General features: G+C 74.0%; 42 protein-coding genes and 1 pseudogene. 19 read left to right on the top strand and 24 right to left on the bottom strand.

Features of this window, described 5'->3' with window-relative positions; translation table 11 throughout:
- Nucleotides 1-829 (top strand): penicillin-insensitive murein endopeptidase (gene mepA, locus ABD067_RS11160; RefSeq protein WP_343895366.1); only part of this gene is annotated, 829 nt, incomplete at its 5' end.
- A gap of 27 nt (nucleotides 830-856) precedes the next feature.
- Here mepA and ABD067_RS11155 read toward each other — a convergent pair.
- From ABD067_RS11155 to ABD067_RS11145, 3 genes are all read right to left on the bottom strand, one after another.
- On the bottom strand, nucleotides 857-1,459 hold the full coding sequence (locus ABD067_RS11155) for a DUF882 domain-containing protein (protein ID WP_343895365.1): 603 nt from the start codon (nucleotides 1,457-1,459) through the stop codon (nucleotides 857-859).
- Nucleotides 1,460-3,016: a L,D-transpeptidase family protein gene (locus ABD067_RS11150; protein ID WP_343895364.1), complete on the bottom strand. Its 1,557-nt coding sequence runs from the start codon at nucleotides 3,014-3,016 to the stop codon at nucleotides 1,460-1,462.
- Nucleotides 3,017-3,103: 87 nt separating this feature from the next.
- Nucleotides 3,104-3,859 (bottom strand): SDR family oxidoreductase, encoded by a 756-nt coding sequence (locus ABD067_RS11145; RefSeq protein WP_343895363.1) that lies wholly within the window; start codon nucleotides 3,857-3,859, stop codon nucleotides 3,104-3,106.
- A gap of 116 nt (nucleotides 3,860-3,975) precedes the next feature.
- Between ABD067_RS11145 and ABD067_RS11140 the strand changes: the two genes are divergently transcribed.
- Together ABD067_RS11140 and ABD067_RS11135 are read left to right on the top strand one after the other, a co-directional pair.
- Nucleotides 3,976-4,866: an SDR family oxidoreductase gene (locus ABD067_RS11140; protein WP_343895362.1), complete on the top strand. Its 891-nt coding sequence runs from the start codon at nucleotides 3,976-3,978 to the stop codon at nucleotides 4,864-4,866.
- A gap of 82 nt (nucleotides 4,867-4,948) precedes the next feature.
- A complete protein-coding gene (locus tag ABD067_RS11135; protein ID WP_343895361.1) occupies nucleotides 4,949-6,055 on the top strand; it encodes an LLM class flavin-dependent oxidoreductase in 1,107 nt (368 codons plus the stop codon).
- A gap of 70 nt (nucleotides 6,056-6,125) precedes the next feature.
- Here ABD067_RS11135 and ABD067_RS11130 read toward each other — a convergent pair whose 3' ends face one another.
- The 4 genes from ABD067_RS11130 to ABD067_RS11115 all read right to left on the bottom strand — a co-directional run bounded on the left by ABD067_RS11130 (nucleotide 6,126) and on the right by ABD067_RS11115 (nucleotide 9,383).
- Nucleotides 6,126-6,494 (bottom strand): response regulator, encoded by a 369-nt coding sequence (locus tag ABD067_RS11130; RefSeq protein ID WP_343895360.1) that lies wholly within the window; start codon nucleotides 6,492-6,494, stop codon nucleotides 6,126-6,128.
- 4 nt (nucleotides 6,495-6,498) lie between these two features.
- The gene (locus tag ABD067_RS11125) at nucleotides 6,499-8,049 is read right to left on the bottom strand and encodes an ATPase domain-containing protein (RefSeq protein WP_343895359.1); all 1,551 of its coding nucleotides are present in this window, start codon (nucleotides 8,047-8,049) and stop codon (nucleotides 6,499-6,501) included.
- Entirely contained in the window at nucleotides 8,046-8,855 is an 810-nt protein-coding gene (locus ABD067_RS11120) for a sensor histidine kinase (RefSeq protein ID WP_343895358.1), read from the bottom strand. The genes ABD067_RS11125 and ABD067_RS11120 overlap by 4 nt, the downstream gene beginning before the upstream one ends.
- Before the next feature lie 117 nt (nucleotides 8,856-8,972).
- Entirely contained in the window at nucleotides 8,973-9,383 is a 411-nt protein-coding gene (locus tag ABD067_RS11115; protein ID WP_343895357.1) for a nuclear transport factor 2 family protein, read from the bottom strand.
- Between the two features lie 266 nt (nucleotides 9,384-9,649).
- On the opposite strand from ABD067_RS11115, the gene ABD067_RS11110 reads away from it, so the two are divergent.
- From ABD067_RS11110 to ABD067_RS11100, 3 genes are all read left to right on the top strand, one after another.
- On the top strand, nucleotides 9,650-9,820 hold the full coding sequence (locus ABD067_RS11110; RefSeq protein ID WP_343895356.1) for a hypothetical protein: 171 nt from the start codon (nucleotides 9,650-9,652) through the stop codon (nucleotides 9,818-9,820).
- Between the two features lie 146 nt (nucleotides 9,821-9,966).
- Entirely contained in the window at nucleotides 9,967-10,845 is an 879-nt protein-coding gene (locus ABD067_RS11105) for an isocitrate lyase/PEP mutase family protein (protein ID WP_343895355.1), read from the top strand.
- Nucleotides 10,845-11,561 (top strand): haloacid dehalogenase type II, encoded by a 717-nt coding sequence (locus tag ABD067_RS11100; protein WP_343895354.1) that lies wholly within the window; start codon nucleotides 10,845-10,847, stop codon nucleotides 11,559-11,561. Before ABD067_RS11105 ends, ABD067_RS11100 begins: the two co-directional genes overlap by 1 nt.
- A 16-nt stretch (nucleotides 11,562-11,577) precedes the next feature.
- Here the strand turns inward: ABD067_RS11100 and ABD067_RS11095 are convergent, their stop codons facing one another.
- Nucleotides 11,578-12,213: a glutathione S-transferase C-terminal domain-containing protein gene (locus ABD067_RS11095; RefSeq protein WP_343895353.1), complete on the bottom strand. Its 636-nt coding sequence runs from the start codon at nucleotides 12,211-12,213 to the stop codon at nucleotides 11,578-11,580.
- Between the two features lie 66 nt (nucleotides 12,214-12,279).
- Between ABD067_RS11095 and ABD067_RS11090 the strand changes: the two genes are divergently transcribed.
- The gene (locus ABD067_RS11090) at nucleotides 12,280-12,966 is read left to right on the top strand and encodes a TetR/AcrR family transcriptional regulator (RefSeq protein ID WP_343895352.1); all 687 of its coding nucleotides are present in this window, start codon (nucleotides 12,280-12,282) and stop codon (nucleotides 12,964-12,966) included.
- Here the strand turns inward: ABD067_RS11090 and ABD067_RS11085 are convergent.
- The gene (locus tag ABD067_RS11085) at nucleotides 12,921-13,700 is read right to left on the bottom strand and encodes an NUDIX hydrolase (protein WP_343895351.1); all 780 of its coding nucleotides are present in this window, start codon (nucleotides 13,698-13,700) and stop codon (nucleotides 12,921-12,923) included. The two genes, ABD067_RS11090 and ABD067_RS11085, sit on opposite strands and share 46 nt — an antisense overlap.
- Before the next feature lie 6 nt (nucleotides 13,701-13,706).
- The gene (locus tag ABD067_RS11080) at nucleotides 13,707-14,726 is read right to left on the bottom strand and encodes a Bug family tripartite tricarboxylate transporter substrate binding protein (RefSeq protein ID WP_343895350.1); all 1,020 of its coding nucleotides are present in this window, start codon (nucleotides 14,724-14,726) and stop codon (nucleotides 13,707-13,709) included.
- 78 nt (nucleotides 14,727-14,804) lie between these two features.
- Here ABD067_RS11080 and ABD067_RS11075 point away from each other — a divergent pair, with 78 nt between their 5' ends.
- Both ABD067_RS11075 and ABD067_RS11070 read left to right on the top strand, forming a co-directional pair.
- A complete protein-coding gene (locus tag ABD067_RS11075) occupies nucleotides 14,805-15,530 on the top strand; it encodes a DUF1028 domain-containing protein (protein WP_343895349.1) in 726 nt (241 codons plus the stop codon).
- 470 nt (nucleotides 15,531-16,000) lie between these two features.
- Nucleotides 16,001-16,990, top strand: coding sequence for a calcium-binding protein (locus ABD067_RS11070; RefSeq protein WP_343895348.1), 990 nt, complete (start codon nucleotides 16,001-16,003; stop codon nucleotides 16,988-16,990).
- A 697-nt stretch (nucleotides 16,991-17,687) separates the two neighbouring features.
- On the opposite strand, the gene ABD067_RS11065 is transcribed toward ABD067_RS11070, so the two are convergent.
- Entirely contained in the window at nucleotides 17,688-18,941 is a 1,254-nt protein-coding gene (locus ABD067_RS11065; protein ID WP_343895347.1) for an MFS transporter, read from the bottom strand.
- Between the two features lie 237 nt (nucleotides 18,942-19,178).
- Here ABD067_RS11065 and ABD067_RS11060 point away from each other — a divergent pair, with 237 nt between their 5' ends.
- On the top strand, nucleotides 19,179-20,183 hold the full coding sequence (locus tag ABD067_RS11060; RefSeq protein ID WP_343895346.1) for an LLM class flavin-dependent oxidoreductase: 1,005 nt from the start codon (nucleotides 19,179-19,181) through the stop codon (nucleotides 20,181-20,183).
- On the opposite strand, the gene ABD067_RS11055 is transcribed toward ABD067_RS11060, so the two are convergent.
- Nucleotides 20,180-20,506, bottom strand: a complete 327-nt coding sequence (locus tag ABD067_RS11055; protein WP_343895345.1) for a DUF167 domain-containing protein — start codon at nucleotides 20,504-20,506, stop codon at nucleotides 20,180-20,182. The genes ABD067_RS11060 and ABD067_RS11055 overlap by 4 nt on opposite strands.
- A 139-nt stretch (nucleotides 20,507-20,645) precedes the next feature.
- Here ABD067_RS11055 and ABD067_RS11050 point away from each other — a divergent pair, with 139 nt between their 5' ends.
- Nucleotides 20,646-20,858: a hypothetical protein gene (locus ABD067_RS11050; protein ID WP_343895344.1), complete on the top strand. Its 213-nt coding sequence runs from the start codon at nucleotides 20,646-20,648 to the stop codon at nucleotides 20,856-20,858.
- Between the two features lie 12 nt (nucleotides 20,859-20,870).
- Here the strand turns inward: ABD067_RS11050 and ABD067_RS11045 are convergent, their stop codons facing one another.
- Entirely contained in the window at nucleotides 20,871-21,752 is an 882-nt protein-coding gene (locus ABD067_RS11045; protein WP_343895343.1) for an alpha/beta fold hydrolase, read from the bottom strand.
- Between the two features lie 146 nt (nucleotides 21,753-21,898).
- Between ABD067_RS11045 and ABD067_RS11040 the strand changes: the two are divergent.
- A pseudogene (locus ABD067_RS11040) lies at nucleotides 21,899-22,417 on the top strand (DUF2066 domain-containing protein); the annotation flags it as partial.
- Nucleotides 22,418-22,446: 29 nt separating this feature from the next.
- Here the strand turns inward: ABD067_RS11040 and ABD067_RS11035 are convergent.
- From ABD067_RS11035 to ABD067_RS11020, 4 genes are all read right to left on the bottom strand, one after another.
- Nucleotides 22,447-23,814 (bottom strand): A/G-specific adenine glycosylase, encoded by a 1,368-nt coding sequence (locus ABD067_RS11035; protein WP_408871538.1) that lies wholly within the window; start codon nucleotides 23,812-23,814, stop codon nucleotides 22,447-22,449.
- A 91-nt stretch (nucleotides 23,815-23,905) separates the two neighbouring features.
- A complete protein-coding gene (locus ABD067_RS11030; protein WP_343895341.1) occupies nucleotides 23,906-24,883 on the bottom strand; it encodes a Bug family tripartite tricarboxylate transporter substrate binding protein in 978 nt (325 codons plus the stop codon).
- Entirely contained in the window at nucleotides 24,880-25,902 is a 1,023-nt protein-coding gene (locus ABD067_RS11025; RefSeq protein WP_343895340.1) for a thiamine pyrophosphate-dependent enzyme, read from the bottom strand. Before ABD067_RS11025 ends, ABD067_RS11030 begins: the two co-directional genes overlap by 4 nt.
- Nucleotides 25,830-26,471: a thiamine pyrophosphate-binding protein gene (locus ABD067_RS11020; protein WP_456305244.1), complete on the bottom strand. Its 642-nt coding sequence runs from the start codon at nucleotides 26,469-26,471 to the stop codon at nucleotides 25,830-25,832. Before ABD067_RS11020 ends, ABD067_RS11025 begins: the two co-directional genes overlap by 73 nt.
- A 167-nt stretch (nucleotides 26,472-26,638) precedes the next feature.
- Between ABD067_RS11020 and ABD067_RS11015 the strand changes: the two genes are divergently transcribed.
- The 3 genes from ABD067_RS11015 to ABD067_RS11005 are packed head-to-tail and all read left to right on the top strand — an operon-like array spanning nucleotide 26,639 to nucleotide 28,780.
- Complete coding sequence (locus ABD067_RS11015) at nucleotides 26,639-27,532, top strand: polyphosphate kinase 2 family protein (RefSeq protein ID WP_343895338.1); 894 nt, start codon at nucleotides 26,639-26,641, stop codon at nucleotides 27,530-27,532.
- Nucleotides 27,533-27,587: 55 nt separating this feature from the next.
- Nucleotides 27,588-27,869 carry a hypothetical protein gene (locus ABD067_RS11010; protein ID WP_343895373.1) on the top strand — a complete coding sequence of 94 codons (282 nt, stop codon included), beginning with the start codon at nucleotides 27,588-27,590 and terminating at the stop codon, nucleotides 27,867-27,869.
- Nucleotides 27,821-28,780, top strand: a complete 960-nt coding sequence (locus tag ABD067_RS11005; protein WP_343895337.1) for an alpha/beta hydrolase — start codon at nucleotides 27,821-27,823, stop codon at nucleotides 28,778-28,780. The genes ABD067_RS11010 and ABD067_RS11005 overlap by 49 nt, the downstream gene beginning before the upstream one ends.
- Nucleotides 28,781-28,799: 19 nt before the next feature.
- Here the strand turns inward: ABD067_RS11005 and ABD067_RS11000 are convergent, their stop codons facing one another.
- From ABD067_RS11000 to ABD067_RS10985, 4 genes are all read right to left on the bottom strand, one after another.
- A complete protein-coding gene (locus ABD067_RS11000) occupies nucleotides 28,800-29,144 on the bottom strand; it encodes a carboxymuconolactone decarboxylase family protein (protein ID WP_408871539.1) in 345 nt (114 codons plus the stop codon).
- Nucleotides 29,145-29,245: 101 nt separating this feature from the next.
- Nucleotides 29,246-31,585, bottom strand: a complete 2,340-nt coding sequence (gene clpA, locus ABD067_RS10995) for an ATP-dependent Clp protease ATP-binding subunit ClpA (protein ID WP_343895335.1) — start codon at nucleotides 31,583-31,585, stop codon at nucleotides 29,246-29,248.
- Between the two features lie 162 nt (nucleotides 31,586-31,747).
- Nucleotides 31,748-32,098 carry an ATP-dependent Clp protease adapter ClpS gene (gene clpS, locus ABD067_RS10990; protein ID WP_343895334.1) on the bottom strand — a complete coding sequence of 117 codons (351 nt, stop codon included), beginning with the start codon at nucleotides 32,096-32,098 and terminating at the stop codon, nucleotides 31,748-31,750.
- Between the two features lie 301 nt (nucleotides 32,099-32,399).
- Complete coding sequence (locus ABD067_RS10985; protein ID WP_343895333.1) at nucleotides 32,400-32,939, bottom strand: phasin family protein; 540 nt, start codon at nucleotides 32,937-32,939, stop codon at nucleotides 32,400-32,402.
- Nucleotides 32,940-33,279: 340 nt separating this feature from the next.
- Here ABD067_RS10985 and ABD067_RS10980 point away from each other — a divergent pair, with 340 nt between their 5' ends.
- On the top strand, nucleotides 33,280-34,443 hold the full coding sequence (locus tag ABD067_RS10980; protein ID WP_343895332.1) for a D-alanyl-D-alanine carboxypeptidase family protein: 1,164 nt from the start codon (nucleotides 33,280-33,282) through the stop codon (nucleotides 34,441-34,443).
- Between the two features lie 22 nt (nucleotides 34,444-34,465).
- On the opposite strand, the gene ABD067_RS10975 is transcribed toward ABD067_RS10980, so the two are convergent.
- The 3 genes from ABD067_RS10975 to ABD067_RS10965 all read right to left on the bottom strand — a co-directional run bounded on the left by ABD067_RS10975 (nucleotide 34,466) and on the right by ABD067_RS10965 (nucleotide 38,162).
- A complete protein-coding gene (locus ABD067_RS10975) occupies nucleotides 34,466-35,569 on the bottom strand; it encodes a DSD1 family PLP-dependent enzyme (protein ID WP_343895331.1) in 1,104 nt (367 codons plus the stop codon).
- A gap of 108 nt (nucleotides 35,570-35,677) precedes the next feature.
- A complete protein-coding gene (locus tag ABD067_RS10970; RefSeq protein WP_343895330.1) occupies nucleotides 35,678-36,724 on the bottom strand; it encodes an AraC family transcriptional regulator in 1,047 nt (348 codons plus the stop codon).
- Nucleotides 36,725-36,941: 217 nt separating this feature from the next.
- Nucleotides 36,942-38,162, bottom strand: a complete 1,221-nt coding sequence (locus ABD067_RS10965) for an alpha/beta fold hydrolase (protein ID WP_343895329.1) — start codon at nucleotides 38,160-38,162, stop codon at nucleotides 36,942-36,944.
- A gap of 482 nt (nucleotides 38,163-38,644) precedes the next feature.
- On the opposite strand from ABD067_RS10965, the gene ABD067_RS10960 reads away from it, so the two are divergent.
- From ABD067_RS10960 to ABD067_RS10950, 3 genes are all read left to right on the top strand, one after another.
- Nucleotides 38,645-39,754 (top strand): class I SAM-dependent methyltransferase, encoded by a 1,110-nt coding sequence (locus ABD067_RS10960; RefSeq protein WP_343895328.1) that lies wholly within the window; start codon nucleotides 38,645-38,647, stop codon nucleotides 39,752-39,754.
- An 88-nt stretch (nucleotides 39,755-39,842) separates the two neighbouring features.
- Nucleotides 39,843-40,055 carry a DUF1127 domain-containing protein gene (locus ABD067_RS10955; protein ID WP_343895326.1) on the top strand — a complete coding sequence of 71 codons (213 nt, stop codon included), beginning with the start codon at nucleotides 39,843-39,845 and terminating at the stop codon, nucleotides 40,053-40,055.
- 76 nt (nucleotides 40,056-40,131) lie between these two features.
- Complete coding sequence (locus ABD067_RS10950) at nucleotides 40,132-40,485, top strand: hypothetical protein (RefSeq protein WP_343895325.1); 354 nt, start codon at nucleotides 40,132-40,134, stop codon at nucleotides 40,483-40,485.
- Nucleotides 40,486-40,641: the final 156 nt, after the last annotated feature.

The following is a 40,641-nucleotide window of genomic DNA, read 5'->3' as shown; positions in this document are numbered from 1 at the left end:
CGAGGCCGCCGGACCGGAGCCGGCCGGCGCCGCTCAACCGCCGCCGGCCGCCGCGTCCTGCGCCGCCGCCCGGTGGGCGGCCGTGTCGGGGCCGGCGCCCGGGCCGGCCCGGGTCGTCGGCAGCCCGGCGCTCGGCTGCCTGGCCGGGGCGCAGCCTCTGCCGGCCGACGGGCCGGGCTGGCAGGCGGTGCGCTTGTCCCGGAACCGCAACTGGGGCCACCCCGCCCTGCTCGCCTTCGTGCAGGACTTCGCCGGCGCCGCACGGGCGCGCGGCCTCCCCGAGCTTTGGATCGGCGACATGGCGCAGCCGCGGGGTGGACCGATGCCCTACGGCCACGCCAGCCACCAAACCGGCCTGGACGTGGACATCTGGCTCGACCTGTCGCCCAAAGGGCGCACGCCCGCCGCCGCGCGGGAGGACGTGCGCGTGGCGTCCCTGGTGCTGCCGGACGAAACCGGCGTGTCGCGAGCGCAATGGCGTCCGGGGCACGCAACACTCATCCGCTTGGCGGCGGAGTCGCCGGCGGTGGACCGGGTGCTGGTCAACCACGCCATCAAGCGCGAGTTGTGCCGCGCTGAGGCCGGCGCCCCCTGGCTCCGCCGCGTCCGGCCGTGGCGCGGCCACGATTCCCACATGCACGTGCGCCTGCGCTGCCCGGCCGGGCAAACGGAGTGCCGGGACGCGCCGCCGCCGCCGCCCGCGGACGGCTGCGACGCCTCCCTCGACTGGTGGCTCACGCCCGAAGCGCGGCAACCGCCGCCGCGCCCCTCGGCCCCGCCGCCGCCGCCCCTGCCGGCGGCCTGCGCCGCGATCCTGAACGGCGGGTGAGCGGGTCCGGACGGGCGGCCGCGGCGCCTACCAGCGCCGGGCCGGGCCGCAGTCCAGGTGGACGAAGCCGTCCCGGCGGTAAAGGCCGACGCCCCCCACCTGCATCTCCGCGGCCAGCCGCGCCATCGCCGTGGAATCGCGCCCCGGCAGCCGCACGTCCGCGGCCATGCCGGACATGTGCAGGCTGACGCGCGACACCCGGCGCGAAGCCCGCGCGCGCGCCGCGTTGGTTTCCGGCGCGCGGTAGCCGCTCACCACCTGGAAGGCTTCCGCGGCATCGAGCAGCCGCGCCATGGTGTGCAGCACGTCGAAGAGGCGCGGGTCCATCGGCGTCGCCTCGTCCAGGGAGGGGTCGCGGAACACCCAGTCGAGCCGGCGGAGCGCCTCGCGGTCGTACCGGCCGTCCCTCCAGTAGACGTCGTCGAAGGTTTCACCGGTCTGCACCCGCTGGATCGACAACCGGCGCGGGGCGCCGCCCGCCACGCCCTGGGCCAGCGCCGCCGCCCCGCCGGGCCCGACCGCGGCGAAGCAGCCGAGGCCGAGCCCCGCGCCCAAAACGCCGCGCCGGCCGACCGCGTGCCCGCAACCGCCGCCCTCGCAGCAGGGGCAGGCGAGGCGCGGACGCCGCACTCAGCGCACGCCGGCGACGCGCGCCGGCCCCGATGCCACGGCGGGCGGCCGCCGCGCCGGCGCGTCCAGGGCGCGGGCGTAGGCTTCGTCCAGCCCGTAGATGTCGGGCCGGACCCGCACCTCGCCCGCTTCGACCACGGCGGTCGTGTAGTGCAGCCGAACAGGCAGCGGGCGGGCCAGCGCGATGGAAGCGGTGGCGCGGCCGTCGAGGACGCCGACCGCGCGCGCCCGGTCCCACCCCGCCGTGCCCTCCAGCACCAGGTCGAGCAGGTCCAGCGGCCGCTCCAGCCGGATGCAGCCCGAGGAGAAGGCGCGCTCCGGGCGGGTGAACAGGTGCCGGTCCGGGGTGTCGTGCATGAAGATGTCTTCGGTGTTCGGCATGATGAACTTGATCCGCCCGAGGGCGTTCGCCGCCCCCGCGTCCTGGCGGACGATGTAGGGGAAGCGCTCGCGGCTGACAGCCTTCCAATCGATGGAAAGCGGGTCCACCTCCACCCGCTCGCCGTCCACGAGTTGGTACACGCGGAAGCCCTTCTCCGCCATCGCCCGCGCGTTGCGCCGGAACTTCGGCAGCAGGTCCTCCTTGGCGTTCCGCTCGGGCACGCCCCAGGGCGGGTTGAACTGCACCGCGTTCATCCGCAGCCGCATCATCGGCGTCTGCCGGTCCGGCCGGCCGACGACCACCGCCATGTCGAGCAGGGTCCGCCCCCGCTCCAGCACCTGCAGGCGCTGGTGCGCGACGTTCACCTCGATGCGCCGCTCCGCCGGCGCCGGCGCCGGCGCGCGCCGCATGTCGAGCGCCACCCGCAACTGCCGCACCAAGGCCTCGGCCGGCCGGTTGAGCGCGGCGAGGGACATGCGGCCCACGCGCCCGTCCGGCTGCAACCCCTGCTCCGCCTGGAAGCGCTGCACGGCCGCGACCAGCACCGGGTCGTAGACCGCGGGGTCCTCGGGCGGGGGGGCGGTCAGCAGCGGGTCGGTCACGGCGAGCCGGGCGCGGAGCGCGGGCACGCGGACCGGGTCCGAGGCGCCCGGCTCCAGCGTGCCCTCGCCGGCGGGGACCGTCGGCCAGCCGCCCGCCTCCACCCGCGCCCGCGCCGCCGCCAGCGCCGCCTTGAGCGGTGCGGCGTCGGCCGGCAGGAAGGCGGCGCGCTCGATCACCGCGGCCGGTTCGGCCGCGGAGGAGAGGCTTTCCACCAAGGGGGCCAACGGGTGCGCGGCCGGGTCGCGGCGCAGGTCGGGCCGGCCGGCGAGGTTCTGCACGCGGCCGTGCGCCAGGTCGGCCAAGGCGAGCGAGGCGGCGCGCAGCAGCGCCGCGTGCCAGGCCGCCGGATCGGCTTCCGCGAAGGCGTCGTCGGGGATGCCGTAGGCCCGCGGGTCGAGCCCGTCCTCCCCCAGGCGCCGCAGGCGGTCGGCCAGGCGCGCGAAGGCCGGCGCGACGGCCCCCGCCGCCGCCTCCCTGGCCATCGGCGCGTCGGTGCCGGTGGCGGCGGACGGTCCGGGGATGAAGGCGGCGAGGAGGCCCAGCGCGAGCAGGGCAGAACGGGACGGAAGCACGCCTCCTTGATACAACCGCCCCGGGCCCGAGGGCAAGTTTTGACATCGCATCGGAATGCGCGCCGGCGCCCCGGCGGCGTTTCCCGGCTACCGCCCCCCGCCGATCGGCAGGCACGCGCCGGTGACGTAGCTCGCGGCGTCGGAAAGCAGCCACAGCACCGCCTCGGCCACCTCCTCCGCGGTGCCGCCGCGCCCCATCGGCACGCCCGCCGCGCCGCGCGCCACCCGGTCCGGCATCCCGGCCGCGGCGTGCAGTTCGGTGTCGATCAGCCCCGGGTTCACCGCGTTGACCCGGATGCCCTCCGCCGCGACCTCTTTGGAAAGTCCGACCGTGAAGGTGTCCACCGCGCCCTTGCTGGCGGCGTAGTGTATCCACTCCCCCGGCCCGCCCAGGGCGGAGGCGCGCGACGACACGTTGACGATGCCGCCGCCGCGCCCGCCCCGCGCGGTGGACATGCGCCGCACCGCTTCGCGCGAGCACGCGGCGAGGCCGAGCACGTTGGTCCGCATCACCGCTTCCCACACCGCGTCGGGGATGTCCGCCAAGCGTCCGGCCGCCCCGGTGATGCCGGCGTTGTTCACCAGCGCGTCGAGCCGCCCGCCCCACTCGGCGTCGAGCGCGGCGAAGCACCGCTCGCGCGCGGCCGCGTCGCCGACATCGGCCCGCAGCGCCAGCACGCGCGCGCCGGCTTCCCGCGCCGCCGCGGCCGTCTCCTCCGCCCGCCCGGAGTCGCCGAGGTAGGTGAGGCACACGTCGTAGCCGCGCGCGGCGGCCAACCGCACGACGGCGGCGCCGATGCCGCGCCCTCCCCCGGTCACGAGCACAACACGACGGTCCGCCATCCCAACCTCCTGCGTCCGCTGCCTCCGTCGCGGCCGAGCCTGCCCGCGCGCCGCCGGGCTGTCATCCCGGCGGCGCTTGCGGCAGCATCGGCGCGACAAGGAGGGAGGATGCCGCGATGTTCAGGAACGACCTCTTCGCCGGCCAGCGCGTGCTCGTCACCGGCGGCGCCACGGGGCTCGGCCGGATGATGGCGGAGCGCTTCCTCGCGCTCGGAGGCGCGGTCGAGATCTGGGGCCGCCGACCCACCGTGGCCGAGGAAGCGGCGGCGGCGATGAACGTGGCGCATCCCGGCATGGCGCGTTGGCAGGCGGTCGACATCAAGGACCCCGACGCCGTGGAGCGCGCCGTTTCCGCCGCCTGGGACGCCGGCGCGCCCTGCACGCACCTCGTCAACAACGCCGCCGGCAACTTCGTCAGCCGCACGGAGGACCTGTCGCACCGCGCCTTCCGCGCCATCGCCGATATCGTCTTCCACGGTTCCTTCCAGGTGACGCACGCGGTCGGCCGCCGCTGGATCGCCGAGAAGAGGGGCGGCCACGCCGTCGTCTCCATCGTCGTGACCTGGGTGCGCACCGGCAGCCCCTTCGTGGTGCCCTCCGCCATGTCGAAGGCCGGGGTGGACGCCATGACCAAGTCGCTGGCGGTGGAGTGGGGCCGCTACGGCATCAGGCTCAACGCCATCGCGCCGGGCACCATCCCGACGGAAGGCATGTACGCCCGCCTTCGCCCCGGCGACGACGACCCGACCGCCAAGGCCGCCGCAGGCAACCCGATGGGCCGCGTCGGCACGGCGGAGGACATCGGCAACCTCGCCGCCTTCCTGCTCGCGCCGACATGGGTGAACGGCGAGACGATCGCGCTCGACGGCGGCGGCTGGATGAAGGGCGGCGGCGGCTTCAACGACCTGTTCGCGTGGGGCGACGCCGAGTGGAAGGACGCGCGCGAGCGCATCCGCGCCCGCAACGAGGCCGACCGGGCGCAAAGGGGGTCCGCGAAGCCCGCCTGACCCGGTGCCCGAACGGACGCTTGCGCCCCGACCCCCGGCCGGTTGAGCATCGCCCCAACCAACGAGGCAAAGGAGGACGGCCATGGAATTCGGGTACTTCGCCATGCCCTCGCACCCGCCGGAGCGCGGCCTGAAGGAAGGGCACGACTTCGACCTCAAGGCCCTGCGCTGGTTGGACGAACTCGGCTTCACCGAAGCCTGGATCGGCGAGCACCACACCGCCGCCTGGGAGCCGCACCCGGCGCCCGACCTCCTGATCGCCCAGGCGCTGATGCAGACCAAGCGCCTCCGCATCGGCCCCGGCGGCTTCCTGCTGCCCTACCACCACCCCGCCGAGTTGGCGAACCGCGTCGCCATGCTCGACCACCTGTCGGAAGGCCGCCTCAACTTCGGCATCGCCGCCAGCGGCCTGCCGAGCGACTGGGCGATGTTCAACGTGGACGGCATGTCCGGCGCCAACCGCGAGATGACGCGTGAGGCCTTGGAGATCATCCTCCGCCTCTGGACCGAGGACCAGCCTTTCCACCACGAAGGCAAGTATTGGAAGGTGGACCGGCCCGAGCGGATGTTCGGCTTCCTGGAGCCGCACATCAAGCCGCTGCAGAAGCCGCACCCGCCGATCGGCGTCGCCGGCCTCTCCAAGAACTCCGACACGTTGAAGCTGGCCGGCGAGCGCGGCTACCTGCCGATGTCGCTGAACCTCAACCCGGCTTACGTTTCCAGCCATTGGGACAGCGTCGAAGCCGGCGCGCGCCGCACCGGCCGCACGCCCGACCGCCGCGACTGGCGCCTGGTGCGCGAGGTCTTCGTGGCCGAGACGGACGAGGAGGCGTGGCGCCTGTCCGTCGGCTCCATGATGGGCCGCATGATGGGCGAGTACTTCCTGAAGCTGCTCGCCAATTTCGGCTTCCTCGAATACCTGAAGCACAGCCCCGAGGTGCCGGACAGCGACGTGACGGTGGAGTACTGCGCCAAGCGCAACTGGCTCGTCGGATCGCCCGCGACGGTCGCCGAGAAGCTGGAGAAGGTCTACGAGGAGGTCGGCGGCTTCGGGCAGATCCTGGTGTTCGGCTTCGACTACGCCGAGAACCCGGAAGCCTGGCGCACCTCGCTCGGCCTGCTGCAAACGGAGGTGCTGCCGCGCGTGAAGCACCTGGTGCCGAAGCCGGCCCTGGCGGCGGCGGAGTAGGGAGGCGCGGCGCGCCGGGAGGCCGCCGGGCCGCCCCGCTGGGCCGCCCGGCGGGGCCGCCCGGCGCGGGTCAACGGCCCCCGCCCGCGAGCGCCGCGGCCACGGTCCGGACCAGCGCCTCGATCCGGAACGGCTTGCGGAGGAACGCCACGAAGCCTTCGCACCCGCGCCGCGCGGTGGCCTCGTCGAGCGAGGTCATCAGCACCACGGGGATGAGCCGCAGCACGGGTTCCGCCCGCATGGCCCGGAGCACGCCCGGCCCGTCCAGGATCGGCATCATGTAGTCGAGGAGCACCAGGTCCACGGCCGCTTCGGCCAGCCGCTCCAACCCCTGCTCGCCGTTCACCGCCGCGATCACGCGGTGCCCCTCGTCTTCGAGGGCCATCTCGATCACCTCGGCGAGCCCGAACTCGTCGTCTATGACCAGCACCGTCGCCATAGGGCTACCCGCCACCGCCGCGCGGCCGCGTCGGGCCCTTCCCCGGGGCGAAGGCCGAGCCGCGGCGAACGGCCGCTTGGCGTTCGACGCCGAAGCCGCTCATGACGGACTCGGCGTCCGCGAAGGTGCCGGCCAGCTCAATTCCGGCGCCGGTGATGCGGAACTCGCGCAGCGCCAGGTCGAAGTCGCTGCCCCGCACCTTCATCACGGACACCAGCCGGTGCAGCCGCGCCCGGAGCTCGACGAAGCGCAGCAGCACCATGTTGTCCACGATCACCGAAACGCCCTCAACCGGCACGGCGACCTCCGGGCCGACGAGGTTCATGGTTTCGCCGGCGACGAACGTGGTGACGCCGAGCGCGCGCAGCTCGTTGCACAGCGCGGCGAAGACCTGGCTCACCCGCTCCCGCCGGTCGATCGCTTCCAGGTAGCCGCCGAGGCCGTCCACGAAGAGCCGCTTCACGCCGCGCCGGCGCACCGCTTCGATCAATTGGCTCCCGAGGTCGTCCATGATCTGCTCGGCCGTCGGCCGCCACAGGATTTCGAGGTCGCCCCGCTGGACGGGACCGTCGAGGTCGAGGCCCATGGACGCGGCGTAGGCCGCCAAGCGGTCGGGCGTCTCGTAGAAGCCGAAGTGCAGCCCCGGCTCCCGTTCGCTCGACCGGGCCAGGTAGTGCATCCCGAGCGTCGTCTTGCCGGTGCCCGAAGCGCCGAGCACGAGCGTCGTCGTCCCGGCCAGCGGCCCGCCGCCCATCATGCCGTCGAGCGCCGGCACGCCGGTCGAAACCCTCCCGTCGGGTCTGCCGTCCGGCTGCGAAGGCCGTGCCAGCAACGCCTCGATGCGCGGATAGACGGCGATGCCGCCATCGGTGATGCGGAACGGGTGCCGCCCGCGCAGCGCGCCGGAGCCGCGCGATTTCCGCACCTCCAGCTCGCGCTGCGACCGGCTGCCGACCCGCGAGTCCTCCAACGCGATGAGGCCGTCCACCATGGTGTGCTCTGGGTGGTGCTCGGCGCGGCTGCTGCTGACGAGCAGCAGCGCCACGCAGCCCTCGGTCGAGATGAAGGCCTGCAGCTCGTGGAAGAACTTGCGGAACTCGCGGTCCGAGTCGCCGCCCTCCGCGACCGCCATCAGCCCGTCCACGGCGAGCACGGTCGCGCCGCGGGCGCGGACCTCGCGGCGCAGCAGGGTCATCAAGCCCCTTAGCCCGCCCTCTTCCAAAGCGCGGAACGCGCTTACGTAGTACACTCCGTTAGGGACCAGGGCGGGATCGTAGAACCCGAGCCGCTCCAGGTGCTGGACCATGCGGGCGTGGTTCTCGGCCAGCAGCGTCACGAACAGCGCCTTGCCGCCGGCCCTGGCGTGTTGGAAGCAGACCTGGTTGGCCAGTATCGTCTTGCCGGCGCCCGGGCCGCCGCGCACGATGTAGCCGCCGCCCGCGAACAGGCCGCCGCGCAACACGGCGTCGAGCCCCGGCACGCCGGTCGGCACGCGCTGCAGCCGTCCTTCGATCCCCGCGGCGGGACCGGGCCCGCCGGCGCCCTCCTCCGTCATGTCCGCCCTTCCCCCTCCCCTGCCGCAGCCCCTTCGTCCATGCGCAAAGGCAAGCGGACGACGAAGGTTGCGCCCTCACCGGGGCGGCTCTCGACCGCGATGCCGCCGCGCATGGCGTCCACCAGCCGCCGGACCAGCCAAAGGCCGATGCCGAAGCCGCCGTTCCGCCTTTGGCCGACCGCCTGCTCGAAACGCCCGAAGATCCGGGCGCGGTCCGCTTCGGAAAGCCCGGCGCCCCGGTCCCGCACCGCCAGCGTGAGATCGTCCGCGCCGGCCGCGAGCCCCACGTCGATCGGCTTGCCGGCGCCGAACCGCAGGGCGTTCGAGAGCAGGTTGTCGAGCACCTGCTCGACCGCCAAGCGGTCGAGGGTGGCGGCCACGCCGTCCCGGACGTCGAGCCGCAGCGCGCACCCGGCCCGCGCCGCCAGCGGCGCGTAGCCTTCCACGGTCTCGCGCACGACGGCGGAAACGTCCGTGGCGGCCGGTTCGAGGCGGATCTGGCCGGAGCTGGCGCGCGAGATGTCGAGCAGCGTGGTAGCGCGCCGGAGATAGTGCCGGACGGCGACCTCCAACCGCTCCAGCCCGGCCGCGACCTGCGCCTGCGACGACCCGCCGCGCCGTGCCGCCGCGAGCAGCAAGTGGACCTGGCCGGCGATGGGCGTCATCGGGTTGCGAAGCTCGTGCGCGGCGATGGCGATGAAGTCGTCCCGCGCCCGCACCGCCGCGCGCAACTCGGCGACGGCGGCGCGCAACTCGTCCGCGGTGGCGCTGGCGAGGTCGCCGTCCCCAGGAGGCCCTGCCGGCATCCGCGTCGTCGCCCTCCACTCCCCGCGTCGCCGGCACTTCTGGCACGCCCGCGTGGGGCGGGAAACAGCGGAAGCGCCGGCGCCAACGACGGCACCGGCGCGGATACAAGGCGACCTTCAGTCGCGCACGTCCGCGCGGAACACCTTGCTCACGATCTTCCAGCCCGCTTTCGTGCGGTTCAGCACGAGGTAGTCGGTGAAGTAGCGCGGCGGGATCTGGCAGGCGACCTTCACGAACGCCGTTTCCGGCCCGCTGATGTCGAGCAGGAGGATGCGGTCGTCCCGCGCGAGGCCGGACGCGGCCGGCGACGGTCGGTTGCGCACCATCTCGAACCACCGCTCACGCGGCAGGTCCACAACCTCCCCGTCGCGCTCGCTGTAGAGGTGGCTCACGGGGTGGAAAGCGGCGCCGAGCTTCTCGACGTCGCCTTCGTACAGCCCGTCGAAGTAGGTCCGGATCACCGCCTCGATGGCGGAAACGTCGCCGCTGGTCGTCGTCGAAGCGGCCTTGCCGCTGGCGTCGGGCATGGGGTTGTCTCCTCGGGTCGCTGGCCCGGCGGGAGCCTCGCACACCCGGGGCCCGAGGTGGAGCGCGGGGGTGCGCCCCCGGCCTCTTCGAAATGATGGCTTGCGCCGCGAAACGTTACGATATAGGATCGTCATAGCGGTCGGTTTCGGTCCTGGGCGATGCGGGGTCGCACCCAACCAAGGGCACGGCGCGGGCCCGCATCCGGCCGTCGGCCGGCGGCGCGCGCGCCCGGGCGGGAACCAACGCTTCAGCGGGAGGACTAGCCATGGTGGCCTGGGTGATGCGCAGCGCCGCTCGCGCTTCAATCGACCGGAAGGGCTCGACGGCGGTGGAATACGCCGTGATCGGATCGGCGGCGGCCGCCATCCTCGTGGGGGCCTTCCAGCCGCTCTTCAACCGCATCGTGGCGCTGCTCCCCACCTACATCGGTTCCTGAATCCGGACGCAGCCTTCACTGGCGCGGACGGGGCCGTGTCCCGAAGGGCGGCCCGAGCGGTTCCGGCCCGCCTTGAGTCCGGCCGGGCTTCGGGGAACACTGGGGCGCCGCGCGGCACTCCCCGCCGCCGCCGCCAGGGATGCCCCATGTCCAACCCCGCCTTGCGCCGCGCCTTGCAGCACCGGCGCTTCGTCGTCGCGCCCGGCGTCTTCGACATGATCAGCGCCAAGGTAGCGGACGGCATGGGCTTCGCCGCCCTCTACGCCACCGGCTTCGGCACCGTCGCCTCGCACCTCGGCCTGCCCGACGCCGGCCTCGCCACCTACACGGACATGCTCGGTCGGGTGCGGACCTTCGCCGAGGGCTGCCGCACGCCGATCATAGCGGACGCCGACACCGGCTACGGCGGCCTGCTCAACGTCCGCCACACGGTCGCCGGCTACGAGGCGGCGGGGGTCGCCGGCATCCAGCTCGAGGACCAGGAAACGCCCAAGAAGTGCGGCCACACGCCGGGCCGCCGCGTCATCCCGGCGGAGGAGATGGCGCTGAAGGTCCGCGTCGCCGCCGAAACCCGCCGGAACCCGGACTTCCTCATCGTCGCCCGCACCGACGCCCGCACCACGCATGGCCTGGACGAGGCGATCCGCCGCGGCCGCCTCTACGCGGAGGCCGGCGCCGACGTGGTGTTCATCGAGAGCCCGGAATCCGAGGCCGAGATGGCCGAGATCGGCCGCTCCATCCGCAAGCCGCTGCTCGCCAACATGGTCGAGGGCGGCCGCACGCCGATCCTGCCGGCCGAGCGCCTGGCGCAGCTCGGCTACGCCATCGCCATCTACCCGGCCGTGGGCTTCCTCGCCGCGGCCGCGGCGCTGGAGCGCGCCTACGCCCACCTGAAGGCGCACGGCGACAGCACCGGCCTCCCGCCGGGTGAAAGCTACGGCTTCGGCCGCATCTGCGAACTGATGGGCTTCCCGGAGGTCTGGGACTTCGAGAAGCGCTGGTCGTCGTCGGAGGCGCCGCGGTGATGGAGCGCGTCAAGGCCCTCGTCTTCGACGTGTTCGGCACCGTCGTGGACTGGCGCGAGGGCATCGCCCGCGACGCCGCGCCCTTCCTCGCCCGCCACGGCCGCCCGGACCTGGACCCGCGCGCCTTCGCCGACGCGTGGCGCAAGCGCTACCAGCCCGCCATGGAGGAGTGCCGCGCCGGCCGCCGCCCCTTCACGCGGCTCGACGTGCTGCACCGGGAGAACCTGGAGAACGTCCTGCGCGACAACGGCCTGGACCCCGCCCGCATCGGCGAAGCCGAACTGGACGCGATGAACCGCGCCTGGCACCGCCTCGACCCCTGGCCGGAGGCGGTCGCCGGCCTCACCCGCCTTCGCCGCCGCTACGTGCTGGCGCCGCTCTCCAACGGCAACGTCGCGCTTCTGCTGAACATGGCCAAGCGCGCCGCCATCCCCTGGGACGCGATCCTCGGCGCCGAGGTGGCGGGCGCCTACAAGCCGCAGCCCGAAGCCTACCTCCGCACCGCCGACATCCTCGGCATCCGCCCCGACGAACTCTGCCTCGTCGCCGCCCACAACGGCGACCTCCGCGCCGCGCGGCAAAGCGGCCTCGCCACCGCCTTCGTGCTGCGTCGGACGGAGCACGGCCCGGACCAGGCCACCGACCTCGGCCCGGACGAGCCCTGGGACGTGGTCGCCGCCGACTTCCAGGACCTGGCGCGCAAGCTCGGCTGCTGAGGCGGCGCGGCGGCGCTCAGGCCGCGGCGTGCCGGGCCTGCTCCGCCTCGTACAAGACCCGCTCCTCCCGCACGGCGCGGGCCACGCTCGGCCGTTCGAGGATCGCCTTGTGCCAGGCGCGCACCGCCGGCCACGCCGCCGGGTCGAGGCCCGCCGCCCGCGTCCAGATGAGCACCACCGCGAGGTAGGCGTCCGCCACTCCGAAGCGGTCGAGCAGGAAGGGCCGCCCGTCGAGGTGGCGCGAAAGGCGGTCGAAGCGCGGCCCGGCCAACTCGCGCGCGAACGCCTTGGCGCCGTCCGGGGCCCAGGACGAGAGCAGTGGCGTGAAAACCGCCTTGTGCAATTCGGTCGAGACGAAGGAGAGCCATTCGCGCAATCGGTCCCGGCCCAGGCCGTCCTCCGGCATCAGCCCCGCCGCCGGCAGGCGCTCCGCCACGTGCTGGAGGATCGCGGCGTTCTCCGTCAGCAGCCACCCCTCGTCGGTGCGGAGCACCGGCACCTGGCCGAGCGGGTTGATGGCGAGGAAATCGTCCCCGGCCAGGGTGCGGCCGGTCTTGGTGTCGACCTCGATGTACCGGGCCTCCGCGCCCGCCTCGTAGAAGGCGATGCGGGTGGCCATCGAGCAGGCGAACGGGGCGAAGTAGAGGTCCATGGCGGCGAACTCCTTCCCATTTGTGTACCGTCCCGCATGGAATGTGTCGGGTCAAGGATTTTGTGCATGACGGTACAAAATGCCGGAGGCGGCAAGCCGCGCGGCCGCCCCCGGGGCTTCGACCCGGACGCCGCCCTGGACCGCGCCATGGACGCGTTCTGGGACGCGGGCTTCGCCGGCACCTCGCTGGACGCGCTCGGCGCCGCCACCGGCCTGAACCGGCCGAGCCTCTACCTCGCCTTCGGCGACAAGCGCGCGCTCTACCGCGCGGCCATGCGCCGCTACTCCGAGGGCACGCTCGCCGCGTTGGAGAAGCTGCTGGCGCGCCGCCCGCTCCGCGCCGCGCTGGAGCGCGCCTTCGCGCGGACGATCGCCTTCTACCTGTCGGGCGAGAAGGCGGCGCGCGGCTGCTTCCTCGTCGGCACCGCCCTGGCGGAAGCGGTGAACGACGCCGAGGTGCGGGACGCGCTGCTGTCCGACCTGCACGGCGCCGACCGCATCCTGGAAGCGCGCTTCGCCGCCGCGCGCGAGGAGGGCGACCTGCCCGCCGGCGCGCCGGCCGACGACGCCGCGCTCGCCGGCCTGGCCTCGTCGGTGATGCACGGCTTCGCGGTGCGCGCCCGCGCCGGGGCGCCGGCGGCGGAGATGGAGGCCATCGCGGCCGCGGCGGTGGACCTGCTCTGCGGGCCGGCGCCGTCCGAGGCGGATCAGATCGCCGGCGCGTCCAGCGTCTCGAAGAGGTCGCCGCCGTAGTCGGCCTCCGGCGGGATGCGGAGGCGCCAGCCCTCCCCGGCGCGCACCATCTCGGGCTGCACCCGCACCACCGTCGCCGAGCGCGCCGCCGCCATCGCGTCGGCCACGGTGGCGTGCCGCGCGAGCTTTTCCAGGTTCTTGCGGGTGGCGAAGACCAGGCGCCGCTTGCCGGCGTCCGCCTCCGCCACCGCCTGCGCGGGCTCGATCCAAATGGAGTCGACCGACTCCAGCCCGTCATGCACCGCCAACTGGTCCGGCGGCGCCGCAGCCAGGAAGAAGTGCGTGTCGAAGCGCTTGGAGCGCGAAGCCGGCGTCACCCAATGCGCCCAATGCGCCAGCGCGTCGCTGGCCGGCTCCAATCCCTCCGCCGCCAGCACCTCCGGCAAGGAGCGCTCGTTGCGCAGCAGCGCCCCGTGGTGCCGGTCGGCGACGGCCAGCAGCCGCTCGGCGCGCACCATCCCGGCCTCGCCGCGCGGCCGGGCCAGCAGCACGCCGCACTCCTCGAAGGTTTCGCGGATGCCGGCGATGCGGAAGGCGCCGAGCGGGTCGTCGCCGGCCAGGGCGCCGTCCGCCTCCTCCACCCGCCCGCCGGGGAACACCAGCGCGCCGCCCGCGAACTCGATCTCGCGGTGGCGCACCACCATGAACACCTCCAGCCGCCCCGCCGCGCCGTCGCGCAGCAGCAGCACCGTCGAGGCGGGGCGCGCGGGGACGGGCGGGGCGGCGTCGGCCATCGCCGCCTAATCCGCCTTGATGCCGGCGGCCCGGATCACCGGCACCCAGCGCTCCGTCTGCCCCTTGATGAAGGCCGCGAACTGCTCCGGCGTGCCGCCGACCACCTCGCCCGCCTGCACCTGCTCCACCGCTTGCCGCACCTCCGGCTGGCGGGCCACGGCGTTGAACGCGCGGTTGGCGGCGGCCACGACCTCCGGCGGCAGCCCGGCCGGGCCGACGATGCCGTGCCACACCTGCGCTTCGAAGTCGGGGATCGTGGCGGCGAGCGGCGGCACGCCCGGCAGGAGAGGCACCGGCGTCTTGGACCCCACCGCAAGGGCGCGGAGCTTGCCCTCGCGTATGTGCGGCAGGGAGGTGGAGACGGTGATGAACGCGCTCTCGGTCTCCTTGGACAGGAGGCTCCGCACCACCTCGGCGCCGCTGCGGTAGGGCACCGGCGTCATGCTGATGCCCAAGCTGCGCATCATCAGCTCCTGCGCCAGGTGGCCGATGTAGCCGATGCCCGGGTGCGCGTAGGGCAGGTCCGGCTTGTCCTTCGCCAGCTTCGCCAACCCGGCCACGTCCTTCGCCGGGCTGTCGGCGGGCACCAGCAGCACCAGCGGCAGGTTCACCAGGTGGCAGATGGCCGTGAACGCCTTGGTCGGGTCGTAGGGTATGCGCGCCATCTCGTGGCCGATGGCGTTGGCGCCGAGGTCCGCCATCATCAGGGTGGAGCCGTCCGGCCGCGCCTGCGCCACCGCCGCGCCGGCGATGGTGCCGCCGGCGCCTCCGCGGTTCTCCACCACCAGGCTCTGCCCGTTCGCGTGCGCCGGGAAGGCGTTGGCCACCGTGCGGGACAGGGTGTCGATGGCGCCGCCCGGCCCGAAGGGCACCACGAGGCGCACCGGCCGGTCCGGCCATGCCGCGGACTGCGCGCGGCCCACGAGCGGGGCGAGGCCGAGCCCGCCGCCGACGGCACCCAAACCGAGCAGTCCCAGCTCGCGGCGGCGCAACGGGCCGCCCCCTGCCCCGAGCGTTGGCGCCATTGGCGTTTCTCCCTTTCCGTTCCGGTGCAAACTGCCGTTTGGCGCAACGCCGCGCAACGCTGGGGGGTTCTGTTTCGCATGACCTGGTCCATCGCCGCCCACGACCCCGGCACGGGCGCCTTCGCCGTCGCGGTCGCCACCCGCGCCTTCGGGGTCGGCGCGAACTGCCCCTTCGTCCGCTCCGGCGTCGGCGCCGTGTCCACCCAGTCCATCACCAACCGCTACCTCGGCCCGGCGGTGCTGGACGCCATGGCGCGCGGCCTGCCGCCCGCCGACGCGATCGAGTCCGCCCTGGCCGGCGACGCGGGCCGCGGCATCCGGCAGGTCCACGCCGTGGACCGGCACGGCCGCGCGGCGGCGCACACGGGCGCGCATTGCGTGGAGTGGGCCGGCGACGCGCGCGCTGAAGGGGTTTCGGTGGCGGGCAACATGCTGGCCGGCCCCGCCGTGGCGGCCGAAGCCCTGGCCCGCTTCGGGGCCGCCGGGCCGTCGGCGCTCCCGTTCCCGGAGCGCCTGCTGGCCGCGATGGAGGCCGGGCAGGCGGCGGGCGGCGACAAGCGGGGCCTGCAATCGGCCGCGCTGCTGCTCGTCACCACGGAGGACTTCCCGGACATCAACATCCGCGTGGACGACCACCCCGCCCCGCTCGAAGAGCTGCGGCGCCTGCTCGCCGTGTGGCGGCGCGACCGCGAACCGGGCCTGCGCACCGCGCCGCGCAAGGCCGACCCGTCCGGCTTGGTGGACCTGGACGCGATCGAAGCGGGCTGGCGCGCGCGGGGGCTGGAGTTGCGCTTCCGACGCTGATCCCCACCCCGCGCTGCACCGGTACGGCTCCTTCGCGGCAAGTTCCCGATGGGGGCGGTGGTGAACAAGGCGCCCACCGTCCACTCGGGCCAGCAGCACGGCCAGCGCTGCGCCGAGCGGCTGTTCCGGCACATATCAAGCGCGCTGGAATGGACCCTTCGCCGCGGCTCACCCACCCGATGCCGCTGGAGCAGGGGCCGCGCGGCTCCGACCTGTTTAAGAACTCAAGAAGGACCACTGCATCCGAGCCGTGTTCCGGCCGTAGCGGGCCGGCTTCCGGGAGCGGGTACACACACCCTCCCCGCCCCGGGCTTCGGCGGCAGCGACCACCGCGGAACCACGCCGGCGCGATCGTTCTTGTTGACCGGGCGCAATGCGGCCCCGGGGACGGCGGGGCAGGCTAGCTCGGCTAGCTCGGTCCATACGGCGCGCGCCCGGCCAGCCCCGCCGTTCGCAGGGAGGATAACAGCATGGCAGTTGTTCTGGGCACCACCGGCAACGATCGGGTCGAGGGTACGAACGCCGCCGACCGCATCTACGGCGATCCTTACACCGGCACCGGCCTCAACATCGAACCCGACGCGCCGGGAAACCTCGGCGACCTCATGCGGGGCCGCGGCGGCAACGACCGACTCGAAGGCGACAACGGCGACGACGTCATCACCGGCGACGCCGTCGTGGTGTCCGGCTCCGCGCGCGGCGGCAACGACCGACTCGGCGGCGGAGACGGTGCCGACGCCCTGAGCGGCGACGCCTATTTCTACCTGTCCGGCGACGCGCGCGGCGGCGACGATCGCCTCGACGGCGGAAACGGCGACGACTTCCTCACCGGCGACGTCGGCTACCGCATGTTCGACGGCGCGGCGGGCGGCGGCGACGTCCTCCGGGGCGGCGCCGGCGACGACCAGCTCTACGGCGATGTCGGGGCGTTCATGGAAAGCTCCGCGCGCGGCGGCGACGACCGCCTCTACGGCGGAGACGGCGACGACACCCTCAGCGGCGACGTAGGCGACGTCATGTGGGGCGGCGCGCGGGGCGGAAACGACGTCCTCCGGGGCGGCGCCGGCGACGACCAGCTCTACGGCGATGTCCGCGGGTTCGCCATGGAAGGCGGCGCGCGGGGCGGCGACGACGTCCTCGACGGCGGAGATGGCGACGACACCCTCAACGGAGACGCGCCCGGGACCGCAGGCGCGGCGCGCGGCGGCGGCGACGCGCTGACCGGCGGCGCCGGCGCGGACCGATTCCACTTCGCGGGATCGTTCGGCGGCGATCTCGTAACCGACTTCAGCGGCTCGGCCGGCGAGGGCGACGCGCTCGTGTTCATCGGCTACGCCGAGAGCGACCTCACCGTCGCCCCGCTTTCCGCCGGGGCGACGCTCATCGCCGTGGGCGACGGCGACGCCAAGGTCATGGTGTTGGGGGGACCGGTGGCCCCGGGCGACGTCGTCTTCGCCTGACGCGGGCGCCGAGCCCGCCCTGTCTCACAATCGAGGCACCGCCGCCGCCAGCCTTGACAAACACGGCAGTTATAGGAATTATATCCTCATGGCACCCTTCGTCGCTCCCCAGCAACCGCGAAAGGAGCGAAGGACGCCCCCTCCAGACGTGCCCGCGCCGGGAACCGGCACTGCGCGCGTCCGGCCGCAATCCCGACGGAGCGGCATTCGCCCGAACGGCCCCACCCCAACCACCAGCATCGCTCCCGCCTCGCCGTGACCGTCGGCGCGGCGGATTCGTCTGAACGCACCGCGGGGCAAGCGCCGCCGCCACCCTCCCCACGGCCCGTACCCGTGCAGATGATTTGTCCGAAAGCGGCGAAGATCGAGCACCGATGTCGAGCCCGCCCCGCCACCAACCGGTGCGCGGGCCGCCAAGCCGAGCGCGCGCCGCGCCGGACGCTATCCGCGCCGCTCCCCCCCGCGCCTCCGCCGCCGCGATCCGGCGCGCGAGGGATTCGTCCGAAATCGCCAAAATTCGACCGCCGGGACCGCGAAGCCGCGGCGCCCAGTCGGACCGCCCTTGTCACCGCCCCGGAACACCGGCGCCCGCTACTCCCGGAACGCCGCCGCGCCCTCCTGGGAATTGTCCCAATCCCGCACCGGCGCCAACCGCTTCCGCCACGAGGCCCGGCGCTCGGAAGCGGCCTCTCCGGGATCAGGCCAGCGCCACCCGGGGCCGCCGCCGCGCCCGCAGCAGCAGCCAAGCCGCCACCGCCATGTTCGCCCCGTTCCACAGCAGGCCGTTGAGGACGGCCGCTTGGTAGGACCCGGTCGCGTCGAAGATCGCCCCGGACATCCATCCCCCGAGCGCCATGCCGGCCAGGGTGGAGGACAGGGCGATGCCGACCCGCGTGCCCGCTTCCCGCGCCGGGAAGAACTCCCGCACGATCATGGCGTAGCTCGGCACGATGCCGCCCTGGAACAGCCCGAAGATGGCGGAGATCGCGTAGAGCGAGGCCAGCCCGTCGAACGGCAGGAACAGCGCCAGCGCCGCCGCCTGCAGCATCGAGCCGAGCAGCAGCGTCGCCAGGCCGCCGATCCGGTCCATCACCAGGCCGAACGCCAGGCGGCTCGCCACCCCGCAGGCGAGCATGAGCGAGAGCATTTCCGCCCCGCGCGCCGCGCCGTAGCCGAGGTCCACGCAGTAGGCGACGATGTGGACCTGCGGCATCGCCATCGCCACGCAGCAGGAAACGCCCGCCACCGCGAGCAGCGCCTGCAACGCGTTCGGCGGCAGCCCGAGCGCCGGCCAGGCCGCCCTGCCGCCAGCCGACACCGGCGCGCCCTGTTCCGGCGGCGGACGGCGCAACGCGAGGGTCAGCGGCAGCATGGCGGCGAGGCAGAACAGGCCGATGCCGGTGTGCGTCTGCCGCCAGCCCACGGTTTCGACGAAGTGCTGGACCACCGGCGGCCACACCGCGCCGGCGAAGTAGTTGCCGCTGGCGCAGAGCGCCACGGCGATGCCGCGCCGCCGCCCGAACCAGAGCGAGGTGTCCGCCACCAGCGGCCCGAACACCGCCGCCGTCCCCAGCAGCCCGATCATGCCGCCATAGACCAAGGAGAACGCCCAAAGGCTCTCCATCCGCGCGGCGAGCAGATAGCCCAGCCCGAGCGAAACGCTGCCGATGGCCGCCGGCACGGCCACGCCGAAACGGTCGGACAGCCGCCCCATCAGCACGCCGCCCGCCACCAAGCCGAGGGTGACGCAGGTGTAGGGCAGCGAAGCGTCGGCGCGGGCGACGCCGAACTCGGCCTGCACCGCCGGCAGCACCACCACGACCGACCACATGCCGACGCCGCCCACCGTGCCGAGGCAGACCGCGGCGGCCAAGCGCAGCCATGCGTAGGGCGACTCCAGGTCGCCCGCCGGCCGCCGCGGCGTTTCCCCCGCGGCCGATCGTGTGGACAAGAGGCGTTCTCCCGGACGGCGCCGTCCCCGCCGGACCGGCCGGGCGACGCCGCGATCCGGGAGCCTAGACCGGGGTCGCCCTGGGTGGGAACACCCAGGGCGTGAATCGCCGGTCCAGCAAACCCTGGACGCGGTTCGGCCTGACCGCAGTCAGGCTGAAACGGGTCCAGGAGCGCCGGCCGCCCCCGGCAACGCCGCCCTTCAACAGCGGGGCGCCGCGTCCCCATATGGCGGACCATGGTCCCCTTGTCCGTCCTAGACCTCTCCCCCGTCCCCGAAGGCAGCGACGCCGGCCAGGCGTTGCGGAACTCGCTCGACCTCGCGCGGCACGCCGAGGCGCTGGGCTACCGCCGCTACTGGATGGCCGAGCACCACAACATGCCCGGCATCGCCAGCGCCGCCACCGCCGTCGCGCTGGCCCACGTCGCGGCGGGAACGCGCACCATCCGCGTCGGCGCCGGCGGCATCATGCTGCCGAACCACTCGCCCCTGGTGATCGCGGAGCAGTTCGGCACCCTCGCCGCCCTGCACCCGGGCCGCATCGACCTCGGCCTCGGCCGCGCCCCGGGCTCCGACATGCTGACCGCCCAGGCGATGCGCCGGACCCTGTCGGGCGACGTGGACGACTTCCCGCGCGACGTGGTGGAGTTGCTGGGCTACTTCCGCCCCGCGCAGCCGGGCCAAGCGGTGCAGGCGGTGCCGGGCGCGGGGCTCGACGTGCCGGTGTGGATACTGGGCTCCAGCACCTTCGGCGCCCAGCTCGCCGCCGTGCTCGGCCTGCCCTACGCTTTCGCCTCGCACTTCGCCCCGGCGCAGATGATGGAAGCGGTCGCCATCTACCGCGAGCGCTTCCGCCCCTCGGAGCGGCTCCAGGCGCCCTACGTGATGCTCGGCGCCAACGTCTTCGCCGCCGACACGGACGCCGAGGCGCGGCGCCTCTTCACCTCGTTGCAGCAGGCCTTCCTCAACCTCCGCACCGGCCGCCCCGGCAAGCTGCCCCGGCCGGTGGACCCGGACGACCCGCGCCTCGCCGACCCGCGCGCCCGCGCCATGCTCGACAACGCCCTCGCCTGCTCCTTCGTCGGCGGCCCGGACTCTGTGCGGCGCGGGCTGGCGGAGTTCGTGTCCCGCACCCGCCCCGACGAGCTGATGGTCACGGCGCAGATCCACGACCACGCCGCCCGCCGCCGCTCCTTCGAGATCCTGGCCGGGCTGCACGCGGAGATGGCCGCCGCCGCTTAACGCCCCCGCCCGCCTCCGACCCACTCGGCCAGCCGCGCGAGCAGCGCGTCCGGGTCGCCGGAGAGTTCGAGCAGCTTCAGCCGCCCCCGCTCGCCGGAGACGATGGCGACATCCGACTTCCGCAGCCCCAACGACGCGGCGACGTATCCCACCAGCGCCGCGTTCGCCGCCCCGTCCACGGGCGGCGCGGCCACCCGCAGTCGCAGCGCCGCCCGCCCCTCAGCGTCGGCCGCCGCGACCCCGTCGAGCCCGTCGCGCGCCGCCCTGGGCGTGAGGCGCACCGCGAGGCGGACTCCGGCTCCGGCGGCCGTTGCGAAGGGCAAGCGGGCCGCGGCTCGTCCATCGTCGTCCGGGTCGCTGCTGCGCATCGCGCCGCAGCATAGGGCGGCGGCCCGCGGCGGCGAACCGCCGCCGCTCCGGCGGCGTTCTCCTGGTGTAGCAGGGAACGGGGAGGAGCGCAGGATGGCGAACGCAGCCGAAGGGAAGAAGCCGGGGGCGCCGGCGCTGGACGACGTGAGGACGGAGCGGGAAGCGGACGCCGCCGCCCGCGCGAAGGAAGCCGGCGCGGCGGGCGGAAGCGTCCCGGCCTCCGGCGACAGTCCCAAGCCGCACGGCGACAAGATGGAGCGCGCGGTCCGCGAAGCCGCGGGCACCCCGGCCAAGGGGAAAGGCTGATGCGGCGACGCTTCACCGCATCCCGAGTATCGTCCCCGCCGTGGCGCGCGGGTCGCGCTCCGGCCAGCGGCCGGCGTCCGCCTGCGCCAGGAAGCCGCCGACGATGCGGTTGAAGCCGTCCGGGTCCTCCAGGTTGATGATGTGGCCGCAGTTCGGCATCACCGCCAGCGCCGCTGTCGGGATGTTCTCCTTCATCAGCACGCCCGGCAGCAGGCAAGGCCAGTCCTCGTCGCCGGTGAGCACCAGGGTCGGCACGCGGAGCGCCTTCATCTTGTCGGTCAGGTCCCACAGGGACGGACGCTCGCGCTGCACGCCTAGTTGCGTGTTGGCCGAGCCGGTGGCGTCGTGCTCCGCCAGCATGCGCTGGAACTCGGCGAAGCCGCGAGGGTCCTTGTTGGCGAACTGCACGCGCGTCGGCCCGTAGGCGTACTTCTCGGCGAAGGCGGCCATCCCCTCGGTGCGGATGAACTCGACCACCTTCATCCCCTCCGCCCGGAACTGCTCGCGCTTGCCCGGCTCCGCGCCGTAGCCGCAGCCCGCGACGGTGAGCGAGCGGACGCGCTCCGGATGCCTGAAGCCGAAGTGCAGCGTGGCGAAGCCGCCCATGGACAGGCCGACCACGTGCGCTTTGCCGATCTTCAAGTGGTCGAGCACGGCGGCGATGTCGTCCGCCGCGCGGTCTTGCGAGTAGGAGGCGGCGTCGAGCGGCACGTCGGAGGGCGGGTAGCCGCGGGCGTTGTAGGCGATGGCGCGGTGGCGCTGGCCGAAGTGGCGGAGCTGCGGCTCCCAGCTCCGGCCGTCGCCGGCGAACTCGTGGACGAAGACCACCGGCGTCCCCGAGCCGGTCTCTTCGTAGTGCAGCTTCACGCCGTCGTCCGTCTTGGCGTAGGGCATCGCTCCCCCTCCTCCCGTTCGCGGTCTGCGCGCGCCAGCTTCGGCCGGAAGTGCGGCCAGGGGAAGCAGGCCTCGAGCGGCGGCGGGTTCGCGCCACCACCGCCGCGGTCTAGGCTGCGGCGTCGAGAACGCGGAGCGTCATCGGCATGGATGGACGGAGCGCACCACGCGGCCCGAGCCGCCGCGCCTGCCTCGCGGCCCTGCTACCCGCCGTGGCGGCCGTTGCCGCGCCCGGACCCGCGGCGGCGGAGGCGCTGCCCGACCAGCTCGTCACCGCGACCGTCCGCACCGACGCGCCGGGCCGCTCGGACCGGACGCCGGCGGTGCGACGGGCGCTCGGCACCGTGCTGGCCAAGCTGTCCGGCAACCCGGCGCTGGAGGAGGACGCGCGGGTGGCGGCGCTCGACCCGGCGCCGCTCGTGCTCGACCTTTCCTACGAGGACGTCTTGATCGACAAGCCGCTGCGCGACGAGCAGGGCACCTACGACCGGCCCTTCCTGCTCACCGTCCGGTTCGCCGAGGCCGGGCTGCGCGCCGCCCTGGCCGCGCTCGGGGAGCGGCCCTGGCCGGGGCCGCGGCCGCGCGTCGCGCCGATGCTGGCGCTCCGCTTCCGCGACGGGCGCGAAACCGCGCTCACCGCCGACGACCCGCTGGTGGACCGGGCGCGCGCCGCGCTCACCGCGGCCGGCGCGCGCTACGCCATGCCCATTGCCCTGCCGCTCAGGGGCGCGGCCGCCGCGGTCCCGTCCGGCGCCGTCCCGGTCGCGGGCAGAGTCGAGTGGGCGGAAGCCGAGTTCGGCTGGCGGGCCGCGTTCGAGCTGCGCGGGGAGGTTTGGGGCGTTTCCGGCGCCAGCCTGGACGAAGCGTTCCGGGCGCTGGTGGGCGGCGCTGCGCTGCGGCTCCGGCCTGGCGGCACCGCGGCGGCGGCGCCGCGCTGACCGCCGCGCCCCTCCGCCGCGAGCGCGTGGCGCACGAGCTTGCGCGACATGGTGGACAGCGCCTCTCCCTCCAACGCCTCGCGCGGCACCCATACGGCGCCGTCCTCGCCCGCGCCGGGCAAGCGCCGGGGATCGGCCGCGGCCATCACGGCGAACTCGACCTCGAAATCGGACAGCGCGTGGCGCACGCGGCCGCGCAGCCTCCGCCACGCCGCCCCGACCGGAGCGGCGCCGCTCGACACCGCCTCGGCCATGCGCCACGCCCGGCCCGGGCGCCACTCCGTCGAGGGCGGCTCCAACGTGCCGCCGAGCAGCCCCCTGGCCGGGCGGCGCCGCATCAGCACCGCGCCGTCCCTGGGGCGGGACACCCAGAACGCGGCGGCGAAGCGCTTCGGCTTCGGCGCGCGCTTCGGCCCGAGCGCCAGCGTTTCCGCGACACCCGCAGCCCGCGCCGCGCAGGCGTCCGCCACCGGGCAAGCGCCGCAGCGCGGCCGGCCGTTGGGGATGCAAATGGTGGCGCCGAGGTCCATCAGCGCTTGCGCGTGGTCGCCGGGGCGCGCCTGCGGCGCCAGGGACGCCGCCAGGCGGCGCAGCTCCGCCCTGCGCCGCGACGCCGGCGAGCCCGTGTCCCAGCCGAGCGCGAAGAGTCGCGCGACCACGCGCTCGATGTTGCCGTCCACCGGCACCGCCGACCCGCCGCGGCCGAAGCCGATGGCGAGGATCGCCGCCGCCGTGTAGGGGCCGACGCCGGGCAGGGCGAGCAGCGCCGCCTCGTCCTCCGGCACGCGCCCGCCGTGGCGCTCCACGACCAGACGCGCGCTGGCGTGCAGGTTGTGCGCCCGCGCGTAGCGGCCAAGGCCGGACCAGGCGCGCAGCACCTCTTCGAGCGGCGCCGCGGCCAGCGCTCCGACCGTCGGCCAGCGCTCGACGAACGGGCCGTAGTAGCGCGCGACGGTTTCCACGCGCACCTGCTGGAGCATCACCTCGCTGACCCAGACCAGGTAGGGGTCGGAACGCACCCCGGGCGGCATCCGCCAGGGCAGGTGGCGGCGGTGCCGGTCGTACCAGGCGAGCAGGCGGGCGGCGAGCGCGCCGGTGTCGGGCGGCGGGAGGTGGAAGGACAAGCGGGCGGTTCGCTGAAATGGGGGGCGCGCGGGGACACCGCCGTCCTAGCGCGGCATCCCGCGCGAAGGAACCGGCCCGGCGGCCGGGTCGTCAGTCGGCGCGCATCCCGCTGCCGCGGACCACGGGTTCCAGCTTCGCGCGCTCGGCCTCCATGAAGCGGCCGAACGCCTCGGGCGTGCCTCCGCCCGGCACCGCGCCCTGTTCGGCCAAGCGCCCGCCGATCTCCGGGTCGCGCAGCGCCGCGTCCACGGCCGCCGCAAGGCGCTCCGTCACCGCGGCCGGCGTGCCGGGCGGCGCCACCAGGCCGAACCACGTGCCGAAGCGCAAGCCGGGCAGCCCGGCCTCGGCGGTGGTCGGCACCTCGGGCAGTTGCGGCAGCCGCGCCTCGGTCGCGGTGGCGAGCGGGCGCACCGCGCCGGCGCGGATCTGCGCCAGGATGTTCGGCACGTTGTCGATGATGAAATCGAGCCGCCCGCCGACGAGGTCGGTGATCGCCACCGCCGCGCCACGGTAGGGCACGTGCGTCACGTCCACACCAGCGGCGCGCTTGTAGAGTTCCAGCGCGATGTGCAGCGAGGAGCCGTTGCCGGCCGACCCCGCGGACAAGCGCCCCGGCGCGGCGCGCGCGGCAGCGGTCAGCTCCTCCAGGGAGCGCCAGGGCCGCGAAGGGTTCACGACCACCACCTTCGGCGTCTCGATCAGCAAGGACACCGGCGCGAAGGCGCGCGGGTCGAAGGGCAAGGAGGGGAACAGCCACGCGTTCACCGCCAGCGGCCCGAGCGAGCCGACCAGCAGCGTGTGCCCGTCCGGCTCGGACTTCGCCACCTGCTCCGCGCCGAGGTTGCCGCCGGCGCCGGGGCGGTTGTCCACGACGAAGGGCTGGCCGAACACGGTGGTGAGCCGCGCCGCCAAGGGCCGCGCCACGGAGTCGGCCAGGCCGCCGGGCGGGAACGGCACGACCATGCGCACGGGGCGCGAAGGCCACGCGCCCTGGGCGCGCGCGCCGCTGATCGAGAACGCCGCCGCAATTGCGCCCAGCGCGGTCCGCCGCTTCGGCACCGTCGTCATCGCGCGTCCTCCCTTGCAGCGCGGTAGAGTGCCGGCACCGCCGCGTCCACCGCCACGTCCAGCAGCGCCGGCCCGTCCGTTGCCAGCGCCCAGGCCAACGCCTCGTTCAGCGCGCCGGGCTTCTCCACCCGTTCGGCGGCGCAGCCGTGGCCGCGGGCGATGGCGGTGAAGTCCAGCCCGGGCAGGTCTATCCCCGGCACCCCGCGCGTGCCCATCACTTGGCTGAAGGAGCGCATCGCGCCATAGCCCCGGTTGTTGAGCACCACCACCGAGAGCGGCAGCCGGTGCTGCGCCGCCGTCCACAACGCCTGCACGGAGTACATCAGCGAGCCGTCGCCGATCAGGCACACGACCCGCGCCGCGTTCCCCGCCTCCGCCCGCGCGAGCGAGACGCCGACCGCGGCCGGCAGCGCGTAGCCGAGGCCGCCGCTGGCCATGGTGAAGAACGAACCCCATTCGCGGAACGGCAGGTGCGCATGCATCGCCGGGCGGTGCGACGGCGCCTCCTCCACCACGGCGGCGCCGGGCGGCATGAGGAGCGACAGGCGCGACAGCACGAAAGCCGCGGGAAGCGGGTCCGCGGCGGCCGGCGCGGGCGGGCGTCGCCGCGCCGGCCGGTCGGCGCGGCCATGCGCCTCCGGCAAGAACGGAAGCAGCGCCGGCAGGCCGGTGCGGAGGCCGCCCAGCACGCCCGTCCCCACCGGCGCGCGCGCCGCCGCTTCGGCATCGGTTGTCAGGTGCCACAGCGGCGTGAAGCCGTCGAACAGCGCGCAATGCCCGGCGACGTGGAAGGTGAACACCGGCGCGCCGAGCACCAGCACCAGGTCGTGCCCGGCCAGCGCCTCCGCCACCTCGCCCGGCGCGGCGGCGAGGTGGCCGGCGAACAGGCGGTGGTCCTCGGGGAAGCACAGGCGGCTGGCGAAGGGGCTGGCCCAGACGGGCGCGTTCAGCCGCTCGGCGAGCGCGACCACGGCGGGTCCGGCGCCCTCCTCGTCCGCTTCCGGGCCGACCACCAGCACGGGGCGCCGCGCCGCGGCCAGCGNCGCGCCGCCGCCAGCGCCGCCGCCAGTTCCCGCAGCGCCTCCGGGTCCGGCGCCGGGTCGCTGGGCGCGGCGCGCGCGACGGCCGGCGCGGCGGCGGGCCTCGCCCAGTCGTCCGCGGGGATGGAGACGAAGGCCGGGCCGCGCGGGCGCTGCATGGCGACGCGCCACGCCTGCGCGATGGCGGCGGGCACGTCCTCGGCCCGCGCCGGCTCCACGCTCCACTTCACGTAGGGCTTCGGGAATTGCGCGGCGTCGGTCGCGCCGAGGAAGGGCTGGTGCGGCAGCAGTTCGCGCGCCTGCTGGCCGGCGGTGATCACCAGGGGGGCGTTGTTGCGGTGGGCGGTGAACACGTTGCCCAGCGCGTGCCCGACCCCGGCGGCGGAGTGCAGGTTGCAGAAGGCGGCGCGGCCGGTGGCCCGCGCGTAGCCGTCCGCCATCGCCACCACGGACGATTCCTGCAAGCCGAGCACGTAGCGCAGGCTGTTCGGCCACTCGCCGAGGAACGGGATCTCGGTGGAGCCCGGGTTGCCGAATACGGTCGTCATACCGAGGCCGCGCAGCAGGTCCACCGCCGCGTCGCGCACCGTCCTTCCGCCCCCCTGCCCCGCAGCGCCCGCCTGTTCCATTGTGCCCTCCCGCCGCCGGAGTCCGGTCTACCACCCGGGCCGGGAGCGGGTCACCTTGGGCGCCTTGGGCGCGGGACGGAGGGCGGATGGACGCGAAGCAGCGGCAGAAGCTGGTGGATCGCTACCGGGTGGAGGACGGCAAGAACTTCCGCCTGAAGCGGTACGCGACGGACGACAGGGCCGGCCTCAACAACAGCAAGCAGGAGATGGCGGACCTGCTCCGCGAAGGCGTCGAGCGGCTGTCCGAGGACCAAGACAAGCTCTACGCGCAGGACCGCTGGGCCGTGCTGTGCATCTTCCAGGCCATGGACGCGGCCGGCAAGGACGGCGCCATCAAGCACGTGTTCACCGGCCTGAACCCGCAGGGGTGCCACGTCACCAGCTTCAAGGCCCCGAACGCCTTGGAACTGGACCACGACTTCCTGTGGCGGCACGTCACCAGCCTGCCGGCGCGCGGGATGATCGGCATCCACAACCGGTCCTGGTACGAGGAGGTGCTGGTCGCCCGCGTCCACCCGGCGATCCTGGACAAGCAGAAGCTCCCGCCAGAACTCCGCGCCCACAAGCGCCTCTACGACGAGCGGCTGGAGGACATCGCCGCCTTCGAGCGCTACCTGGCGCGGCAGGGCGTGCTGATCCTGAAATTCTTCCTGCACGTCGGCAAGGAGGAGCAATACCGGCGCTTCCTGGCGCGCATCGAGGAGCCGGAGAAGAACTGGAAATTCGAGGCCGGCGACGTGGCCGAGCGGCGCCACTGGGACGCCTACCAGGACGCCTACGACGCGGCGATCCGGGCCACCGCCGCGCCCCACGCGCCGTGGTTCGTCGTACCGGCCGACAACAAGCCCTTCGCCCGGCTGGTGGTCTCCGTGGCGCTGTCGGAAGCGCTGGAAGGGCTCGACCTGCACTACCCGCGGCTGGACGAGTCGGAGCGGGCGGCGCTGGAGGAAGCCCGCAAGGCGTTGGTGGCCGAGGGGTGACGGCGCTGGCGCGCCGTGCTTGACGGCACCGCCCGGCATTTGCCATCCAAGGGGCGTGCCGGAACTCATCAGCCTCGGCCGGGACGACGACACGCTCTGGGCGGTCGTCGCCACGGTCGGGCGCACAAACCGCGTCGCCGACATCCACCGCAGCCGGGCGGCGGCGCTGGAGGACAGGGCTTGGCGCGCGCAGCAGGTGCGCGCCTACGAGGACTTCCTCCGCCGCTCGCGCCAGCCGGTGCCGCATTACAGCGTGGCGCCGATCCGCCGCGCCGACCTGCCGCGCAAGTGGACGCCCCTGCCCGCCCTGGGCTTCCTGCGGGGCCGATTCGTCTGAGGACTGCCGGGGCTTGGCGCCGCGCGCTGCTCGCCTCCCTGCCGGCGGCGTGGCTCCCCGCCTGCGGCCCGGCGGACCTCGCCAACGCCCTGACCTCCAGCGGCGGCGGTCGGCGTGTCGCGGACCTCGCCTACGGCCCGCTGCCGCGGCAGCGCCTGGACCTCTACCTGCCCGCCGGAGCCGGCGAGGCCACGCCGCTCCTCGCCTTCTTCCACGGCGGCAACTGGCAACAAGGGAGCCGCCGGGACTACCCCTTCCTGGCTCGGGCCCTGGCCTCGCGCGGCCTGGCCGTGGCGGTCCCGGACTACCGCCTCCACCCCGAAGGGCACTGGCCGGACTTCCTGGAGGACGGCGCCCTTGCCGTGGCTTGGCTGCGCGGCGAGCGGGGCCGGGCCGCCGGGGCGCCGCCCGGCCCGTGCTTCGCCATGGGCCATTCGGCCGGCGCCTACAACGCGGCGGCGCTGGCCCTCGACCCGCGCTGGCTGGACGCGGCCGGGCTGCCCGGAGGCCGGGACGCGCTGGCCGGCCTGATCGCCCTGGCGGGTCCTTTCGACTGGACGCCGAGGGACGAGCCGCTGGCCACGATCTTCGCTGCGGCCCCGGGCGGGCGCCTGGAAGCCGCGCCCTCCGACGCCGCCCTCGCCGGGGCGCCGCCGGCGCTGCTGCTGCACGGGGAGGGCGACACCAGGGTCGGCACGTTCCACTCGACCCGCCTCGCCGAGCGCCTCCGCGCCGCCGGCGGCGCGCCGGAGCTGCGCCTGTACCCGCGCGTCGGCCATGTCGGCATCGTCGCCGCCTTCGCCGCGCCCCTGCGCGCGTTGGGCTTGGCGGGCGCGCCGGTGATGGAGGATGTCGTGGCCTTCGTGGAGCGGGCGGGCGCGGCTCACACCGAAGGGGCGACCCCGACCTAGTCGTCGGGACCGCGCCCCCTCAACCGCTCTGCCCCGCCCCGTCCACCGCGTCGAGCACGTGCAGGCTGTAGGTCAGCGCCGCGCCGGCGTTCAGCGCGATGGCGACGCCGAGCGCTTCCGCGATCTCCTCCTTGGTGGCGCCCGCCGCCTTGGCCTTGCGCGCGTGGGCGTCGATGCAGCCTTCGCAACGCGTGGTCACGGCGACGGCCAGGGCGATCATCTCGCGCGTCTTGGCGTCGAGGTGGCGGGTCGTGGCGGCACCGCGGTTCAGCGCGCCGAAACCCTTCATGAACTCGGGATGCAGCGCGGTCAGCTCCCGGCCGCGATCGCGCAGGCCGGCGTTGTAGCCGTCCCAGTCGTGGATGCGGGTGTCGGCGGTCATGTGCGTCCTCCTCACGCGAAACGGGCGCGGCCCCGTGGACCGCGCCCGTTCCCATGCTGCCGCTTCGCAGACGGGAGAGGAAGCTACTCGATGGTTTCCGGCTCCCGCTCCGCTTCACCGTCGCCCTCTTCGGGCTTCGGCAACGCCGGGGGCGCGGCCTCGATGTACTCGAAGGACAGCATGCCGTCGCGGAGGCCGACCTTCACCGCGCCGCCCTTGGCGAGCCTGCCGAACAGCAGCTCCTCCGCGAGCGGCTTCTTCACGTGCTCCTGGATCACGCGGGCCAACGGCCGGGCGCCGTAGAGCGGCTCGTAGCCGCGCTCGGCCAGCCACTCCTTGGCGGCCGAGGACAGTTCGATCGTCACGTTGCGGTCGGCGAGTTGCGCCTCGAGCTGCATGACGAACTTCTCGACCACGCGCGCCACGATCTCCGGCGTCAGCCCGGCGAAGGGCACCACTGCGTCCAGCCGGTTGCGGAACTCCGGCGTGAACATCCGCTTGATCGCTTCCTCGTCCTCGCCCGTCCGCTGCGTGCGGCCGAAGCCGATGGCCTCCTTGGCCATGTCCGACGCGCCCGCATTGGTGGTCATGATGAGGATGACGTTACGGAAGTCCACGGTCTTGCCGTTGTGGTCGGTGAGCTTCCCGTGGTCCATCACCTGCAACAGGATATTGTACAGGTCGAGGTGCGCCTTCTCGATCTCGTCCAGCAGCAGCACCGCGTGCGGGTGCTGGTCGATGGCGTCCGTCAGCAGCCCGCCCTGGTCGAAGCCCACGTAGCCCGGAGGCGCGCCGATCAGGCGCGACACGCTGTGCCGCTCCATGTACTCAGACATGTCGAAGCGGATCAGCTCGATGCCGAGCGTCTTGGCGAGCTGCTTCGCCACCTCCGTCTTGCCGACGCCGGTGGGGCCGCTGAACAGGTAGTTGCCGATCGGCTTCTCCGGGTCGCGGAGCCCGGCGCGGGACAGCTTGATCGCCGCCGACAACGCCTCGATCGCCCCGTCCTGGCCGAACACCATTGCCTTGAGGTCTCGCTCCAGGTTGCGGAGCGTTTCCTTATCGTCGTTGGACACGCTCTTCGGGGGGATGCGCGCGATCTTGGCGACCACCTCCTCCACGTCCTTGAGCGTCACCGTCTTCCGGCGGCGGTTCTCCGGCAGCAGCATCCGCGAAGCGCCGACCTCGTCGATCACGTCGATCGCCTTGTCCGGCAGCTTGCGGTCGTGGATGTACTTGGCCGACAGCTCCACCGCGGCCTTGATGGCCTCCGGCGTGTAGCGGACCTTGTGGTGCTTCTCGTAGTTGGTCTTGAGGCCCTGGAGGATCTTGATCGCGTCGTCCACCGTCGGCTCGTTGACGTCGATCTTCTGGAAGCGGCGGACCAGCGCGCGGTCCTTCTCGAAGTAATTGCGGTATTCCTTGTAGGTCGTGGAGCCGATGCAACGCAGCGTGCCCTGGGCCAGCGCCGGCTTGAGCAGGTTGGACGCGTCCATCGCCCCGCCGCTGGTGGCGCCGGCGCCGATCACGGTGTGGATCTCGTCGATGAAAAGGATGGAACCGGGCTGGTTCTCCAGCTCCTGCACCACCGCCTTCAACCGCTCCTCGAAGTCGCCGCGGTAGCGGGTGCCGGCGAGCAGGCTGCCCATGTCCAGCGCGAAGATGGTGGACTTGAGCAGCACGTCGGGCACATCGCCCTCGATGATGCGCTTGGCCAAGCCCTCGGCGATGGCGGTCTTTCCCACGCCGGGGTCGCCCACGTAGAGCGGGTTGTTCTTGGTGCGGCGGCACAGGATCTGGATGGTGCGCTCGATCTCCGAGTCGCGCCCGATCAGCGGGTCGATCCGCCCCTGCTGCGCCTTCTTGTTCAGGTTCACGCAGTAGTTGGACAGCGCGTCCTGGCCGCGGCCGGAGCGGGGCTTCTCTTCTTTTTCCACCGGCTCCTCGCCGTTGGCGGAGCCCTGCACGGGCCGTGGTTGCGAACGGCCCGGCGCCTTGGCGATGCCGTGGGCGATGAAATTCACCGCGTCGAGGCGCGTCATGTCCTGCAACTGCAGGAAGTACACGGCGTGGCTCTCGCGCTCGCTGAACAGGGCGACGAGCACGTTGGCGCCCGTCACCTCGTCCCGGCCGGAGGATTGGACGTGGATGGCGGCCCGCTGGACCACCCGTTGGAAGCCGGCGGTCGGCTTCGGGTCGCCCGAACGCTCGGCCACCAACCCGGCCAAATCCTTGTCGAGGAACTCGGTGAGGTCGCGCTTCAGCTTGTCAACGTCCACGCCGCAAGCCCGCAGCACGTTCGTCGCGTCGCCGTCGTCAGTCAGCGCGAGCAGCAGATGTTCCAGGGTCGCGTATTCGTGCCGGCGTTCGTTCGCCAGGCCCAGCGCGCGGTGGAGCGTCTGTTCGAGGTTTCGTGAAAGCATGCTCAGAACGCTCCCAGATCAGGCCCTTGCTCCGAAAGCGTTCGGAGTGACGGCGGGTTTCCGGACCCCTCCGTCAGCCATGTTGTGGCTCTCCAACCGGACACAACCGCACCGCGTCCGGCGCGGAAGCGCATTGAACCGGTTTTCGTCACCCAGAAGGGATCATTCCTTCTCGATCGTGCACTGCAACGGGTGCTGGTTCTGGCGGGCCAAGTCCATGACCTGGGTCACCTTGGTCTCGGCGACCTCGTAGGTGTAGACGCCGCACACCCCGACGCCGCGCCGGTGCACGTGCAGCATGATGCGGGTGGCCTCTTCCCGGTTCTTCTGGAAGAACCGCTCCAGCACATGCACGACGAACTCCATGGGCGTGTAGTCGTCGTTCAGCATGAGCACTTTGTACATCGAAGGCTTCTTGGTGCGCGGGCGCGCCTTGACCACGACGCCCGTGTTGGGGGTCGTGTCGCCGGGCGTGTTGCCGCCGCCGTTCGGCCACTTGTCTCGATCGCTCATGGAATCCCCGGTCAGGCGAAACGCACCCCGTCCGCAGGCTGCGAAGCGACGGCCGCCACTTTACAGGAAGGATACCGGGAGGGGAGTCCGAGGTGAAGCGGCCCACCCCCGTCTAAGGGGGCATATGGTGAGGGGCCGCCTGGAATTAACGGGCCCGTGGGGCTGCGACGACGCGAATTGGAGAGACCCGCCCCGCCCCCCTCCCGCCGACGCGGATCAAGGGGCTGGCCGGGCCTCGGAACCGAGTGCCGGGAGGCGGCAGTCGGACGGCGCTGCGCGACGGCGCCTCGCCGTTCCGGTCTCAGGCGGCGATCGGGCGGCCCATCTTCTCGACCGCGAGGGTCACGCGTGCGGACAGCGGCGCGAAGGACTGCTCGGCCACCTTCAGCGCGGTCTCCTGCAGCTTGGTGGTCTCGGAAACGGCGCGCTCGAAGGCGGTACGGGCCAAGCCGGCCTGGATCTCGGCCGCTTCCTTCAGGTTGCGGGTGCCGCTGAGAGCCTTGGCGCCCTCGAGCGCCTGGTCGGTAAGGCCCTGCACCATCGCAACCGTCTGGCGGCTGAGATCCTGCACGCCGGACACGTAGGCCTGGGTCGCCTTGGCGAACGCCTCGACGTTGCCGCGGCCGAAAGCGGCGGCCTCTTCGGCGGCCTTGAAAACGGTGCCGGCGGCGCGGTTCATCTGGTCCATGGTCTTCTCCGTTCCTGCGCGCGTCCGGGACGCGCTCTCATCGACGAGCATGCGGGCGTAAGCGGCGGTCGCTTGCGCCGTCTCGCCGGGCACCTTCTTGGCCACGACCGCCTTGGCCGCGTCGTTCGTCTTCGCTTCGGTGGCAACCGCCATGGTCTCATCCTCCTGTTTGAGATGACCCGACCAGTGGCGTGAACCGGCCGGTTATGCTGCACTGCAATATTGAGGTCCTAATCCCTGCCATCAAGCCGAGCAAGCGGATTTTTTTGCAGTGCACAAATCCGGCCGGCCAACCCTGCCGGCGGAAAGCATCACGGACCCGTCAATCTTTTCGAAACCGATTGTTCCCACTCAGTTCACGGTGACAATCGGATCGACTTCCGCGTAGAATCCAACCGGTACGCAGGCTGCCGGGGGGGCGGGCCTCGTACCAGGGGGCCGCATGTCAGCGAGCAGCGCAGGGACGCGCATCCGAGCCACAGCGGCTCTTGCGATGGTTTGTTTTGGATTCGGTATAGCGGCGCCCGCTCCGGCGAGGGCGCAGATCGGGGGCGACCGCTACGCCGCCATCGTCGCCGACGCGCAGAACGGGTCCGTGCTCATGGCCGCCAACGCGGACGAGCATCGCTACCCCGCGTCGCTCACCAAGATGATGACCGTCTACATGGCCTTCGAGGCCCTGAGGGACGGGCGCATCTCGCTTTCCAGCCCGATTCGCGTCTCGGCCGATGCCGCGTCCATGCCGCCTTCGCGCCTCGGCCTCGCCGCCGGGATGACGCTCACGGTCGAGGAGGCGATCCTCGCCCTGGTCACGAAGTCGGCGAACGACGCCGCGGCGGCTCTGGGCGAATTCCTGGGCGGCGGGAGCGAGTACCGATTCGCCCAGATGATGACCATGAAGGCCCGGGCGCTCGGCATGACGCGCACGGCCTTCCGCAACGCCTCCGGCCTGCCGGACCTCGACCAAGTGACGACGGCGCGGGACATGGCGCTGCTCGGCCGGCGGCTGATGCACGACTTCCCCGACCGCTTCTCCTACTTTTCGACGCCGCACTTCGTGTTCCGCGGCCGGACCCACTGGAACCACAACCGGCTGCTCAACGAGTACGACGGAACGGACGGCATCAAGACCGGCTACGTCAACGACAGCGGCTTCAACCTTGTGGCCAGCGCCCAGCGCGACGGGGTGCGGCTGGTGGCGGCCGTGTTCGGCGGCCGCACCGGGCGCGAGCGCGACCGGCACATGATGGCGATCCTCGACCGCGGCTTCTCCGCCATGGGCGTGGCGCCGCGCGACGACGACCGGCCCGTGATGGTTCGCGGCGGCGGCTCGCCGGGCCTGCTGGCCCGCGCCGCCCAAGCGGCGACCATCCGCGCCGCCGCGGCGCGGGCGGCCACCGCCCGGATGGCCGCCACCCGGCCGACGCTCAGGCTCGCCGCCACGAACCGCGCCGCGCCCGCCCGATCCGCCATCGCCGTGGCGCCGCGCGCCAAGGCTTCGGCCAGGCCCGGCCCCGTGCCGCGGCGCACGGTGCGGATCGAGCAGGGTGACGCCGGCGGCCGGACCACGATCGCCCGGGGCACGCGCGCGGCGCCGCTCGGGGCCGCGCAGGCCGCTCCCGCCGTCCCGGCGAAGGCGGCCAAGGCGCGCCGCTAGGACGGCGGCGCCCCTCTTTTACTCAGAACATCGCGCCGCGCGCCGCCACCGGCCACAGGCACTCCACCCGGCCGTTCCGCACGCCGACGTACCAATCGTGCCGGTCCACGGTCGGGTCGCAGTGCCCGGGCACGAGGCGCAACTTCTCGCCGAGCGCCGGCGCCTCGCCGTCTTCGACCCGGAAGCTGCCGTGCTCGTCGGAGGCGCCGACGCAGCGCAAGCCCGGCCGCCCCCACACCAGCGGCAGGCCGGAGTCCACCGCCACAGCCTTGTGCCCGGCGTCCACCACCGCCATGCCCGCCACCGCCCGGCTCATGACGGTGGCCAGCACGAACAGCGACTGCCGGAAGGGCGGCGGGGCCTCGTTGCGGGCGTAGTCGGCGTCCATGAAGGCGTAGGAGCCGGCCTGGATCTCGGTGAACACGCCGCTGCCGGCCTCCAGCGCGAAGGTGCCGGTGCCGGCGCCGCCGACGATGGGGCATTCGAGGCCGCGTTGCCGGAGCTGCTCCACCGTGCGGCGCGCCCCTTCCGCCGCGGCGGCGATGGCCCCTTCCCGCTCGGCCGGCGCGCGCCGGTGCTGCGCGCTGCCGTGGTAGGCCTGGAGGCCGCCGAAGCGCAGGTGCCGGCTCGCGGCGATGCGCTCCGCCAGCGCCACCGCGGGCGGCCCGGGCTCCACCCCGCAGCGGCCGGCGCCGACGTCGATTTCCACCAGCACGTCGAGCCGGACGCCCGCCGCTTCCGCGGCCGCTTCGACGGCCGCGACCTGCCCCGGGTCGTCGGCGCAGACCGCGACGCGCGCGATGCGGGTGAGCGCCGCCAGCCGGGCCAGCTTGCGCGCGCCCGCCACCTCGTTGCTCACCAGGATGTCCGGCACGCCGCCCCAGGCGAGGACCTCGGCCTCCGCCACCTTCTGGACGCACTGCCCGACCGCGCCGCGGGCCATCTGCATCCGCGCGATCACGGGAGACTTGTGCGTCTTGGCGTGGGCGCGCAGCCGGGCGCCGGTGGGCTCCAGCAGCGCCGCCATGCGGTCCAGGTTGTGCTCGAAGGCGTCGAGGTCGAGCAGGAGGGCGGGCGTGTCCACCTCCTCCTCGCGCATACCCGGTTCGGCGGGCGGTGGCTGCATCGGCCGGTCTGCTCCTCGGCGTTGGTCGTCGTCCGCGGCAGCCTAGGCCGCGCGGCGGCCTCCTTGAACAGCCTCCCCGGCGCGAGGCGCCGCCGGGGCTCCGGGCCGCTACGACAGGCGGGCGGGAACGGGCGGGGCCGGCGTGTCCTGGGGAGCCCCGCCCCCGCCGGGGCCGGCCGGGCGCAGGCGGGCCCTGCGCCAAGCGGCCGGCGGCACCCCCACCATCTTGCTGAAGGCGCGGCTGAAGGCGGCTTCGGAGTCGTAGCCGACCTCCGCCGCCACCTGCGCGACCTGCCGGTTCCCGTCCGCCAGCATCCCCGCCGCGAGCTGCATCCGCCATCGCGCGAGGTACTGCATGGGCGGTTGCCCGATCAGCCTGGCGAAACGCTCGGCCAAGGACGAACGGGACAGCCCCACCTCCCGCGCCAACCGCTCCAGCGTCCACGATTCCGCCGCCCGGCCGTGCAGCAGGTTGAGCGCGCGGCCCACATGCGGGTCGCGCAGCCCCGCGAACCAGCCGGTGGCCTCCGGCGGCATCGCCTCCACGTGCCGGCGCACCAGTTCGACGAACATCAGCTCGCTCAGCCGCGACACGATGGAGCGGCCGCCGATCCGCCCTTCCATGGCCTCCGCGAACGCCGCGCCGACCAAGTGGCCTAGCCAGGAGCCGTCGCGCTCCGACCGGGTGCGGAGGTGCAGCATCCGAGGCAAGGCGCCGAGCAACGGGTTGAAGGGCCGCGCGTCGCAGCCGAGGAAGCCGCAGACGATGGAGGCGGTCGCCGGGCCCGGCTCGCCCACGCTCATCGCATAGGGGCGCGTTGCCGCGGCCGCCGCGGCCGCGCGCAGCGCCGCCAGGTCGGGCGGGAGGCGCATGCCGGGCGCGCTCGACAGCACGTGCGGGTCGCCTTGCGGGAAGGCGATGACGTCGCCCTCCTCCAGCCGCACCGGCGCGGCGTCCAGCAGCCCGCCCCAGCAGGAGCCGCCGCGGACGACGTGGTACTCGATGACGTGTTCCGCCAACGGCAGGACATGCGGGGCGCACACCGCGACGGGCGGCGTTTCCGCGACCCAGGGGTCGCGCGCGTCGACCTTGAAGAAGATGGCGCCGGTCAGCCGCACGGCGCGCAGCACGTCGGACAAAGCATCCGTGCCCATCCCCACCACCCTCCGGCGGACGTTCGAGCAAGCGCATTGGACGCTCGGTCAAGCATAGAAACGATTTGGACGGACGGTCAATCCGGGCGGCATCCCCGTCATTCAGCGGCGGCCGCGCTTGGCTTACGCGTTGCGGGCCGACGCACGGAGACGCGCCATGGACCCCCTGCCCGCACAGCGCCACACGCACGCGGCGCCGCGCAGGACGCGGCCGGGCTCAAGTCCCGCGCAGGAAGCCCTCCAACTCCCCCACGAAGCGCGGCCATTCCGGCTCGCCGGGCAGCACGACGTGGTTGTCGCTCTCCAGCACCACGAGCCGGGCGCCGGGGATCGCGGCGGCGATGCGGCGCCCCTGCTCGAGCGGCACCACGTTGTCGCCGCGGCAGTGCAGCACGAGCGTCGGCGCGCGCACGCGCGGCAAGAGGTCGAGCACGTCGATGTCGTCGCAGGCCAGGCGGATGCGCATGGCGTCCTCGGGCGTGGCCGACAGGCGCTGCATCTCCGCCCAGCCGCGGAGCTGCTCGGGCGACGCGCCCGGGAAGTACACGGAATGGTAGGCCCGCATGAAGGCGGAGCGCTCGTCGCCCCAGCCGCGGCGGATCAGCGCGGCGAAGGCGCGCGCCATGTCCCGCTCGTCCTCCGACCCGCGCCGGTTCCGGCCCTGGGCGTAGCCGCCGAGCAGCACGAGGCGCGACACGCGCTCCGGGTGCAGCGCCGCGTAGGCGGCGGCGACCGAGGCGCCCTGGGAAGGGCCGAACAGCGAGAAGCGGTGGAGGCCGAAGCGGTCCACCATCGCCTCCAGGTCGCCGAGGAAGGCGCCGAAGGAGATGTCGGGCACCCCGCGGTCGGACAGCCCGCTGCCGCGCGCGTCGTAGCGCACCAAGCGCCGGCCGCGCGCGAGGTGTCGGAGCAGGTGCGACCAGAACGGGCTGCGCCAGTCCTGCTCCAGGTGGGTGAGCCAATTGGCGGTCTTCACCAGCGTTTCCGGCCCTTCGCCCACGGAGGCGGCGGCGAGGGTCACGCCGTCGGGCGCGCGGAAGAACGCGACCTCTTGCGGCGGCGGCGGCGGCAGGACCCCGGCGCCAGCCGGCCCGCCGGGCACCGCGGCGGCCAGGCCCGGCGCGCCGCCCTCTTCCCGCACCTCGCCGACGAAGCGGAAGCCCCGACGCGCGTAGGTGCGGATGAGCCCCTGCTCCGCCCCGGCGTCGCCGACCGCCCGGCGCGCGGCGTTGATGCGGCTGCTCAGCGTGGACTCGGAGACGATCCGGCCGTTCCAGACGGCGTCCAGGAGGCCGTCTTTGGAAACCACGTGCTCGCGCTCGCGCACGAGGTGCAGCAGGAGGTCGAAGACCTGCGGCTCCACCGCGACCGGCTCCCCCGCGCGGCGCAGCTCGCGCCGGTCCGCGTCGAGGACGCAATCGCCGAAATGGAAGCGCATCCCTCCCCTCCGATGCGCCCTCCGCCGCGCGGCGTCCCGAGCGGAGTCGGGCGGAAATGGACGACATCTCAAGCGCACGTAGGGCCCTCCTTCAAGCGAGCCCCGTCACACACCGGCATGGTGCCGACCGTCCCGGGAAATCGGCCCCGGGCGGTTCGCGGGAGGGCGCCATGGCCGGCGCGCTTGGGGACGACGGGTTCCGCCGCCGCGGGGGACGGCTCGCCGGTCCTCGCCTTCCGCCGTCGGCGCGCGCCGGTCGCGTGCGGCGGTCGGCGCCGGCGGCGCTGCGGCGGAGGGTGCGGCGGCGCACAGCCGCCGCCCGGGCAGGCGCCTTATGGACAGCGCTCCGAACGCCCCGCCGCCCCGGCGCGGAGGCCCCCGGCACGCGTGCGCCGCGCCCGAAGGCGACGCGACGCGCGCACCGCGGCGGTCGCCGACGCGAGGCGCGCCCGGCCCCTGAAGAACCTGGAGGAGGAGAAGACATGGACGCCATAACGTTCGACCAACGCGCCGCCGTCGCGGACGCCGCGCCCGATCCCGCGAAGCTCGACGCCTTCGTGGGCAAGATGCTCGGCGACCTCGGCGCCGCATTCATCGTGCCGCTCGTGCGCATCGGCGACGAGCTGGGCCTCTACGCGGCGCTGGCCGGGGCCGGCCCCGTGACGCCGGCCGCGTTGGCGCGCCTCGCCGGCGCGCAGGAGCGGCTGGTGCGCGAGTGGCTCTCGGCCCACGCCGCCGCCGGCTACGTCGAGTACGACGCCGCCACCGGCCGCTTCGCCATGACGCCCGAGCAGGCGATGGTCTTCGCCCGCCCGGACAGCCCGGTCTTCATGCTCGGCCATTTCGAGCTGGCCTACGCCAACGCCCTCGACACCCCCAAGGTGGCGCGGGCCTTCCGCGAGCGCGGCGGGCGCGGCGCCGGCTACCACGGGCGCTGCCCTTGCCTGTTCAGCGGCATCGAGCGGTGCTTCCGGCCGGGCTACGCGACCCACCTCGTGGAGAGCTGGCTGCCCGCGCTGGACGGCGTCGCGGCGAAGCTGGAGCGCGGCGCGTCCGTCGCGGACGTGGGCTGCGGCCACGGCGCTTCCGCCGTGCTCATGGCGAAGGCATTCCCGCGCTCGCGGATCGCCGGGTTCGACTACCACGAGGGCTCGGTCGCCTTCGCGCGCGCCGCGGCGGCCCGCGCCGGCGTGTCGGCGAACACGGCCTTCGAGGCGGCGGGCGCGTCCGACTTCCCCGGCGCGGGCTACGACCTCGTCGCCTGCTTCGACGCGCTGCACGACATGGGCGACCCGGTCGGCACGGCGCGGCACGTCCGCTCGGCGCTCGCCCCGGACGGCACCTTCATGGTGGTGGAGCCGCGCTCCGCCGACCGGCTGGAGGACAACTTCAACCCGGTCGGCCGCATGTACTACGCGGCCTCCACCATGATCTGCACGCCGGTGGCGCTGGACCAGGCGGCCGACGGCCCGGCGCTCGGCGCGCAGGCCGGTCCGGCGCGGCTGGAGGCGGTGCTGCGCGAGGCCGGGTTCTCCCGCGTGCGCGTGGCCACCGAGACGCCGTTCAACATGGTGATCGAAGCGAAACCCTGAATACGGCCCCGCCGCGGGCGCCCCAGGCGCGCCCCGGCCGCGGCGGGCCTTTCGGCATGGCGGGCGCGCCCAAGAGGAGCACACGACCATGAGCATAGACGGCACCACGGGCGCGGCCGGGAGCGGCGGCGCGCGGGCGAACCCCTTCGCGCTGGCCCGGCGCGCCTTCGCCGCCTGGCGCGTCCGCGCGCGCGACCTGCGGACGCTCGCGGCGATGGACGAGCGGGCGCTGCGGGACCTCGGCCTGTCGCACTACGACGTCTGGGCAGAGGCGGCGCGTTGGCGCCGGACGCGCGGCTGAACGCCGGACCCGGCAACGAGGACGCCGACACAACGGCGGCCGCATCACCGGCCGCGAAGCATCGAGGAGAACGACCATGAAGAGCATCACGAACGTCCTGGCCGGCATCGCCGTGGCCGTGGCCACCGGCCTCGCCGCTGGCCCGGCCGGCGCGCAGCCGCGCCTGGAGCAGACCGGCGACGGGTATGGCGTCGTCTACGAGGGGTCGGCCGAGCGCGGAAATGTCGCCGGCGGCCGCGCGGCGCGACTCCTGGGCGGCGGAGACGACGGCGCCATCCTCTACGCCGGGCCGGACCCGGTGCGGGAGGGCCGCTTCGCCACGCTCTCCGGCGGCGGCGACGACGCCGTGCTGAGCTACGCCGAGCCTTCCGCGCCCGATGCGGCGCCGGCTCCGATGCTGGCCGGCGGGGCGGCGGGACCGCGCGGCTGATGCCGGCCCGCGCGGACCGGGCCGGGTTCGCCCGGCCCGGCTCGGTTGAACGCCATCCGGGCGCTCGCGCGCCCGGGCGTTCTGGCGCCGTGGGCCGGGGCATCGCGGCCGGCTGGCGGGGGCGGGCATGAGCGCGCTACCGCCGCCAGCGGCGGC

It is taken from the genome of Craurococcus roseus (assembly GCF_039523795.1).
Lineage (GTDB): Bacteria > Pseudomonadota > Alphaproteobacteria > Acetobacterales > Acetobacteraceae > Craurococcus > Craurococcus roseus.
This window is presented reverse-complemented; position numbering and strand designations above follow the sequence as displayed.

What these genes read in the sequence shown, in the direction of transcription:
- ABD067_RS11100 (WP_343895354.1), top strand. Translation starts at nt 10,845, where the DNA reads ATGGAGCGCGTCAAGGCCCTCGTCTTCGACGTGTTCGGCACCGTCGTG.
- ABD067_RS11030 (WP_343895341.1), bottom strand. Translation starts at nt 24,883, where the DNA reads ATGACGACGGTGCCGAAGCGGCGGACCGCGCTGGGCGCAATTGCGGCG.
- ABD067_RS11070 (WP_343895348.1), top strand. Translation starts at nt 16,001, where the DNA reads ATGGCAGTTGTTCTGGGCACCACCGGCAACGATCGGGTCGAGGGTACG.
- ABD067_RS10970 (WP_343895330.1), bottom strand. Translation starts at nt 36,724, where the DNA reads ATGGGCACGGATGCTTTGTCCGACGTGCTGCGCGCCGTGCGGCTGACC.
- ABD067_RS11130 (WP_343895360.1), bottom strand. Translation starts at nt 6,494, where the DNA reads ATGGCGACGGTGCTGGTCATAGACGACGAGTTCGGGCTCGCCGAGGTG.
- ABD067_RS10985 (WP_343895333.1), bottom strand. Translation starts at nt 32,939, where the DNA reads ATGGCGGTTGCCACCGAAGCGAAGACGAACGACGCGGCCAAGGCGGTC.
- ABD067_RS11110 (WP_343895356.1), top strand. Translation starts at nt 9,650, where the DNA reads ATGGTGGCCTGGGTGATGCGCAGCGCCGCTCGCGCTTCAATCGACCGG.
- ABD067_RS11085 (WP_343895351.1), bottom strand. Translation starts at nt 13,700, where the DNA reads ATGGCCGACGCCGCCCCGCCCGTCCCCGCGCGCCCCGCCTCGACGGTG.
- ABD067_RS10965 (WP_343895329.1), bottom strand. Translation starts at nt 38,162, where the DNA reads ATGCGCTTCCATTTCGGCGATTGCGTCCTCGACGCGGACCGGCGCGAG.
- clpS (WP_343895334.1), bottom strand. Translation starts at nt 32,098, where the DNA reads ATGAGCGATCGAGACAAGTGGCCGAACGGCGGCGGCAACACGCCCGGC.
- ABD067_RS10975 (WP_343895331.1), bottom strand. Translation starts at nt 35,569, where the DNA reads ATGCAGCCACCGCCCGCCGAACCGGGTATGCGCGAGGAGGAGGTGGAC.
- ABD067_RS11050 (WP_343895344.1), top strand. Translation starts at nt 20,646, where the DNA reads ATGGCGAACGCAGCCGAAGGGAAGAAGCCGGGGGCGCCGGCGCTGGAC.
- ABD067_RS11125 (WP_343895359.1), bottom strand. Translation starts at nt 8,049, where the DNA reads ATGACGGAGGAGGGCGCCGGCGGGCCCGGTCCCGCCGCGGGGATCGAA.
- ABD067_RS11090 (WP_343895352.1), top strand. Translation starts at nt 12,280, where the DNA reads ATGACGGTACAAAATGCCGGAGGCGGCAAGCCGCGCGGCCGCCCCCGG.
- ABD067_RS11115 (WP_343895357.1), bottom strand. Translation starts at nt 9,383, where the DNA reads ATGCCCGACGCCAGCGGCAAGGCCGCTTCGACGACGACCAGCGGCGAC.
- ABD067_RS11105 (WP_343895355.1), top strand. Translation starts at nt 9,967, where the DNA reads ATGTCCAACCCCGCCTTGCGCCGCGCCTTGCAGCACCGGCGCTTCGTC.
- ABD067_RS10980 (WP_343895332.1), top strand. Translation starts at nt 33,280, where the DNA reads ATGGTTTGTTTTGGATTCGGTATAGCGGCGCCCGCTCCGGCGAGGGCG.
- ABD067_RS11080 (WP_343895350.1), bottom strand. Translation starts at nt 14,726, where the DNA reads ATGGCGCCAACGCTCGGGGCAGGGGGCGGCCCGTTGCGCCGCCGCGAG.
- ABD067_RS11075 (WP_343895349.1), top strand. Translation starts at nt 14,805, where the DNA reads ATGACCTGGTCCATCGCCGCCCACGACCCCGGCACGGGCGCCTTCGCC.
- ABD067_RS11135 (WP_343895361.1), top strand. Translation starts at nt 4,949, where the DNA reads ATGGAATTCGGGTACTTCGCCATGCCCTCGCACCCGCCGGAGCGCGGC.
- ABD067_RS11015 (WP_343895338.1), top strand. Translation starts at nt 26,639, where the DNA reads ATGGACGCGAAGCAGCGGCAGAAGCTGGTGGATCGCTACCGGGTGGAG.
- ABD067_RS10950 (WP_343895325.1), top strand. Translation starts at nt 40,132, where the DNA reads ATGAAGAGCATCACGAACGTCCTGGCCGGCATCGCCGTGGCCGTGGCC.
- clpA (WP_343895335.1), bottom strand. Translation starts at nt 31,585, where the DNA reads ATGCTTTCACGAAACCTCGAACAGACGCTCCACCGCGCGCTGGGCCTG.
- ABD067_RS11145 (WP_343895363.1), bottom strand. Translation starts at nt 3,859, where the DNA reads ATGGCGGACCGTCGTGTTGTGCTCGTGACCGGGGGAGGGCGCGGCATC.
- ABD067_RS11140 (WP_343895362.1), top strand. Translation starts at nt 3,976, where the DNA reads ATGTTCAGGAACGACCTCTTCGCCGGCCAGCGCGTGCTCGTCACCGGC.
- ABD067_RS11045 (WP_343895343.1), bottom strand. Translation starts at nt 21,752, where the DNA reads ATGCCCTACGCCAAGACGGACGACGGCGTGAAGCTGCACTACGAAGAG.
- ABD067_RS10955 (WP_343895326.1), top strand. Translation starts at nt 39,843, where the DNA reads ATGAGCATAGACGGCACCACGGGCGCGGCCGGGAGCGGCGGCGCGCGG.
- ABD067_RS10960 (WP_343895328.1), top strand. Translation starts at nt 38,645, where the DNA reads ATGGACGCCATAACGTTCGACCAACGCGCCGCCGTCGCGGACGCCGCG.
- ABD067_RS11060 (WP_343895346.1), top strand. Translation starts at nt 19,179, where the DNA reads ATGGTCCCCTTGTCCGTCCTAGACCTCTCCCCCGTCCCCGAAGGCAGC.
- ABD067_RS11095 (WP_343895353.1), bottom strand. Translation starts at nt 12,213, where the DNA reads ATGGACCTCTACTTCGCCCCGTTCGCCTGCTCGATGGCCACCCGCATC.
- ABD067_RS11120 (WP_343895358.1), bottom strand. Translation starts at nt 8,855, where the DNA reads ATGCCGGCAGGGCCTCCTGGGGACGGCGACCTCGCCAGCGCCACCGCG.